Consider the following 57,367-nt stretch of genomic DNA (forward strand, 5'->3'; position numbering starts at 1 on the left):
TCGCCTCGCAGACCGACGTCAAGATCATCGCCTGGAAGGGCGCGTGCGAAGTGCATGAGCGCTTCACCGGCGACGAGCTGCGCACCTATCGCGAAGCCGATCCGGACGTGAAGATCATCGCGCATCCGGAGTGCCCGCCGGACGTGATCGCGGAAGCCGATTTCACCGGCTCGACCGCGCATATGATCAACTGGGTGCGCAAGGAGCATCCGCCGCGGGTGGTGATGATCACCGAATGCTCGATGGCCGACAATGTTCAGGCCGAGCTGCCCGACGTCGAGATGGTGCGCCCCTGCAATCTCTGCCCGCACATGAAGCGGATCACCCTGCCGAAGATTTTGGACAGCCTGATCTACCTGCGCGAGGAAGTCACCATCGACCCCGCCGTGATCGACAAGGCACGGCGCTCGGTGGAACGGATGATCAACCTGAAGAATTGAGCGCGCTTCTGCGCTCAATCGGCCGCTTGCCGGCCGCTGCGTACAGAGTTGGATCTCGCCATGAGCGATCAACCGGAATTTGATCTCGCCGACGGTGCCGCCGAAGTCGTGATCGTCGGCGGCGGCCTCGCCGGACTGTTTTGCGCCCTCAAACTGGCGCCGCGCCCGGTGACGGTGATCACCGCCGCCCCGCTCGGCGAAGGCGCATCGACCGCCTGGGCACAGGGCGGCATCGCCGCCGCGGTGGCCGAAGGCGACAGCGCCGAGTCGCACGCGGCCGACACCATCGCGGTCGGTGCCGGTCTGGTCGATGAGGCGGTGGCCTATCGCCTCGCCCGCGAAGCCGGTGCCCGCATCCACGATCTGCTCGATTATGGCGTGCCGTTCGACCGCGACCTCGAAGGCCGGCTCGCGGTGTCGCGCGAAGCGGCGCATTCGGCGCGGCGCATCGTTCACGTGCGCGGCGATATGGCCGGTCAGGCGATCATCACCGCGCTGATCAAGGCGGTGCGTGAAACGCCATCGATTCGCGTGCTGGAAGGCTATTTGGCCGAAGCGCTGCTCACCGATGGCGACGCGGTGATCGGCCTGCAACTGCGCAAGACCGGCGCCGATATCACCCGACCGCTGCGGGTCGCGGCGCGCGCCGTGGTGCTCGCCACCGGCGGCATCGGCCATCTCTATGCGGTGACCACCAATCCGACCGAAGCCTGCGGCCAGGGTCTGGCGATCGCGGCGCGCGCGGGCGCGGTGATCGCCGATCCGGAATTCGTCCAGTTCCATCCGACCGCGATCATGGTCGGCCGTGATCCGGCGCCGCTCGCCACCGAGGCGCTGCGCGGCGAAGGCTGTACGCTGATCAATGGTGCTGGCGAGCGGTTCATGCCGGCGCGCCATCCGCTCGCCGAGCTGGCGCCGCGCGACATCGTCGCCCGCGGCGTGTTCGCCGAGATCGCCGCCGGGCGCGGCGCGTTCCTCGACGCCCGCACCGCGCTCGGCGCGCGTTTCGCCGAAGAATTCCCGACCGTGTATCAGAGCTGCGTATCAGCGGGTATCGACCCGGCGCAGCAGCCGATCCCGGTGGCGCCGGCGGCGCATTACCACATGGGCGGCGTCGCGGTGGATATGCAGGGCCGCACCTCGCTGCGCGGGCTGTGGGCCGCGGGCGAAGTGTCGTGCACCGGCGCGCATGGCGCCAACCGGCTCGCCTCCAATTCGCTGCTGGAAGCGGTGGTCTATGCCGCGCGCATCGCCGAGGATATCGGCGGCCGTGAATTCGCCGCGCCCCCGCGCCGTGCCGAGCCTTTGCCGGCACTGCGCAGCGCGCCGCTCAGCGCCGCGCAGGAAGCCGAACTGCGCAACACCATGAGCGCCAAGGTCGGCGTGATCCGCGACAGCGACGGCCTCGCCGCCGCGGTGCGCCGGTTCTCGGCGATGGAGATCGCCGCGACCAGCACCGCGCAGCTCAACATGGCGATCACCGCTCTGCTGGTGGCGGCGGCCGCCTGGACCCGGCGCGAAAGCCGCGGCGCGCATTGCCGCTCGGACTATCCGAACGAAAATCCGACGCTGGCCGATCGCACCATGACCACACTCGCCGACGCCCGCGCTACCGCGGCCTCGCTCGGCGAGGCCGCGCCGCGCGGCCCGCGCACTGCCCTCGCTTAGGGCGTTGCGGTCCTGACGTTTCAGGACCGCGATGCCCGACACGCCCTGCAACGCGCTCGCTCCACGCCGCGGCCTCGCGCTGGACGACGCTTCCAACCATTGGATTGTTCGATGATCCCTGCTGGCTCTTTGCTGCATCCCGATGCGTTCTTGTCGCCGCTGGTGATCGACGAGGCGGTGCGCCGCGCGCTCGACGAAGATCTGGGCCGCGCCGGCGATGTCACTTCGCTCGTCACCATTCCGCCCGACGCGCAGGCCCATGCCGTGCTGGTGGCGCGTCAGGCCGGCGTGATCGCCGGGCTGCCGCTCGCGGTTGCGACCTTCAAGGCGCTGGCGCCCGACGTCGTGATCCACGCCCACGCTCATGACGGCGCCGCGGTCGCGGCCGGCATCAACCTGCTGACCATCTCCGGCCCGGCGCGCGCGGTGCTGAGCGGCGAGCGCACCGCGCTCAACTATGTCGGCCGGCTGTCCGGCATCGCCACGCTAACAGCCAACTATGTGCGCCACACCGCGGGCACCAAGATGCGGATCTGCTGCACCCGCAAGACCACGCCCGGTCTGCGCGCGCTGGAGAAATACGCAGTGCGCTGCGGCGGCGGCTTCAATCACCGCTTCGGCCTCGATGACGCGGTGCTGATCAAGGACAACCACATCGCGGTCGCCGGCGGCGTGCGCCCGGTGCTGGAACGCGCCCGCGCCCGGATCGGCCATCTGGTGAAAATCGAGATCGAGGTCGATACGCTCGATCAGCTGCGCGAGGTGCTCGACACCGGGCTCGCCGATGCGGTGCTGCTCGACAATATGGACATCGCGACGCTCAAGCAGGCGGTGGCGATGGCGAATGGTCGCGTGGCGCTGGAAGCTTCCGGCGGCGTCACCGAAAGCACGATCGCGGCGATTGCCGCCACCGGCGTCGACTACGCCTCCTCCGGCGCACTGACCCATTCGGCGCCGAACTTTGACGTCGCGCTCGATATCGACGTGTAGTTGGTCGAGCCGTCATCCGTCGCTTCGAAACAGCAGCCACGAACAAAGCCCGTCATTCCGGGGCGCTGGTGACTCACCCCCGCCGTCATTCCGGGGCGCTCGCGACAGCGAGCGAACCCGGAATCTGACACTGGCGACAACACGCATTCCCAAAACGTCGAGATTCCGGGTTCGCGCCAACAGGCGCGCCCCGGAATGACGTCGTGTTGCATGTTGTGGTCGGCGCGCCGACTACAAATCAGCGCCGCGAGGCTTCGATCTCGGCCGAGCTTTTCGCCGCTTCGGCGAGGCTGGCGGAAATCGCCGCGGTCTGTTCCTGGCTGCCCCAGCTCGGCGCGTCGCTGCCATCGCCCCAATTGCGCGGACGATAGAAGGTGTGCACGCCGAATTTGTACATCTTCTTCATCTCGTGCACCCAGGACGGCCGCACCCAATAAGCGTGGTAGTGGGTCGACTTGCCGACTTCCGGCAACCAGAGCTGGCCGTCGAGCGTGGCTTTCGCGATCTTCTTGGCGCGGTCCCACATGTCGGGCTCGCGCACCACATCGGCGACGCGGTCGCAGGCAAAGGTGAACTGGCAGGCGTAGCGGCGATGCTTGTTCTGATAGACCACGCCGCAGACATTGCTCGGATAGAAGCCGGAGAACGCGCGGTTCAGCACCACTTGCGCCACCGCGATCTGGCCGCGCACCGCCTCGCCGCGCGCTTCGAAATACACCGCCTCGGCCAGGCACTTCTCATGCTTGGCGCGCAGCTTATCGTCGAACAGGCCGAGCCGTTCCGCCGGCGTCTTCTTGCGTTGATTGTCGGCGTTGACTTCACCCTTGGAGGCGACGCTCTCGCCGGCAGCCCCCGCCGGGTCCGGCGCCGCCGTGCTCTTCATGTCGGGATCGATGATGGTCGGCTCTTCGCCGGGCTGCCAGCTTTCCAGCGTGCCGCCATCGCCAATCGAGCCGGTGCCGAAGAACAGCGCCGCGGTTTTCAGGCTGAAATTGTCGTGCGCCGGCTGCACCGTGGTGCCGCCCAGCGCGATCTCGCTGCCATTGTCGCCGAGCGCCGGCGTCTCATGCTGCGGCGTGCCGTCATACTGGCTGAGCGGCGGCCCTTGCAGCGCCGCAGCCAGCTCGGGATCAAGCGCGGAGGACGTGGGCGCCTGTTCGGCGCTCTTGGCACCGGCAATGTTGGGCGTCGCCGCGTCGTCGCTTTGCCCTTCCGGCGACACGCCTTCCGCGGTCGGCAGGTCCGGCACGGCGACGGCAAGCCGGTCGCCCTTCAGCGTGCGGTCGACGGTGGGGAAATCGGAAGCTTCATAGCGGCGCGGCGGCTGCATCAACGGATTGCGGCCGAGCGATGCATCGGGGCCGAGCGCCTCCAGGCTGGCAAGCCGCGCCCAGGGGTTTTGCGGCGCCGCGGTGCCGATCGGACGGCCGAAGCTGAAGGTCGCGACTTGGATCTTGGCCGCGGAGCCGGCGACCGCGCGGGTCTGCCAGCGCTCGGCAACGCCGGGCTGCCGCGCCAGCAACGACGCGATATCCTGATGGCCGATCGCTGAAGGCGCCATGGTGAAGACGCCGCACAGACCAAGACCGAAGGACGCGAACCGCGCGCCCTTCGGCCGGTTACGCATGACTGACATCGATACGCTCACGCAACGCTTACACCCGATCGAGCGCACCTCATGTGCAATTCGATCGGTGTTGTTCATATCCCATTAAAGTTGCGGAGGAGTTAACCGGCGATGCATCCGGGCAACAGGCAAGCCTCGCCGTGATAACGGCGAAGTGGCTCGAATAGCTTGGTAAATGCCGGATTTTCAGAAGTGGTGAACAGTCTGTCAACGCGCCGCAAAATACATCGGCAAGTTGTAGAAATCTGAAACGGCGCAGCGGTCAGCAGCCCCGAAAAGCACAATGGCCGGGGATGATCCCCGGCCATTGCCGCATTCAATACTGAGGTCGGACTAACCGCCGCGGCTTACGCCTGGCTGGCGACCGCCTCTCCGAGCGCGGCCTGCGCCGCCGCCAAGCGGGCGATCGGCACGCGGTACGGCGAGCACGACACGTAGTTCATGCCGACCTGATGGCAGAACGTCACCGACGCCGGGTCGCCGCCATGTTCGCCGCAGATGCCAACCTTCAGGCTGCCACGGGTATTGCGGCCACGCGACACGCCGATCTTCACCAATTCGCCGACGCCGGTCTGGTCGAGGCTGACGAACGGATCGACATCGACGATGCCACGATCGATATAGGTGCCGAGGAAGTGCGAGGCGTCGTCGCGGCTGATGCCGAAGGTGGTCTGGGTCAGGTCGTTGGTACCGAACGAGAAGAACTCGGCGGTTTCGGCGATCTCACCCGCCATCAGCGCGGCGCGCGGCAGCTCGATCATGGTGCCGACCTGATAGCCGAACTTGGCGCCGCTTTCGCGCGACACCGCCTGCGCGGTGGCGTCGATCCGGGCCTTGACCAGATCGAACTCCTTCTTGGTGGCGATCAGCGGCACCATCACTTCGAGACCGACCGCCTCGCCGGTGCGACGCTGCGCTTCGACCGCAGCCTCGAACAGCGCGCGCGCCTGCATCTCGGCGATCTCCGGATAGGCGATCGCCAGACGGCAGCCACGGAAGCCGAGCATCGGGTTGAACTCGGCGAGTTCGCGGGCCCGATCGGCCAGCCGGCGCGGATCGGTGTTCATCGCACGCGCGACTTCCTCGACCTCGGCCTGGCTGTGCGGCAGGAACTCATGCAGCGGCGGATCGAGCAGGCGCACGGTCACCGGCCGGCCCTTCATGATCTCGAACAGCTCGACAAAGTCGGCGCGCTGCATCGGCAGCAGCTTGGCCAGCGCTTGGCGGCGCGACTGCTCGTCTTCGGAGAGGATCATCTCGCGCACGGTGCGGATGCGGGTCTCTTCAAAGAACATGTGCTCGGTGCGGCACAGGCCGATGCCTTCGCAGCCGAACCGGATCGCGGTGCGGGCGTCGGCCGGGGTGTCGGCATTGACGCGGACGCCGAGCTTACGGACCTTGTCGGCCCAGCCCATGATGGTGCCGAACTCGCCGGACAGTTCCGGCTCGATCATCGGCATCTGACCGGCCAGCACCTGACCGACGGCGCCGTCGATGGTGATGATGTCGCCGGTCTTGAAGGTGCGGGCACCGATGGTCATGGTGCCGCGGCCGTAATCGACGCGGATCGCGCCGCAGCCCGAGACGCAGGGCTTGCCCATGCCGCGCGCCACCACGGCGGCGTGCGAGGTCATGCCGCCACGGGTGGTGAGAATGCCTTCAGCGGCGTGCATGCCGTGAATGTCTTCCGGGCTGGTCTCGATGCGCACCAGGATGACCTTGCGGCCATCGGACTTCAGCTTGGCGGCTTCGTCCGAGGAGAACACGATCTCACCGGAAGCAGCGCCCGGCGACGCCGGCAGGCCGGTGGCGATCACGTCGCGCTTGGCCTTCGGGTCGATGGTCGGGTGCAACAGCTGATCGAGCGAGGCGGGGTCGATGCGCGCCACCGCTTCTTCCTTGGTGATCAGGCCTTCATTGGCGAGCTCGACCGCGATGCGCAGCGCAGCCTTGGCGGTGCGCTTGCCGCTGCGGGTCTGCAGCATCCACAGCTTGCCCTGCTCCACCGTGAATTCCATGTCCTGCATGTCACGGTAGTGCTTTTCCAGCAGCTTGTAGATCCGGGTCAGTTCCTTGAACGCTTCCGGCATCGCCAGTTCCATCGACGCCTTGTCAGAGCCGGAGGCAAGGCGCGCTTCCTCGGTGATGTCCTGCGGCGTGCGGATGCCCGCCACCACGTCTTCACCCTGGGCGTTGATCAGGAACTCGCCATAGAGCTTGGACTCGCCGGTCGAGGGATTGCGGGTGAAGGCGACGCCGGTCGCCGAGGTCTCACCCATATTGCCGAACACCATGGCCTGCACATTGACCGCGGTGCCCCAGGATTCCGGAATGTCGTGCAGCTTGCGATAGGTGACCGCGCGGGCGTTCATCCAGGAGGAAAACACCGCGCCGATCGCGCCCCACAATTGCGCGTGCGGGTCCTGCGGAAAATCGCTGCCGGTCTCGCGGGCGACCGCTTCCTTGTACTGGCCGACCACTTCGACCCAATCATCGCCGTCGAGATCGGTGTCGAGCGTATAGCCCTTGGCGTCCTTGTAGTGATCAAGGATCTCTTCGAAGTGGTGATGGTCGAGGCCGAGCACCACGTCGGAATACATGGTGATGAAGCGGCGATAGCTGTCGAACGCAAAGCGGCGGTCGCCGGACAGCGTGGCCAGCGCTTCGACGGTGACGTCGTTCAGGCCGAGATTGAGCACGGTGTCCATCATGCCCGGCATCGACGCGCGGGCGCCGGAGCGCACCGACACCAGCAGCGGGTTCTTGGCATCGCCAAACCGCTTGCCGGTGAGCTTGCCGACGGTGGCGAGCGCCTTCTCAACCAGGCCCTCGAGCTCCTTCGGATAGGTCTTGTCGTTGTCGTAGAAGTAGGTGCAGACCGTGGTCGGAATGGTGAAGCCGGGAGGCACCGGCAGGCCGAGATTGGCCATTTCGGCGAGATTGGCGCCCTTGCCGCCGAGCAGGTTCTTGAGCCCGGCCTTGCCTTCGGCCTTGCCGCCGCCGAAGCTGTAAACCCACTTGCCGGGCTTGATGGCGAGATCGCTCTCCGGCTTCTTGGCAACGACCTTGGCGGGCTTGGCCTTCGCAGCAACCTTCGCGGCGTTCTTGGCTACGCCCTTCGCTACACCCTTGGCTACAGCCTTGGGCGCGCTTTTCGCAGCGCTCTTGGCTGCCGTCTTCGCTGCGGTCTTGCTCTTGGCGGCGACCTTGGTCGACTTCGCCGGTGCCTTGGCCGCGTTCTTCTTGGCGGCGGGCTTCTTGGCTGCGGCGGCCTTGGCGGCCTTTGCAGCGGCCTTGGTTGCAGCGGGCTTGGTTGCCGCGGGCTTCTTCGTCATCGCCTTTGCAGGCTTCGGCGGAGCTTTGGCAGTTGGCTTACGCGTCGGTGCAGCGGCTTTCGCCTTTGCCGGGGTCTTGACGGAAGCTTTCGACTTCGCGGCGGCTTTCTTCGACTTGGAAGCTGCTTTGGCCATGACGATCAACAGTCCACATGAGGGAGATTGGGTGCGGTCATACACCACGTTTTGACGAGGCGACGCAAGCCGCCGCTCTTGACTTGCCGACTAAAGATGAAACCAGCGCAGCACGCCAAGACCGATGAGACCTATGCAAATCAGGTAGAGCGCGACCACCAGATTCAGCAGCCGCGGCATGATCAGGATCAGCACGCCGGCGGCCAGCGCGATCAGCGCCGGCAAATGAGCGGTGATGTATTTCAGCACTAATCGTCCTCCTGTCTGCCGCCGCGCGCACGCAGGCGGCCTCCGAATCGGACCCGCAGGATAGCCGCTGCACCCGCCGGCGACCTAGCCATCGCGAATGGCACAATTTGGCCGCAGTTCCTGCGCCCGCGCGCTGTGTCGCGCTCGCGGGGCGCGGCAGTTTTTTTCTGTGTGATCAGACGGTTACAGCCATGTCGGCGATCATGCCGCCGCACCCGATAACATCGGAACAACCGCGCCGCGCCGGCATTGCCCCGGCATCCTTGATGCGCAGTGCGAAGCACTCGCAGCCCCAGACCACCCCTCGCAAGGAGGAGCAATCGATGCGTCACACCATGATCGCTTGGGCCGCCGCCGGCCTGATCGCCGCGCCCGCGACCGCTTTGGCGCAGAGTGTCGTGGCGGTGTCGGAAGGCGACCCCGGCATCGCCTTAGAGCAGCGCCCCGCGTTCCGCGAATATGTCGTTCAGCAGAACGTGCCAAACTACACGATCTCGGAGCGCGTGCGGATCGGCACGGTATTACCCGATACCGGCGTGGTGGTTTACGACGTGCCGCAGCGTTTCGGGCAGACCACCCGCCGCTACACCGTGGTGAATGGCGAGACCGTGCTGGTCGAGCCGCGCACGCGGCGCGTGATCGAAGTGATCGATTGAGATTGCCGATCGACACCCGTCCGCGATCGCGGCGGGCGGGTTATTTCGTGAACTGAAATTGTAGGCGCGGCGCGTTACGGGCCTAGCCGCGCAGCATCGACAAGAGCGTCGAGGTTGATTTGTAGCTCTGCACCGCATGATCGCGCAGCGCCGTGGTCCAGTTGGCAGCCTGGCGTTCCTCGCTGCTCATCGCCGAATAGGCATTGAGAATGCCGAGGCTGAGCTGGGTGGGATCGCCAGACGTCTGGCTCTGCTTCAGCGCCGCCAGGATCGAAGCGCGGCCGCGCGCATTGAGCTCCTGCTTGGCCGCAAACGTCTCCTGCGCGGAGAACAGCTGATCCTGATTGAGCGCGATCGCCGACAGCGAGCGGTTGTCGATCTGCGACAGGTCAGCGAGCTGCCCGGTCTTGCGGCCGGGATCGAATACCAGCTCCTTGCCGGCGGCCGCCGCGGCGCTGGCCTGGGCATCAAGCTTGGCGCGCACCGACTTCGCCACCGAGCCAAAATCCTGGGTCGGAATGCTGGAGCCGTTCGGATATTGCGCCAGATAGGCCGCGACCGGATCGTTGCTGATGCCGGACGGCGCCTTGCTGGGATTTTGCTGCGTGGCCTGCAGCCCCTTCACCACCGCTTCGCGCTGGGAGGCCCAGGTGACGGTCGCCTTCTCCTCGGGACCGGCAGCATCGAGATAATCGAGCGCGACCTTGTACAGCGCACTGAAATCACCGGTGAGCTGCTGGGTTTGCGTCGCCGCCGACAGCGCGGTGTTGAAGCGGGTCTTCAGCTCATTGGCGGCGAGCGCCTGTTCGTCGGGCGTGAATTTCGCGCCGCTGTTGCTGGCGATCGCAAACAGCGCGCGGCGATCGAGCGAGGTCAAATCGACGGTCGGCTTGCCGGCGCTGTCATAGGGGCCGGTGACTTTGGCATCGCTATAAAGCTTGTCGAGCGCGCCGCGCGTCTCGCTGATCACCGCCGCGAAATCTTTAGCGGAACTGGTCGCGAGCTGCGCGCGCGCCGCCTGCGACAGCGTCAGATGCGTCGCGGCGCTGGCGCTGCCGTGGCTGTCCTCCTGCCCCGACAGCAACGTCGCCAGCGATGGCTGCGTTGCCACCGCGCGCGAATAGGCCGAGCCGGCGTAAGGATTGCTGTAATTGGTGGAGACCGACGTCATCGGCGCGCCCCGGGCGAATGGACGGTGGTTAAAAATCCGTTAGTCGCCGCGAGGATTTCAGCACGTGGTTAACGAGCGGTTAACAATTGCTGATTGTGTCGGGATATTTCTGAAACGGCGAGTTTCTCAGCTCTCTCCGCTGCGCGGGCAGAGGTCCCCCGTCATTCCGGGGCGCGCCGGCTCAGCCACTCAGCGTCATTGCGAGGAGCGAAGCGACGAAGCAATCCAGTCAGTGTGCGAGACTCTGGATTGCTTCGCTTCGCTCGCAATGACGGAAGAGGGTTCTGCGACCAAAACGGCTTCTGCTGCAGCGTGATACGCCCGGCCTTGGGCGTCCTGCCAAGCGGCCCGCTGCGATGCGAGGCATGTCCCCGTCATTCCGGGAAGCCTCTACCCGTCATTCCGGGGCGCGCCTGTTGGCGCGAACCCGGAATCTCTGCGCTGCCGGAATCTCGCTCGGCTGGTAACAGCCTTCGCAACAATCTCTGGATTCCGGGTTCGCGCCGCCATGCGGCGCGCCCCGGAATGACGCATCAAGACGGAAGCCCAGATTCCGGGGACGATCGTATAGCGAGCGCCCCGGAATGACGGCGATCAGTCCTGAATCTTCGAGAAATCCGCGACCGCGCGGGTGGCGGCACGGATTTCGTTGAGGAGTTTCAGGCGGTTTTCGCGCACCGCCTTGTCCTCGGCATTGACCGTGACCTTGTCGAAGAACGCATCGACCGCCGGCCGCAGCTTGGCCATTGCCGTCATCGCCGCCGCAAAATCTTCTTTAGCGACAGCCGCGCCGGCTTCCGACTTGGCCGCGTCAATCGCGCCCGCCAGCGCCTTCTCCTCATCCTGCGCATAGAGCGATGGGTCCGGCGCGCCGTCATAGGCGCGGCCGTCCTTCTTCTCTTCGATCCGCAGAATGTTGGCGGCACGCTTGGTGCCGGCCAAGAGGTTCTTGCCGTCGTCGGTGGCAAGGAATGCCGCGAGCGCCTCGACCCGGCGCACGATCATCAAAATGTCGTCCTGACCTTCGAGCGCGAACACCGCGTCAACCAAGTCATGGCGCGCGCCCTGATCGCGCAGTTGCACTTTGAGGCGGTCGGCGAAGAAGGAGAGGAGATCGCCAATCCGCGCTGTCTCCCAACCGAGCTCGCCCGCATCGACGCGGAAAGTCAGTTGCACGGCGCTCCGACTGGATAAGCCTGAGAAATCCACAAGACCGGAACGATGTCTTTCCGCGATCAACTCCTCAAGTTCAGGACGCTCATCAGCAAAGCTTCCTTCTGTCAGCCTCAAAAGCCGGAATATCAAGAAGCGCAGATGCTGACGCACCACTTCTCTAATCTTGATACTGCTCTGATTATCTATCAGCAGCCTAATCACACCCAGCGCCGCACGGCGCAGTGCATAGGGGTCCTTGCTGCCGGTCGGCTTTTCGTCGATCGCCCAGAACCCGACCAGCGTATCGAGCTTATCGGCGAGCGCCACCGCGATCGAAACCGGATCGCTCGGCACGCGGTCGTTCGGCCCCTGCGGCTTGTAGTGTTCCTCGCAGGCCGCGGCGACGGAGGCATCTTCGCCTTGAGCGAGCGCGTAGTACTTGCCCATCAGGCCCTGCAGCTCAGGGAATTCACCGACCACTTCGGTGAGCAGATCGGCCTTGCACAGCTTGGCCGCGCGCTTGACCTTCTCGACATCGGCGCCAACCAGCGGCGCGATCTCGGCCGCCAGCCGTTCGATGCGCGCGACGCGCTCGGCCTGGGTGCCGAGCTTTTCGTGGAACACGATCTGATCGAATTTGTTCAGCCGGTCTTCCAGCTTGGTCTTCAGATCGGTCTCATAGAAGAATTTGGCGTCGGAGAGCCGCGCGCGGATCACGCGCTCATTGCCGGCGGTGATCTTTTGGCCGCCATCGCTCGCCTCGATATTGGCGGTGAGGATGAAGCGGTTGGCGAGCTGCCCGGTCGCCGGATCGCGCACCACAAAGCACTTTTGGTTGTTGCGGATGGTGGCGCGGATCACCTCGCCCGGGATCGACAGAAATTCCTTGTCGAACGATCCCATCAGCGCCACCGGCCATTCCACCAGCCCCGACACTTCGTCGAGCAAACCGGGGTCTTCGACCAGTTCGAGATTCTGCGCCTGCGCCAGCGTTTTGGCATCGGCCAGAATGATGTTCTTGCGGCGCTCCGGATCGAGCACCACTTTGGCGTCGAACAGCTTTGACTCATAATCAGCAAAGCGGCGCACGCTGATCTCGCCCGGTGCCATGAAGCGATGGCCGCGCGTCACCTGCCCGGCCACAATGCCGCTGACGTCGAAGCGCACCACGTCGGGCTCCTCGGTGTCGATGCCGAAGGTCGCGACGATCGAATGCAGCGGCCGCACCCATTGCAGCGCGCCCGGCTTGGCGGAGCGCTCGCCCCAGCGCATCGCCTTGGGCCACGGGAAGGTGCGCACGATCACCGGCAAAATGTCGGCGAGCACGTCGATCGCCGGCCGACCCGGCTTTTCGATCAGCGCGATGTAGAAATCGCCCTTCTTCGGATCAGACTGGATCTTAGCCTCGCTGAGCGAGGCTAGGCCGGTCGCTTTCAAGAAGCCCTGCACCGCGGCATCCGGCGCGCCGACCTTCGGGCCCTTGCGCTCGTCCTTGAGATCGGGCTGCCGCGCCGGAATGCCATGCACCACCAGCGTCAGCCGCCGCGGCGTCGCGAACGCCTTGGCGCCCTCATAGACCAGCCCCTCGGCCACCAGCTTGTCGGTGACAAGCCGCTTCAAATCGTCTGCGGCTTTCGCCTGCATCCGCGCCGGGATTTCTTCGGAAAACAGTTCGAGCAGAAGGTCAGGCATGGTCTTTTATACCAGATATGGCGTTGAGGATTTCACGGGCCGCAAAGAACTTGGGGTTGCTGGTCCCCGTGAACTCGTGAAGTACGTTTGCAGAAAGTAATGTATCGACATTGAGCTGGGCCGCTCGATAGGTGACACCCAGATGCTCCGCGATCTGCGGGATGCTCAATATTGGTGAGCGGAATAGCAGATCGACGATGTTAAGCAGATTGGCTGATCGGCCAGCTTTTTGTAACCGCTCGCGATAGTCCCGCTGCACTGCGAGCAAACGATCAGCCGTCGCGACCGCGGCATGGCAGGACTGCGTCACCATATCAAGGAAGAAGCGGATCCAGCCGATCCAATCTCCCGTTTTGGAAACGTTGTACATCCGATCGATGTATTCGTCTTTCCGCCTCTCGAGCGTCGGGCTGAGATAGAGGATCGGCTGCTTGACGACCTTCGCCGCGAACAGGTGCAGCGTGATCAGCATACGACCGACCCGTCCATTGCCATCGGCAAATGGATGAATCGTTTCAAACTGGTAATGGATCAAGGCTGCGTCGACCAGCAGCGGCAGTCCATTTCGGTCGTCGCGATGGATGAACCGCTCTAGATCGCTCATGCAGGCGATGGTCTGCTCGCGGGGCGGGGGCACGAAGCGAGCGTTTTCGATTTCGTAGGCGCCAATGAAGTTCTGATATTGCTTGAACTCGCCGGCGCGAACAGTTGCGCCGCGTTGCCTAGCCACTCCCCCCAACAGTGTGCGATGGGCATCGCACAGCGTCCGCAGCGACAGCGGGCAGTCGTCCAAGCTCTCGATCGCCGCGGAAAGGGCCCGTCGATAATTGAGGACTTCCCGGGTGTCCGGAGCCCTGTTCTGTTCGCCGGCTCCCGCCTCGACGAGCAGAAGATCGCTTAGCGTTGTGTACGTGCCCTCCATACTGGACGACGTAAGGGCCTCCTGCACCTGCAGAGGTCGGATCAGAAGATAGGGGTCGGGCAGAGTGCGACCGATCCCATTGAGTTCGCCTAGCGCCTGAGCGGCTTGGGCGATCGGCTCGGCCAGAACCGCCAGATCAATCTCGGCCGGCGGCAGCGGATTGGGCACAAACGCCCATTGGTTCCGCTCCGTGGGAACCAAGCGTCCGCTTGGGGAAGCCTCAAACTCGGCCTTTTTCATTTGATAGCATCCAAAGCGACCGGATTATACAAAAGGGAGCTTTCTTATAATCCAGTGCCGCGGGGCGATAGACAAGTATGATGCGAGCTCAGCTCGCCTCACCCCGCCCGGCCCGCCTCGGTGTGCACCCAGGCTTCGCCGCAGGCTTTGGCCAGTTCGCGCACGCGCAAGATGTAGCTCTGCCGTTCGGTCACCGAGATCACGCCGCGGGCGTCGAGCAGGTTGAAGGCGTGGCTGGCCTTGATGCACTGGTCATAGGCCGGCAGCACCATCAGATGGCTGCGCGTGCCATCCTTGCCATCGCTTTGCCAGCCGGCCGCGAGATATTTTTGGCAGGCGGCCTCGGCCATCCGGAACTGCTCGAACAGCATCTCAGCGTCGGAATGCTCGAAATTGTGCCGCGAATATTCCTGCTCTGCCTGCAGGTACACATCGCCATAGGTGACCTTGTCGGCGCCGTCGCGGCCGTTGAAATTGAGGTCATAGACCCGGTCAACGCCCTGCACATACATCGCCAGCCGTTCCAGGCCGTAGGTCAGTTCGCCAGCCACCGGCGCGCATTCCACGCCCGCGACCTGCTGGAAGTAGGTAAACTGCGACACTTCCATGCCGTCGCACCAGCACTCCCAGCCCAGCCCCCAGGCGCCGAGCGTCGGACTCTCCCAATCGTCCTCGACAAAGCGGATGTCGTGCAGATGGGCGTCGATGCCGATCGCAGCCAGCGACTTCAAATACAGGTCCTGAATGTCCGGCGGCGACGGCTTCAGGATTACCTGAAACTGATAGTAGTGCTGCAGCCGGTTCGGGTTCTCGCCATAGCGGCCATCCTTGGGCCGGCGCGAAGGCTGCACATAGGCAGCGTTCCAATGACGCGGACCGAGCGCGCGCAAGGTGGTGGCGGGATGGAAGGTGCCGGCGCCGACTTCCATGTCGTAGGGCTGCAGGATGACGCAGCCATAGTCCGCCCAATAGCGCTGCAACGCCAGGATCAGCCCCTGAAACGAACGTTCGGGGCGCATGTGCGGGGGGAGAGAATCCATGATCGGCTTCGGTTTCGCGTGGCAGGAAAAGCGCGCGGACCGTATCGGCCGCGCCCTGCAGAATCAAGGCGACGTCCGCGAAATGGCGACGTTAACCCGGCATTGACCAAGCCGCGCGGCCGGGCTCGGGTTTTTACCAATGTTAGGAATCTTACCCTTATGAATGAGGCCGTTCAAAGCCGCGTGCCTGCGGCGGCGAGCTGCGGCGGAGGTCCCGTGCCGACCAACGCCAAAGACCTCGGGCTTCCTCCGAGGAAAGCGACTCCAGGCTTGCTAGCCGGTTCTGGGTGGTGCCTCGCCCGGAGCCGGCGCAGCGCCGGCGCGAGCTTCACTCGCTCATATCAAAGACGATTGATACCAACCTATCCGCACGTCATGACCGGCTCGTCCAGGCCATCCACGCCTTTGATCTTGTTGCGATTCCAAGGCGTGGATACCCGCGACAAGCGCGGGTATGACGGTCATTGCTACGACCCGATGGTATCAGAGCTTCACCCCTTAGCCGGGCGATAGGCGCCGGTCACCGGATCGCGGCGCAGCGTCGGGATATCGGCCGGGCGCGGCTCGGCCAGCATCGCTTCGCGCACCTCTTCCAACTCCTGATTGATGCGGCGCGCGGTCTTATAGGCCCAGCGTGCCACGGCAATACCACCCACAGCGGCTGCAACAGCAATCAGCGGCGGCATCGATCGGTCCTCCATGCGGTGACGATCGCGCATTGTTGCGCAGTCGCCGGCCGCCGGCAATCGCCTGCTCACGGGCCAAATGGCGCGGCGCCTCGACCCTCAAAAGCCATATTTTGCCCATAACGCACGCGCTTCCAGCGCCGAGATCATGTGCTCGGGCAGACCCGCCACAGCCTCGCTGCCGAGCGCAGTGCCGGCTCCGGACTTGCGGCCAAGGAGCCCGGCCAGCATGCCGGTCGGCGGCGCCACCACCGGGGTCAGCACCTTGTCGCCAAACCGGGCGCGTAGCACCGCGCGCAGATCGCCGATGCCGTCGGCGAGGCCGAGCGCCACCGAGCTGTTGCCAGCCCAGAATTCGCCGGAGAACAGCTTGTCGGGCTCGCCCTTGAGCCGCGCACCGCGGCTGTCCTTGACCAGCGCGATGAACACGTCATGGATCTCACGCTGCAACGCCTTGATGCGCGCGACGTCGCTCGGGTCCTCCGGCAGGAACGGATCGAGCTGCGCCTTGTGCTCGCCGGCGGTGTACAGCCGGCGCTCGACGCCGATCTTTTTCAGCAGCTCCGGAAAGCCGAAGCTGCCGCCGACCACGCCGATCGACCCCAGGATCGACGACGGATCGCAATAGATCTCGTCGGCGGCGCAGGCCAGCATGTAGCCGCCCGAGGCCGCGACATCCTCGACAAAGGCCAGCACCGGCAGCTTCTTTTCCGCCGCCAATTGCCGGATGCGCAGATAGATCAGCCGCGACTGCACCGGCGAGCCGCCCGGCGAATTGATCACCAGCGCCACCGCCTTGGCGTTGCGGGCGGAAAAGGCGCGCTCAAGCAGCCGGGCGACCGCGGCCAGCGTCAGCCCCGGGCGCAGCGGCGTCACCGCGCCGATCGCCCCGCTCAGCCGCACCACCGGCACCACCGGCACATCGCGGCGCCAGCGCGCCGGCAACCACCGTGTCAGAATACCGAAAATACTCGTGCGGGCCGCCTGCTCCGTCATCCGGTTTCCTCAAAATTTACCGTTTGCGGTTAGTTCTCACTAACCATGTGCATGTGGAATGCGTTTTGCAGCGCAGCAGATATATAGGCGACGATTCTCCACGGAGAAGGACATGAAGATCTATCTGCTTGTCACCTTGATCGCGGCTTTGCTGACGGCGGTGCACTTCACCGCGCCGGACACCAGCTCAAAGACGATGCAGCCGTAATAGGCCCGCCTCACTTTTAGGCAGATCGCCTACCGGCCCAGCGGCAACGGCTGCCCGGCCCTGAGCACCGCATCGGCGGCAGCGCTCGGCGCGCCGCCGGGCTCGGCCAGCAGCAGCCCCGGATGCAGCATCAGCGGCGCCCGTCCGCCTTTGACGGCGCGCACCAGCACCCGAATCGCCGCGGCGCCGGGGGCGCCATGCACCGGCAGGATCGCCACGCTGCCAAAGCCGCGGCTGAGCGCGGCCAGCACCTCGCTTAACCCATCCGCCCGCCAAATCAGCGTCAGCTCGCCGCCCGATTTCAGCAGCCTTCGCGCGGCATGCAGCCACAGCGTCAGCGTGTTCTCGCCGGCGACATGGGCGAGCCGCCGTGATTCGTCGGGCGAGCCGCGATGGCGGGCGCCGTCGTGGAATGGCGGGTTCATCAGCACGGCGTCGGCGCTGTCGGGCGGCAGTCCGGCCGCCGCGAACGCCGCTGCCCCAGCCTCAATGTCGAGTTCGTGAACCGTGGCGGCGATGCCATTTGCTACGGCATTTTGACGCGCCAGCGCCGCCAGTTCCGGCGCGATCTCGAGCAGCACCAGCTCGATGCCGGCCACCCGGCAGCCCAGCGCCAAGCCGGCGCCGCCGACCCCGGCGCCAAAATCGACCACGCGGTCGCCCGGCTGCGCCGCGGTCGCGGCTGCCAGCAGCATGGCGTCATGGCCGACGCGGTGGCCTTTACGCGGCTGCCGCAGCCGCAAACGGCCGCCCAGCAAGCAATCCTCGGTGAAATCGTCAGCGCTCAAGGTCGGGCCGCAATTCATGGCCGAGCCCGGCGTCGGTCAAAATCTGGCGCGCGGCGCGAAAATCGTCGTCGCCGACCAGCACCCTGCGCGGGATCACCCCGACCGAGCCTTCGATCACGCTCATATTCTGATCCAGCACCAAATGGCCGATCTCGGCGCCGTCGAGCAGGGCCCCGATCACCGACAACAACACCACGTCATTGGTTCGCACCAGTTCCCGCACGCTTGCGCCTCCGGCGATCCCTGCATTATAGCTGCCGCGGCCCGTCTGGCCCGCCGGCTTCCGGGTTACATGGCAGCCGGGATGTTATAGTGTGGCGTTCGAGCACGGAGCGTTTGGCTCCGTGATATGGAATCGGAGCCTTCCGAGCGGACCATTTCGGGTCCGCCTGCGTCGCTCCACGGATTTGGAGACCCAGCGTGGCCGTCATCGTACCCTTCGAGGGGCCAACGACCGCTTCGATCGACCAACTGGTCGAGCTTGTCGCAGCCGACATGAAGCGCGTCAACGCCACCATCATCTCACGGACCGGCTCTGACGTGACGATGATCCCGGAGGTCGCCAACCATCTGATTTCCTCTGGCGGCAAACGGCTGCGTCCAATGCTGACGCTGGCGATGGCCAATCTCACTGGCTATGACGGCGACGGCCACATCAAGCTCGCCGCCGCGGTCGAGTTCATGCACACCGCAACGCTGCTGCATGACGACGTGGTCGACGAGAGCGAGATGCGCCGCGGCAAGAAGTCGGCGCGCATGCTGTGGGGCAACGAGGCCAGCGTGCTGGTCGGCGACTTCCTGCTCGGCCAGGCGTTCCGGATGATGGTCGAGGTCGGCAGCCTGCGCGCGCTCGACATCCTGTCGTCGGCGTCCGCCACCATCGCCGAGGGCGAGGTGATGCAGCTCGCCGCCGCCAAAAATACCGCGACCACTGAGGACGAATATCTCGCGGTGATTCGCGGCAAGACCGCCGAATTGTTCGCCGCGGCCTGCGAGGTCGGTCCGGCGATCGCCGAGCGGCCCAAGGCCGAGCAGTCGGCCTGCCGCTCGTTCGGCATGAATATCGGCATCGCCTTCCAGCTGATCGACGACGTGCTCGACTATGGCGGCAAGGCTGCCAAGCTCGGCAAGAATGTCGGCGACGATTTCCGCGAGGGCAAGATCACGCTGCCGGTGGTGCTGGCGTTCCGCCGCGGCAACGACGCCGAGCGCGCGTTCTGGATCAAGTCGCTGGAGCGCGGCGAGATCACCGACGCCGATCTCGATCAGGCGATCGGGTTGATGACCAAGCACCGCGCGCTGGAGGACACCATTCAGCGCGCCCACCACTACGGTGCGATGGCGGTCGATGCGCTGGCACTGTTCCCGTCCTCGCCGATGAAGACGGCGCTGGAGCAGGTGGTGGCGTTCTGCCTGGCGCGCTCGCACTAAGCGGCGCGACACCTTCCGACACAGACCTCGTCATTCCGGGGCGCTCGCGTCAGCGAGCGAACCCGGAATCCACTTCGCTGGAAAACGCTATAAGCGGCGCTCGCTCGGGCTATTGGCACCGTCATTCCGGGGCGCTCGCGCATGCGAGCGAACCCGGAATCCCGAGCGGTTGAAATCCTCACATCGCTGAACACGTCCAGATTCCGGGTTCGCGCCTGACGGCGCGCCCCGGAATGACGGACGTTGATGGGTGATGATGGTGTGAAAACGCCGGCTTCGGTGGAAGCGAAAGCGCGCCGGATCAGCTCAGGCTGCCAGCGTGCACCCACCAGTTCGGATGCGCGGCGCTGATCGCGCGCGCGGCCGCGGCGGCTTCAGCATCGCTGCCGAACAGCGCAAAGCAAGTGGCCCCTGAACCGGACATCCGCGTCAAACGCGAACCGTCGGCAGCAGCCAGCACCGCCAGCACCTCGCCGACCACGGGCTGCACCTGCTTGGCCGGCGCTTCCAGATCGTTGACGCCAGCAAGCAGCGCCGCAATCCAGTCGGCCAACGGCGCATCGCCTTGCGGCCAGGCCGGCGCGACCTGACCAGCGGCGCGCAATTCGCCGTTCTTCAGTCCGAGCGCGGTGAACACGTCCTTGGTGGCGACGCCGACCCGCGGATTGACCATCACCACCGGCAGAAGCGGCAATGGCAGCTTCTGCAGCCGCTCGCCGATGCCGCTCATGATGCAGGACGCCGAGCCCACACACACCGGCACATCGGCGCCGGTGCGACGCGCGGCTTCCATCAGCCGCGGATCATCGAACGCCAAGCCGTTCAGCTTGGCCAGCAGCCGCAATGCCGCAGCGGCATCGGCCGAGCCGCCGCCAATGCCGGCCGCGATCGGCAATTGCTTGTCGAGCGAGAAGCGGCCGACCTTGAGGCCGGGCACCAGCTCGCCGAGCAGCCGCGCCGCTTTCAGCACCAGATTGTCGGCGGTGGCGCCGCATTCTTCCACGCGCGGCCCGGTGGCGGTCAGGCCCAGCTCTTCGCCGGGCGTCAGCGTCAGCGCGTCGGCGCAATCGGCGAACACCACCACGCTTTCCAGCTCGTGATAGCCATCGGCACGGCGGCCGACCACGCGCAGCGTGAGATTGACCTTGGCGCGTGCCTGATCGCTCAGCGCCGTCACAACCGCGTCCGTCATTGCCATCAGCCGCCCTTGCCGTTGTCTTTCTTCTTGTCTGCCTCAGCAGACGACGGCGCCGGCTCGTCAGGCAGGCCGTTCGCAATCTTCGCCTCGATCTTCGGCAATTCCTCAGGCTCGGGCTTGAGGTCGCGCGCATGGGTCCACTGGAAGCGTGCTTCCAGCTTGCGGCCCACGCGCCAATAAGCATCGCCGAGATGATCGTTGATGGTCGGATCTTCCGGCTTCAGATCGACGGCACGTTCGAGATGCTTGACCGCTTCTTCGTAGTTGCCGATCCGGTAATAGGCCCAGCCGAGCGAGTCGACGATGTAGCCGTCATCGGGGCGCTGATCGACCGCCCGTTTGATCATCTGCATCGCTTGGTCGAGATTGATGCCCTGGTCGATCCAGGAATAGCCGAGATAGTTCAGCACATGCGGCTGCTCGGGCTGCAGCTCGAGCGCCTTCTTCATGTCGACTTCGGCCTTGGCCCACTGCTTGGAACGCTCCTCGCAGATGCCACGGAAGTAATGATAGACCCAGGTATTCTTTTCATCGCCGCGCAGCGCGTCGATGCCCTTGGTGTAGGTCACCGCACAATCGGCGAACTTCTTGCGGCCGCGCTCGATATTGCCGAGCGCCATGATCGCGTCGAGATCGGTGGCGTCTTCGGCGGTCACCGACTTCAGCAGCGTAATCGCTTCTTCGCTGCGATCGGCAGAGTCGAGATTGGTGGCGAGCTGAATCTGCGCATTGCGCTTCAGCGGCGAATTCGCCGGCACCCGCTCATAGACGGTGATCGCCATCTGCGGCTTCTTCACCGATTCATAGAGATCGCCGAGCGCCAGCAGCGCCAGCGAATGCTGCGGCTGCAGATAGAGCGCGAGCTGCAGATAGACCAGCGCCAGGTCTTCGCCGCCGCGCCGGGTCAGCGACGCGCCGATGCCATACAGCGCTTCCGCAGCGCCGGCCTGGGCGCTATCGACCAAGGGCGGCAGCTTCTTGCCGGCCTTGAGTTCGTTGATGGCATCAACCACCAGCGGATGACGCGGCAGCTTCTTGTCAAACGCCTCGAACACCGCCAGCGCCGAGGCGGCGTCCTTGTTGCGCGACAGCCAGCGGCCATGGGCCTCGACCACGCGCAGCGCGCTGTCATCGAGCTTGTAAGCTCGCTCCAGCCGCGCGCCGGCGTCCTTCTGCCGGCCCGCCAGCTCCAGCATCATGCCGGAATGCAGGTCCTTGAAGATCGGGTACCATTCCGGCCCGGCCAGACGGTCGATCGCGGTGACCGCGCCCTTGACGTCGCCGGCGCCATAAGCCGCCCAGCTGCCGAGCAAGGTCGCGACCAGATCGGTGATCGGGCCGCGCACCGACTGCGCGATGTTCTGCTGCGCGGCGGCATAGCGCTTGGTCTTGAGATCGCGGACGCCGACCACCAGCCGCGCCACGCGGTTGTTTTTGTCGATGGTCAGAATCCGCTCGGCCAGTTTCACCGCCTCGTCGATGCCGCCATCGGCGAGCGAGGAGATGAAGGCGCGGTCGAGCAGTTCGTTGTTCTTGGGATCGTTGCGTAGCGCCGACCGATAGAAGGTCGCCGCCGCCGCCGCGTCGCGCTCGACGCTGGCGTGGCGGGCGGCGAGATAGCTGCCCGCGGAAGTCAGCGTCTTCAGATCAGTCTTGCTGGGATAGTGCGCGCCGTTGTCGCTCGGATGATCCGGCGTCTGCGCCGCCAATGGCCCCGACAGCGGCAGCAGCGCCAGCGTCAGTGCAACCAGCAACGGGCGACGACATCGGTTTGATCGCATCGGTGTGCCGAGCTCCAGGATCGAGGATTGACGGGTTTCACGGATGCGAAACCGGACCGGCAGCATCACCCACCGGCCGACAATGCCGCTTTTGGCGGTTCACCGCAAGGCGCGGCGAAGGCTCTGCCCGCGCCGCCACTGCGGCATGCCGCCGCCACGTCAGTCCACCTCCGAGAACGCCCGCAACGTGGCGGCATCGTGGCCTCGGAGGCTCCTGATCGCTGACGCCGTCACATTCCCTGATAATTCGGCCCGCCGCCGCCCTCCGGCGGAACCCAGGTGATGTTGCCGTTCGGGTCCTTGATGTCGCAGGTTTTGCAGTGGACGCAGTTTTGCGCATTGATGACAAAACGCGGACCGGCGGCTTCCTCGACCCATTCATAGACCCCGGCCGGGCAGTAACGACCGGACGGACCGGCGAAAACGTCGTGCTCGGAAGTCTTTTGCAGCGCCAGATCGGCGACCTTGAGGTGAACCGGCTGGTCTTCCTCATGGTTGGTGTTGGACAGGAACACCGACGACAGCCGGTCGAAGGTCAGCTTGCCATCCGGCTTGACCGGCGGATGCGGCTCGTGCTCCTTGGCGGTATCGAGCGTCGAGCGGTCCGGCTTGCCATGCGACAGCGTGCCGAAGAACGAGAAGCCGAGCGTGGCGCACCACATTTCGAAGCCGGCCAGCACCACGCCGACCCGGGTGCCGAAATTCGACCACAGCGGCTTGATGTTGCGGATCTTGAACAGGTCCTTGCCAACCGCGGACTCGCGCCAGGCGTTTTCATATTCCACCGGCTCGTCATTGGTGCGGCCGGCCTTGAGCGCGGCGGCGACGTGTTCGGCCGCCAGCATGCCGCTGCCGAGCGCGTTGTGCACGCCCTTGATGCGCGGCACGTTGACGAAGCCCGCGGCGCAGCCGATCAGCGCGCCGCCCGGGAAGGACAGGCGCGGCACCGACTGATAGCCACCTTCGGTGATGGCGCGCGCGCCATAGGAGATGCGCTTGGCACCTTCAAAGATCTTGCTGATTGACGGATGGGTCTTGAAACGCTGGAAATTGTCGAACGGCGACAGATACGGATCTTCGTAGTTGAGATGCACCACGAAGCCGATCGACACCAGATTATCACCGTAATGATACAGGAACGAACCGCCGCCGATATTGTCGCTGAGCGGCCAGCCGAACGAGTGCGCGACCAGGCCCTTCTTGTGCTTCTTCGGATCGATCTGCCAGATTTCCTTCAGACCGATGCCGAATTTCGGCGCATCGCTGTCCTTGTCGAGCTTGAACTTGGCAATCAGTTGCTTGGACAGGCTGCCGCGCGCGCCTTCTGCAAACAACGTGTACTTGCCGAGCAGCTCCATGCCGCGGGTGTAGGAATCCTTGGGCTGGCCGTCGCGGCCGATGCCCATGTCACCGGTGGCGACGCCGCGCACTTCGCCGTTGTCGCCATACAGCACTTCGGTGGCGGCAAAGCCCGGATAGATTTCGACGCCGAGCGCTTCGGCCTGCGGCGCCAGCCAGCGGCACAGATCGCCGAGCGAGCCGATCAGGTTTTTGTGGTTGTTCAGCATTGGCGGCACAAGGATGCTCGGCACCTTGTACGACCGCTTGCTGGTCATCACGTAAAAATGGTCATCGGTGACGTGGGTGTTGAGCGGACAGCTCGTATCCTCGCGCCAGCCGGGCAATAGCGCATCGAGCGGCGTCGGATCGATCACCGCGCCCGACAGGATGTGGGCGCCGACTTCGGAGCCCTTTTCGACCACAACGACCGAGAGGTCGGCGTTGAGCTGCTTGAGCCGGATCGCCGCGGCAAGACCCGAAGGTCCCGCGCCCACGATGACGACATCGAATTCCATGGACTCGCGGGGCGGCAACTCTTCAGCACTCATGCTATTGTCTCGCAGACCTCTTAGGGGACGTTTCCAAAAGATGTTGTTTCCGATTTTTCGTTCGAGAACAACCTCCCAAATGTACCACCGCCGTGGTAGTTCACTTGAGAAAGGCCCTTTGGCGCTGCTGTCGGCGCGCTTTCAGCCTGCTGATGGCATGATCAGGCGTCGCCTCGGGCAGTGGCCAACGCGCAACGGCGTCACCGCCTGATGGTTGCAGCCGGCTTTCGGAACCAGGCCGGCGCTGGTTCGATCGTGACAATCCTGTAAGACGGCGGTGTAAGATGGCCTTTGTGAAACGGCCTTTGTGAAACGGCCTGCTGAGACGGCCCTGTGAGGAGCAAGTGAACCACCAATTCCGCCCCACGGTTATCAGCACCGATGTCGCCTGAGCACAGCCCGATATCGGCTGAGCACAGCCTGACCGTCCGAGAGCTGCTGGCGTTTTACGCCGCGGCGGGCGTCGATTGTGCACTGCTCGACGAGCCGGTGAACCGGCTGCTGGAGGACGACGCCGCGATGGCCGCGCCGGCGATCGAGCCCGCGCAACGCCAAGCCGCTTCGTCGCCGGCCGCTTCTTCGGCCGCGGCGCCGTCGCGGCCGCCGCCAGGGGCGCCATCTGGGGCAGCGCCAGCAGCTACGGTCGTCATTCCAGAAGCCGCGATCGCCTCGGCGCGCGAATTGGCGCGCAGTGCACCGACGCTGGAGGCGCTGCGCGAGCTGATGGAGCGGTTTGACGGCTGCGCCCTGAAAGCCACCGCGACGCGGCTGGTGTTCGCCGATGGCAATCCACAGGCGCGGCTGATGCTGATCGGCGAAGCGCCGGGCCGTGACGAAGATTTGCAGGGCTTGCCGTTTGTCGGCCGCTCCGGCCAGCTGCTCGACCGCATGCTGGCGGCGATCGGGCTCGACCGGACATCGGTGTACATTGCCAATGTCATCCCATGGCGCCCGCCCGGCAACCGCACGCCGACGCCGCAGGAAACGCAAATCTGCCTGCCATTCATCACCCGGCAGATCGAACTGGTCGATCCCGACGTGATTATGACACTCGGCAATCCCTCGACCCAGGCGCTCCTGGCGACGCGCGAGGGCATCATGCGCACCCGCGGCCGCTGGGTCGATTATGACACCGGGCGCCGCACCATCCGGGCGCTGCCGACCTTCCACCCCGCCTATCTGCTGCGCCAGCCGAGCTACAAACGGCTGTCCTGGCAGGATTTGTGCGCGGTGTCGCGCGCGCTGCAAACGCCCGCGGTTTAGTTAAAGCGTTACGGCGCCGGTTTGGGCCGCACGATCGCCCAGCCGATCCGCAGCAGCGGTTGCCGGCCGGAAATCATCCATTCAAAGGCGCGCGGAATTTCCGGCACCAGGTCAGGAAAGCGCTTGGCGATCTCGGCAGGCGGCAGGCCGACGGTGTCGGAGGCGCGCCACACCACCACACCGCCGACCTTGGCGAATTCCTCCAGCGTCAGCCAGGGCGTGCTTTCGGGCGCGGCATCGCGCAGCCAATGCGGCCGGGTTGGGCCCAGGCCGATCAACGCCGCCAGATGCGGATCGCCCGCCACCGCCTCGAGCGGCTTGTTGGTGCGCCGCTCAAAACTGTCGCTAAAAAACCTTGCGATGTCGCGCGCCGGCAGCGAGGTGTCGCGCTCGGCGCCGCCGGTCCAGGGCTGCACCACGATCAGCGTGATCAGCACTGCCGCGGGCGCCGCCACCGCCACGCCCCAGGCGACGCGCAGCAGCCGCTGCCGGCGCAGATAGATCACATCGCCGCTCAGGATCACCACCGCCAGCCCGGCCAGCAGCAGCGCCACCCCGGCGCCGCCGACCACCTGATCGAAGCCAAACAGCGCGCCGAGCACGCTGCCGGCCACTGCCGGCGCCAGCGCGAAGAAATACACAAACTGCCGCGCCAACGGATCGACCGGCGGCCGATGCAGGCTCGGCGGCTCGGCGCTGCCGCCGAGCTGTTTGAGATTGAGCGCGGCCAGCGCCGCGATGCCGGCAAGCGGCACCAGCAGCGCGATCAGCAATTCGCCCCAATGCAGCGCCCGCGCCGCGAGCTGGTCGGGCGCCGGCAATTCCGGCAGCGGCACCACGCCGCCGCGCAGCAGCCAGATGCCATAGGGCAGCACCAAGACCGCGATCACCAATAGCGCATAGAGCGGATCGACCGAAGCCAAAGCACGACGGCCCCGCGGATGCACCAGCGCAAAGCCGATCGGCAGCAGCAGCAATGGCGCGGCCGATGGCGCCGCCAGCAGCAGCAGCCCGACATCGATCGACAGCGCGAACCAGGCATTGCGGCGGCCCTCGCCGATGATCTGCCACAGATGCAGCAGCAGCAGCGCCCAGAGCGGCCGTAGCAGCAGCAGCGGCCCGAACTCGACGCCGGGCGCGGCAAACACCGTGACGGTCAGGGTCAGCAACACCGCGATCACCGCATGCTGCGCCCCGACCATGGCCCGCGCCAGCTGATGCAGCGCCCAGAAGGTCAGCACCGCGGACAGCTGTGCCAGCAGATAGACGCCCGCGACGTGATTACCGGCGAGCCGGAACGCGAGATCGGCGAGCCAGAACGCCAGCGGCGGGCCGAATTCGCTGCCAACCTGATGCTCACGGCCGATCGCCAGCACCATCGCGAGATCGCGCGGCGGGCTGGCGTAGAACAGCAGCGGCAGCAGCAGCCACAACCCGGACTGGATCGACACCGCCAGCCAGAACACCAGCCTCGGCCGGGCGCGTATCAGCTCGACGATCAGGGAGGTAAAACGCATCAAGGGGGTCAATCCTGGCGAGTGTGCGGTTGGCCGCTGCCACCAATAGCCAAGTTCAGACCCAAAGAAACACCGGAATCGCTTTTACCTGTGGCTTTCGCGCGCACCGCGGCGCGCCAGGCTCACGCCGAGGCGGCCAGATCGAACAGATCGGGCGCTTCTTCAAGCGCGGGCGCGGCCGGCTGCGCCGCCAGCCGGTCATAGGCCGCGGCTACCGGCGCAAAGCCGCGGCGGTGATGCTTGGTCGGGCCAAGCCGGTCGAGCGCGGCCAGATGCTCGGGCACGCCATAGCCCTTGTGATTGTCAAAACCATAGCCCGGCAGCTCGTCGGCGAGCCGGCACATCAGCCGGTCGCGCGCCACCTTGGCGATGATCGAGGCCGCGGCGATCGACAGGATCAGCCCGTCGCCGCCGATCACCGCGTCGCAGCCGCAAGGGGTGATGATCTTGTCGCGGCCATCGACAAAGACGTGCTGCGGCGGCTCGGGCAGCGCGGCGACCGCGCGGCCGAGCGCCCAGAGCGAAGCTTGCAGGATGTTGTCGCGCTCGATGCGCGCCGGCGAGGCATAGGCGACCGCAACGGCCGCGCTGGCGCAGATTTCCTCAAACAGCGCCTCGCGCTTGTCGGCGGTCAGCCGCTTGGAATCGTCGAGCCCTTTGGGAATCCGTTTCGGATCGAGCACCACCGCGGCAGCCACCACCGGCCCGGCGAGCGGCCCGCGCCCGGCCTCGTCGCAGCCCGCCACCGGCCAGATGCCGCGCTTGAGCAGCGCCCGCTCACGCGAGAAGGTGGGCGCAACCACTGGCTTTACGCCCTTCTTGGCCGCGGATTTCGAGGGGGCACGAATCATGGCCGGATGCTGCGGGCTCGGCCCTGCCCGCGCAACCCGGAACTGCCGTCATACCCACAATCCACCACCTCCGCAGCGCCCGGCGGCGCGGCACGATGGCGGCGCGGCAGCCACCCGAAGGCTCAGGCCAACGGCGATTGATACCAACCACTCCGCACGTCATGGCCGGGCTCGTCCCGGCCATCCATGTCTTTGATCTTGCGACGATTTTAAGGCGTGGATACCCGCGCCAAGCGCGGGCATGACGGGGCACAATTGAGGGCCGCTGGTATCATGGCCTCCGCCCATCCAGTTCGGGCCGTCCCCCGTCCGCGCTCAGAACAGGCTGAGCTGTTGGCTGACCCGCGCCGGCCGCGCGAAATGATCAGTGGTCAGCTTAAAACGCCGCTTGTTGAGCCCGAGCTTGGCGCAGGCGACCTCGAAGCGCCGGCCGATCATCCAGGCGAGCGGCCCGGTGCCCTTGCCTCTCGTGCCCCATTGCGGATCGTAGTCGCGGCCGCCGCGCATCTCGCGGATCAGCGTGAACACGTGGCGATAGCGGTCCGGATAGTTGGCGACCAGCCATTCCCGGAACAGATCGCGCACCTCGAGCGGCAGGCGCAGCAGCACATAGCTCGCTTCCTTGACGCCGGCATGGGCGGCGGCATCGAGAATCCGCTCGATCTCGCAATCATTGAGCGCCGGGATCACCGGGGCCACCATCACCGTGGTCGGAATGCCTGCCGCCGCGAGCTGCTGCAAAGCCTCCAGCCGCTTGGTGGGCGTCGAAGCGCGCGGCTCCATCGCCCGCGCCAGTTTGGGATCGAGCGTGGTCACCGACAGCCCGACCTTGACCAGCTGGCGCTTGGCCATCCGCGCCAAAATATCGATGTCGCGGGTCACCAGCGCCGATTTGGTGACGATGCCGACCGGATGGCCGACTTTATCCAGCACTTCGAGGATGCCGCGCATGATGCGCTGCTCGCGCTCGATCGGCTGATAGGGATCGGTGTTGGTGCCGATCGCGATCATCTTCGGCTCATAGTCCGGCGCCGCCAGCTCCTTGGCGAGCAGCGCCGGCGCATCCGGCTTGGCGAACAGCCGCGCCTCGAAATCCAGCCCGGCCGACAGCCCGAGATAGACGTGGGTCGGCCGCGCGAAGCAGTACACGCAGCCATGCTCGCAGCCGCGATAGGGATTGATTGAACGGTCGAAGCCAATATCCGGCGAGTCGTTGCGGGTGATCACCTTGCGGGCGCTGTCGATCCCGACCGTGGTCTTGAACGGCGGCAGTTCTTCCAGGCTCTGCCAGCCATCATCGAACGCGCCCCGGGCCTCGGCCTCAAAACGGCCGCTGGCGTTGGACTGCGCGCCGCGGCCACGGCGGCGCTCCGGATCGATATTGGTCGGCTCCGGCAGCGAAAGAGGCGCACCCGCCGCTAGGGGGGACGACGTAGCTGGCGGGTGCTTGAGGGCAGCGGTAGCTTTTCTCATGGTTCTCAGCCTAGCACATAACAAGAACAAAGCTAGAACAAAATGAAGGGGCGGTAAAGCTGTCAATTCGTTCGAACCCCAGGAGCCGCGTCACGATTCACTCCCCAGGCCACTGCCCGCAAAAACCGCAGCCGGCCCGGCTGATTTCCCGGCGGCGCAGTGCTAACGGTGCGGCGCAATTGTCAGCGAGGTGGCGCAAGCCCGATGTTGAGCGTCGTGATTCCGACCGAGGGCGAAGAGCGGTCAGCCGTTGCCACGCTGACGGCGCTGGTGTCTGGCGTCGCGGCCGGCGTGGTCAGCGACGTGATTCTGGTCGATCGCCCCGGCAGCAGCGAGATCGAACGGGTCGCCGATGTCGCCGGCTGCCGCTTCATGGCCTTTGCCGGATCGCGCGCCGCGGCGATGGCCGCTGGCGCAGCGCAGACCAAATCGGAGTGGCTGCTGTTTCTGCAGGCTGGCGCGATCCCCGACTCCGGCTGGATCGATGAGAGCGCGCAGTTCATCAAGGTGGTGTCGGACGCTGGCCGGCCGCGCGCCGGCATCTTCCGCTACGCGCCCTCGCCCTATGCCGACACCGGCTGGCGCGACAGGGTGCGCGCGCTGACGCGCCTGATCGCGGGCCCGCGCGGCGATGAGGGCGTGCTGATCGCGCGCCGTCATTATGATCAGCTTGGTGGCTATGCCGCGGCCGGTTCCGAAACCGGCTTGCTGCGCCGGCTGGGGCGTAGCGCCCGCGCCGAGCTGCGCAGCCGCTTGGTGCGGCTGTAATCACAGCCCTGCCAGCGTCGGTTAGCGCGCCTTGTCGCGGCGCAGATGCTCGTCAAGCCGCGGCATGATCTCGACGAAATTGCACGGGTTGGTGCGATAATCGAGCTGCGCCGCCAAAATGCCGTCCCAGCCATCCTTGCAGGCGCCCGGCGAGCCCGGCAGGCAGAAGATATAGGTGGCGTTCGCGACGCCGGCGGTGGCACGCGACTGCACGGTCGAAGTGCCGATCTTGCCATAGCTCAGCATGTGGAACACCACCGAGAAGCCGTCCATGCGCTTTTCAAACAGTGGCTCGATCGCTTCCGGCGTGACGTCGCGGCCGGTGAAGCCGGTGCCGCCGGTGGTGATGATCACGTCAATGCCGGGATCATCGATCCAGTCGCTGACCACCGCGCGGATCGCCTCGACGTCGTCGGTTGCGATGTCGCGCGCCGCGAGTTTATGGCCAGCAGTCGACAGCCGGTCGACCAGCACCGTGCCGGAGCGATCATCAGCAAGCGAGCGACTATCGGAAATGGTCAGCACCGCGATGCTGAGCGGGATGAACGGTTTTTGCGGCTGTTCGTGATGCGGCATGTCGCGACCGGAAGGAGCGTGTCTGGAAACGTGTGCTGGGCGGCGGCGACCATGGTGGCGCTAATACGTTAGCAGAGCAAGCATTGCCGGCAGCCCTCGTTGTGACAACAGGACTGGCCGCCATAGCAGCGACCAACGGCTAACGGCGCTGGTGTGAGCGCGCCGAAACGCGATCCGGCGCGCCTCAGATGCGCGCGCTTCAGATACGGCGCCTCACATGGCCCGCGCCGTTACAGCCGCTCCGCCGCAAACGTGTTGCAGGCCGCCACGGTGCCCTGCTGAAAGCCGACCATGAACCAGCGCTTGCGCTGCTCGGCGGAACCGTGCGTGAAGGAATCCGGCACCACTTCGCGGCCCGCCTTGCGCTGCAACGTATCGTCGCCGATCGCGCTTGCGGTCTTGAGCGCGGCGTCGATGTCGCCGTCCTCCAGGAAGTTCGGCCGCCGCTTGACTTCGCGGTTGACCCAGACGCCGGACAAGCAGTCGGCCTGCAGTTCGACCTTGACCTGCAGTGCGTTGGACGCGGCGCGGCTGCCGGACTGTTCCTGCATCCTTGTCACCCGCGGCAAAATGCCGAGCAGGTTTTGCACGTGATGACCAGCCTCATGGGCGATGATGTAGGCGGTGGTGAATTTGCAGGCGCTGCCGGTGCAGCCGCGGAACCGGGTCTCGACCTGTTTGAAGAAGCTGGTGTCGAGATAGATCTGTTTGTCAGGCGGACAATAGAACGGTCCCATCGCCGCATTGGCCATGCCGCAGCGCCCGCCATTGGTGACGCCGCGGAACAGCACGATGCGCGGCCCGACATATTTCTGGTTGCTGTCCTTAAAGATCTCGGTCCAACGATCGTCGATCTCGCCGAGCACGCCGGCGATCATGTCGCCCATCTCATCGGTCGGCGCGCCGTCCTTCTTGGAGGAACTCGGCCGATGTTCCTGCTCATAACCCGCCGACTCGCGCGAGCCGGAAATGATCTCGGCACCGCCGATCAGCAAGCGCGGATCGATGCCGACCGCCCAGCCGATCAGGCCGAGCACGATGATGGTGCCGATGCCGAGCCCGCCGCCGCCCATCGGAAATCCGAAACCGCCACCACCTCCGCCGCCGCCGCCTTCTTCGTCGCGTCGGTCGTCGATGTTGTCGCTGCGACGGAAATCATCGTAACGCATGGCGATCGTCCTTCATTCAAGCGGCCGCGCTGCAACATCAATGCGGCTCGTAATAATAGCCCGCGGCCGTGGTCTTTCCCAACGGTTAACCATTAGCGCCCTCGGCAAATTTTGCCTAGCACGAAGCAGTTAGCAATTAAGTCGATTTTTACTTTGCCGAGTCATTGTGTGGGCCAGTCGGTTGTTTGGTCCCGCGTCGCCGACAGCGTCACCTGAGTCAGAGTATTTGAGTCATGGTTGAGTCGCGTAGCGGGGCGTCTGCAAGGGCGCCCCGCACGAATTTTGAGTCCGTTCCGGACAGTCGCGTCGTGATCGGCGATTGCGTCGCCGGCATGTCCAAGTTGCCTAAGGCTTCGGTCGATCTGATCTTTGCAGATCCGCCCTATAACCTGCAACTCAAAGGCGACCTGAAGCGTCCCGACGAATCGCATGTCGATGCCGTCAACGACGCCTGGGACAAGTTCGATTCCTTTGCCGCCTATGACAACTTCACGCGCGCCTGGCTGCTTGCCTGCCGGCGCATCATGAAGCCGACGGCGACGATCTGGGTGATCGGCTCGTATCACAACATCTTTCGCGTCGGCGCGATCATGCAGGATCTCGGCTTCTGGATCCTGAACGACATCGTGTGGCGTAAAGCCAACCCGATGCCGAATTTCCGCGGCCGCCGGTTCACCAACGCGCACGAGACCATGATCTGGGCGGCGCGCGATGAAAACGCCAAGGGCTACACCTTCAACTACGAAGCGCTGAAAGCCGCCAATGAGGACGTGCAGGCGCGTTCCGACTGGCTGATCCCGCTGTGCACCGGCGAGGAACGGCTCAAGGGCGCCGACGGCAAGAAGATCCATCCGACCCAGAAGCCGGAAGGGTTGTTGGCGCGCGTGCTGCTCGCCTCGTCCAACCCTGGCGATCTGATCGTCGATCCGTTCAACGGCACCGGCACCACCGGCGCGGTGGCCAAGCGGCTGCGCCGCAACTACATCGGCTTCGAGCGCGACCATGACTACGCCGCCGCTGCCGAAGCGCGCATCGCTGCCATTGAGCCGCTGTCGGAAGACACGCTGGCGCCGTTCGTCACGCCGCGCAGCGCGCCGCGCGTGGCGTTTTCGGAACTGATCGAGCGCGGCATGATCTCGCCCGGCACCAAGCTGGTCGATTCCAAAAAGCGCCACGGCGCTTTGGTGCGCGCCGACGGCGCCATCATGCTCGGCGATAAGGTCGGTTCGATCCACCGCATTGGCGCGGTGGCGCAGGGCTCGGAAGCCTGCAATGGCTGGACGTTCTGGCACGTCGAGACCAACAAGGGTCTGCGACTGATCGACGAGCTGCGCGCCGAAATCCGCAGCGGCATGGTGGCGGGCTGATCCAGCCCGCCTGGACAAAACTGCCGGCAAGTTTTTCCAGCAGCGCGCGGCGCCACGGCGCCCCGCATTGATCTTCCACACGATTTTCCAGGCATCGAATTTGCTCGTGCTTTGCCACGCAAGCACACGAGTCCTGGGGAGAGGTCGTGATGGTCGATGCCGCCAGTGCATTCACGTCCAGCAGCAGCAGCGCAGCCACGGCGCGCAGCGCAACCGCCAACAAAGCCACCGGCAAACCCGCGGTAGCGGAGCAGAGCCCTGAGGAAAAGTTCCTCGCCTTTGCCAAAAAGACGCCCGCTGAAAAGATGCGCGACGCGCTGTTGTCGCAGCTCGGCCTGACCGAAGAGAAATTGAAGGCGATGCCGTTTGAGGAGCGCCAGAAGGTCGAGAAGAAGATCACCGAGATGGTCAAGGAAGCCGCCGAGAAGCAGGCCACCAAAACGGGCCAGACCGGCTTCATCACCGACCGCAGGGTGTGAGGCGCGGCGCCCGGTCAGTCGCCAAGGCCGTGGCGCACCACCTTGCGCATCACATTGGGCAGCGCTTCGCCTTCCAGTGCGTCGATCGCGACCCAGCGCATGCCATCGGGCGGCTTTGTGCCGGCCGGTGCATCGGCGACATAGACCACAAGTTCCAGCGGAAAATGCGTGAACACGTGGCTGACCACGCCCGGCCGCCGCCGCCAGCGCGACAAGCCCGGCAGCACCGGCGCCTGCCGCCGCGCCGCGGCGTCGCTCTGCCCAGGGAGCCATTCGGAACCCGGGACTTCGGTCATGCCGCCGAGCAGCCCCTTATCGGCGCGGCTGCGCAGCAACAACTGATCGCCGCGCCGCACGATGAAGGCCGCGCCGCGCCGCAGCTCGCCGGTCTTCTTCGGTGCCTTGCGCGGAAAAGTCTCGGGATCGCCGCGGCGGCACGCCGCGCAATCAGGCTGTAGCGGACACAGCACGCAGCTCGGCTTTTTCGGCGTGCACAGCGTCGCGCCAAGATCCATCATCGCTTGCGCGCTGTCGCCGGCCCGCCCCTCGCCGGCCAGCATCAAGGCCTGCTCCTGCACTTGCGGCTTGGCCTGCGGCAGCGGCTGCTCGACCGCGAACAGCCGGGTCACCACCCGCTCGATATTGCCATCGACCGGCATGCAATGGCGGCCGAATGCGATCGCGGCGATCGCCGCCGCGGTATAGGGCCCGATGCCCGGCAATTGCCGCAAGCCGGCCTCGTCGTCCGGAAAGGCGCCGCCATGATCGCGCACCACCGCCAGCGCGCAGGCGTGCAGATTGCGGGCGCGCGAGTAGTAGCCGAGCCCGGCCCACATCTGCAGCACCTCCTCGCGCGGCGCCGCCGCCAGCGCCGCGACATCCGGCCAGCGCGCCAGGAATTTGGCAAAATACGGCCCGACGGTTTTCACCGTGGTCTGTTGCAGCATGATCTCCGACAGCCAAACCCGGTACGGATCGGCGGCGGTGCCGGGCCGCGCCCGCCAGGGCAGCACCCGGGCGTTTTGGTCGTACCAGACCAAGAGCCGCGCGGCATGGCCGGGCTCGGCGGTTGAGATCGAAAGCCGGCGCGCGGCGGGCGAGGTCATGGCTGGCGGCAGTCTCCCTGTGGGTTGCGGTATTTTATGCCAGAGCGGGGCCATTGCGACAGGCGGCGCGGTCGCTTGTCGACAGCGGCGATGCTATAGACCCGTCATGGCAAAACCCCGCCCGATCCCCGCAAAACCTCTGTCCGCGCTGCTTGGCGGCGTGTTTGCCGACGCCTTCGCCCGCCAGGGTTTTGCGTCGCGCGAACTGGTGCTGCGCTGGCAGGAGATCGCCGGACCCGAAATCGCCGCCCATGCCGAGCCGCTCAAGCTGCAATGGCCGCGCCCCGTCGATGGCCAGGAACAGCGCCCGGCCACTTTGGTGCTGCGGGTCGATGGGCCGATGGCGCTCGAAATCCAGCACGCCGCCGACGTGATCCTGCAGCGGGTCAATCGGTTTTTCGGCTGGAACGCGGTCGGCAAACTGTCGCTGCGCCAGGCGCCGCTCAGCCGGCGCGACCGGCCGGCGCCGCGCCGGCTCGATCCGGCCGCGGTCGAACAGGTGGCGCAAAATCTCGGCGCGATCGAGGACGAGGCGCTGCGCGGCGCGCTGGCCCGGCTTGGCGCCGCCCTCAAGCGGACGTGAGCCTGCCCCGCGCCCGCCTGCGCAGCGGCATTGCCACCTGCCGCGTTTCAAGCTACGCGAATTGCCGCATCCGCCATGCCGTATCCGGGAGAGCTGCCTTGATTATCACGCGCCGCGCCTTTACCGCCGCTTTGTCGCTGACCGGGCTGCTCGCCCTCACCGCGTTGTCGCCGCTGCCATTGATCGGCCAGGCTGCCGCGCAATCGGCCGGTTCGCCGACCGCCGCTGAGGTCGCCAAGCCGGGCGCGCTGCCGGACATGGCGATCGGCAATCCGAACGCCACCGTCACCATCGTCGAATACGCTTCGCTGACCTGCGGCCATTGCGGGACGTTCACCGAGGAAGTGCTGCCCAAGATCAAGGCGAAGTATATCGACACCAACAAGATCAAGTTCGTGTTCCGCGAGTTTCCGCTCGACATCAAGGCCGCGGCCGGCTCGATGCTGACGCGCTGCATCGCCAAGGATGACGCCGCCAAATATTTCGCGGTGACTGAACTGCTGTTCCGGCAGCAGACCGAATGGGTGCTGAAGGACACCACCGCGTCGCTGAAGCGGATCGGCAAGCAGGCCGGCCTGTCGGAGCAGGCGGTGGAAGCCTGCCTCAAGGACCAGGCGTTGCTCGACAAGATCGCCGCCGATCAAAAATACGCCAATGAGGTGTTGAAGGTGAACGCGACCCCGACCTTCTTCATCAATGGCGAGATGCTGCGCGGCTTTGGCACTTTTGAGGACTTCGACAAGCGCCTCAAGGACCTGCTGAAGGAGTGAGGCACTCTAGTCCCCCGGGCTACAAACGCCGCATGACACCCTGTAGCCCGGATGAAGCGCAGCGAAATCCGGGTCACGCCCCCAACATCCCTGAGCGCAGTAAAATCCGGGATAAAGCGACGTGCCGACCGCAATCGGTGCGATCCCTTTTTGCATGCGACTGCCCCGGATTGCGCTGCGCTCCATCCGGGCTACGGGATACGGTTGCCTCCAAACCACCTTGGCGAGGCATGCCGCGATGGTGCGATATCGGCGCAATCTTCTCCCTGGTGGGACGTTCTTCTTCACCGTCACGCTCGCAAACCGCCAGTCCTCCGCACTGATCACCCATATCGACCTACTGCGTGAGGCGTTCCGCCAAACCCGGTCTCGCAAGCCGTTCGTCATTGATGCCATCGTGATCCTGCCGGATCACCTGCACGCCATTTGGACGCTGCCGGCAGGTGATGCCGACTTTCCCGGACGCTGGAAAGCGATCAAGGCCGCGTTCTCACGCAGCATGGCAGTCAATGGAGGCGGTGAACGTGCGCTGTGGCAGCACCGCTACTGGGAACACACGATCCGTGACGAGGCCGATTTCGAACGCTGCGCCAACTACATCCACTTCAACCCGGTGAAGCACGGGTTGGTCTCGTCACCCGGCGCGAGGCCTCATTCCTCGCTGCATCACTTCGTTCGAGCCGGGCTGCTGCCGCCGGATTGGGGAGGCCATAGCAACCTTGACGCTGCAGGTTTTGGCGAGCGCGAGGACTGATCCGGGGATTGCGCCTTCGGTCTTTCAGAGCGCGGCCAGCATGCCCCGGATTACGCTTCGCTCCATTCGGGCTACAAACGCCGCACATATCCTCTGTAGCCCGGATGAAGCACAGCGAAATCCGGGATGAAGCGACGTGCCGATCGCAATCGGTGCGATCCCTTTTTGCATGCGACTGCCCCGGATTGCGCTGCGCTCCATCCGGGCTACGGGCTCGTTATCCACATCCATCCCCGGTTGCGGCCCCCTGGCCGCCACGAAATCCCCTGTTTTTTCAGCAACAAGCCACAAAAACACCTTGGGAAAAGCCGGCCGGCGCGGTTGCCCCGCTGGTCAGCGGCCGCCATTGTCCGGCCCCTGAGGACCTCGATAGGGCAGCTCTGCCGGCAGAACCATACCAGAAGTGGTATTCTGCCCGATTACAGCAGAGTCGCGAATCGAGTTCGGAGCCCTCGCAACAGAGCAGCTACATGAAACTCACCCGTCTTCGCCTGCACGGTTTCAAATCCTTCGTGGAGCCGACCGATTTCGTGATCGAACCGGGGCTGACCGGCGTGGTCGGACCGAACGGTTGCGGCAAGTCGAACCTCGTTGAGGCGCTGCGCTGGTCGATGGGCGAGACCTCGTACAAGTCGCTGCGCGCCGCCGACATGGACGCGGTGATTTTCGCCGGCTCCGGCAACCGCCCCTCGCGCAACCACGCCGAAGTGGTGATGACGATCGACAACAGCGATCGCACCGCGCCGGCCGCGGTGAACGACCACGACATTTTGGAAATCTCCCGGCGCATCGAGCGCGAGGCCGGCTCGGTCTATCGCATCAATGGCCGCGAAGTGCGCGCCCGCGACGTGCAATTGCTGTTCGCCGACGCCGCCACCGGCGCGCGCTCGCCGGCGCTGGTGCACCAAGGCAAGATCGGTGAAATCATCCAGGCCAAGCCGGAACAGCGCCGCCGCGTGCTGGAAGACGCCGCCGGCGTCGCCGGTCTGCACGCCCGCCGCCATGAGGCAGAATTGCGCCTGAAAGCCGCCGAGACCAATCTGACCCGCGTCGAAGACGTGATCGGCCAATTGTCCGGACAGATCGACGGCCTGAAGAAGCAGGCGCGGCAGGCGATCCGTTTTCGCGACGTCGCCGCCAAGGTGCGCAAGGCCGAGGCCACGCTCTATCACCTGCGCTGGCTGAACGCCCATGCCGCGGTCAACGAGGCCTCGCAGACCCATGACGTCGCGGTGCGCAACCTCGCCGAATGCACCCGCGAACAGGCCGAGGCCGCCCGCATCCAGGCGATCCGCGCCGCCGATCTGCCCGGGCTGCGCGAAGCCGAGGCGCGCGCCGCCGCCGGCCTGCAGCGGCTCACCAACGCCCGCGAACAACTTGACCGCGAGGAAGTGCGCGCCCGCGAGCGCGCCACCGAGCTTGATCGCCGCTTGATGCAGTTCCAGTCCGACATCGCGCGCGAGCAGCAGCAATCGTCCGACGCGGTGGTGGCGTTGCAGCGCCTGGAAACCGAAGACGTCGAGCTGCGCGAGGAGATCAAGGAGCGCGTTGAACAGCGCAGCGGCGTCGATGCCCGCGTCAGCGAGGCCGAAGCGACGCTGGCCGCGGCCGAGCGCGTGTTTGCGGAACTCACCACCGCGCTCGCCGATCAGAGCGCGCGCCGCCGCCAGATTGAAGGCAGCGTGCGCAGCCATCGCGAGCGGCTGGCGCGGCTCGATCAGGAAATCGCCGGCGTCGAAGCCGACATCGAGCGGCTGATGCAGGTCACCGGCGGCATCGGCGATCTCGAAACGCTGCAGGCCACCGTCGAAGCGGCGATGGAAGCGCTGGCGGAAGGCGAGATGCGCGCCCAGGCCGCGGAAGCCGCCCATCAGGCCGCGCGCCAGACGCTGGAAAGCTCGCGCGCCCCGCTGACCGAAGCCGATCGCAAGGTGCAGCGGCTGGAAACCGAGGCGCGCACCATTTCGAAAATTCTCGACGGCGAGTCCAAAAATCTGTGGCCGCCGATCATCGACGGCGTCACCGTCGCCAAGGGTTTTGAAAAGGCGCTCGGCGCCGTGCTCGGCGATGATCTCGACGCGCCGGTCGATCCGAGCGCACCGATGCGCTGGACCGAGATCGGCGTGCAGGAGGTCGATCCCGAGCTGCCGGAAGGCGTGCAGTCGCTGGCCTCACTGACCACCGCGCCGCCAGAACTGGCGCGGCGCTTAAAGCAAATCGGCGTGGTCGAGAAGGAGCAAGGCGCCGCATTGGTGTCGCAGCTCAAGACCGGGCAGCGGCTGGTGTCGAAGGATGGCGACGTCTGGCGCTGGGACGGCTTCATCGCCTCCGCCCACGCCCCGACCGGCGCCGCCCGCCGGCTGGCAGAGCGGGCGCGGCTCGCCGACATCGAAGCCAATCTGGAAGAGGCGCGCATCGAAGCCGCCGCCAAGCGCGAAGCTTTGGAATCGGCCGACGCCGCGCTGAAAGCCGCCGCCGCGATGGAAAGTGAAGCGCGCGAAGCGATGCGCGCCGCGCGCCGCGAAGTCGACGTCGCCCGCGAACGGCTGGCCAACACCGAGCGCGAGATCAACCGCCACGCCGCGCGGCAATCGGCGCTCGCCGAAGCGCGCTCGCGGCTCGATGCCAGCCGCCAGGAAGCGATCGGCGGGTTGGAAGCGGCGGAAGCGGCATTGGGCGACCTGCCGCCCTCGCTGGAAACCGAGGACCGGCTGACCGCGGTACGCAGCGAAATCGAAGGTCATCGCCGGCTGGCGGCGCAAGTGCGTGCTGAAGCGCAGGCGCTGGCGCGCGAAGCTGAACTCGCCGACCGCCGGCTGCAGGCGATCATCGCCGAGCGTGCCGATTGGCAGAAGCGCAGCGAAGGCGCCGCGGGCCAGATCGCGACCATCGAAGCGCGTATCGCCGAAGTGCAGCTCGAACGCGAGGGCCTGGAAGAAGCGCCGATGCTGTTTGCTGAAAAGCGCGCCGCGCTGATCAGCGAGATCGAATTCGCCGAAGCCGATCGCCGCAACGCCGCCGACGCGCTCGCCGCCGCGGAAAACGCCATGGCCGACACCGACCGCGCCGCCAAGACCTCGCTGGAAGCCTTGTCGAGCGCGCGCGAAGCCTGCGCCCGCGCCGAGGAACGCATGGAAGGCTCGCGGCGCCGGCTGGAAGACATTGAGCGCGAAATCCGCGAAATGCTGGAGGTCGAGCCGCAGGCGGTGGCTGGGCTCGCCGAGATCACGCCGGAAAGCACGCTGCCGCCGCTGCATGAGATCGAAGCCGATCTTGAAAAGCTGCGCCGCGATCGCGAGCGGCTCGGCGCGGTCAATCTGCGCGCCGAAGAAGAACTACGCGAGGTCGAAGCGTCGCACGGCACGCTGGCGTCCGAACGCGACGATCTGGTGGAAGCGATCAAGAAGCTGCGCAGCGGCATTCAGAGCCTGAACAAGGAAGCGCGCGACCGGCTGCAAGCCTCGTTCGAGACCGTCAACAATCACTTCAAGCGGCTGTTCACCCGGCTGTTTGGCGGCGGCGAAGCGGAGCTAAAACTGATCGAGAGCGACGACCCGCTGGAAGCCGGCCTCGAAATCGTCGCCAAGCCGCCGGGCAAGAAACCGCAGACGCTGTCGCTGCTCTCGGGCGGCGAGCAGGCGCTGACCGCGCTGGCGCTGATTTTTGCGGTGTTCCTCACCAACCCGTCGCCGATCTGCGTGCTGGACGAAGTCGACGCGCCGCTGGACGATCACAACGTCGAGCGGTGCTGCGACCTGCTGCACGAGATGACCTCGACCACCGAGACCCGCTTCATCATCATCACCCACAATCCGATCACCATGGCGCGCATGAACCGGCTGTTCGGCGTCACCATGGCGGAACGCGGCGTGTCGCAGCTGGTGTCGGTCGGCCTCGACGACGCGGTGAAGATTTTGGATCAGAACGTGGCGTGAGCTGGCTCCTGGCTTTTTGCAGCACGGCCGAAATTGTCTCCCTCACCCTTGCGGGGAGGGTCGGCCGAGCGAAGCGCGATGCGTAGCATGGCGCGCAGCGGAGGCCGGGGTGGGGTCCACAAAAAGACGTCCTCACCTTGCGATCCCCCCACCCGCCCCGGCTTCGCTGCGCTCTGCCGGGCCCCCTCCCCACAAGGCACAAGGGGGAGGGACAAGACATTGCGCGGCGACCATTCATTCCAATGGCAACCACTCCGCCGTCATGGCCGGGCTCTCGTCCCGGCCAGCCACGTCTTTTGATCTTGCTCAGCCTTCAAGACGTGCATACCCGCGACAAGCGCGGGCATGACGAGTCATAGTTGAGGGCGTTGCTCCCCCTCACCTCGCAGCCATAATCGCTACCCCATGATCAGCCCCGAACTCCCGCCCTCCATCAAAGCCGCGCTCGACGATGCGCTGCAGGGCACCGCGCGCACTGAGTTGGCGCCGCGCGCCGCTTCGATCTCGGCCGCTTATCGTCAGGGCGGCCATTCCGGCGTCATTCGCAGCCGCGCCGATGCGCTCGCTTACGCGCTGGTGCGCATGCCGGCGACCTATGCCGCGGTGGCGGCCAGCCTGAATGCGCTGTGCGAACTATGCGCCGACATCGCGCCGAGCACATTGCTCGACTGCGGCGCCGGCCCCGGCACCGCCAGCTTCGCCGCCGCGCAGGCTTTTGCATCGCTCGGCACCTTCACGCTGATCGATGCCAATCCGGCGCTGCGCAGCCTGGCGCTCGAATTGGCGCAGCACGATCCACGGCTGGCGCAGCTCGGTTACCTCGCCGGTGATGCCCGCGCCACGCTCGCCAAAGCCGAGCCCGCCGAGCTGGTGATCGCCAGTTACATGATCAGCGAAATCAGCGACAGCGCGCAGCGCGCGCTCGCCGATCTGTTGTGGCAGAAGACCGCCGACACGCTGCTGGTGATCGAACCCGGCACGCCCGCGGGCTTTGCGCGCATTCGCGATGTGCGTGCGCGGCTGATCGGCCAGGGCGCTCATGTGCTTGCGCCCTGCCCGCACGAGCGCGCCTGCCCGATGGTCGAGCCCGACTGGTGCCACTTCACCCAGCGCTTGCCGCGCTCGCGCGCCCACATGCAGTTGAAGGCCGCCGAAGTGCCCTATGAGGACGAGAAGTTCAGCTATCTGGTGCTGAGCCGCCAGGCGCCGGCCGAGCGCGCGGCGCGCGTGCTGACCCAGCCGCAGCTCACCAAAATCGCGGCCAGCGTCAAACTGTGCAGCGACGACGGCGTTGGCATCGTCACCTTCCCGCGCCGTGACAAGGCGGCCTATGCCCGCGCCAAGAAGCTGGCCTGGGGCGATGCGCTGCGCGGCAGCGATTCGCAATGAAGCGGCCAGAGAGCCACGCTTGAACCTGATGATGACGCGCGCCGACTGATGCTGCGGCGCCGCGCCATCGCCCCTGCCGTGCTGGCCGAAATTGGATTACGCTGCGCCGATGGTCCCTTGAGGAGTGTCCGCCATGACCGGCTGGATCGTACTTGGCGTTCTCGTGATTTTGGTGCTGCTGGCGCTCGGCGCCTACAACCGGCTGGTGGCGCTGCGCCAGCGCGTCGGCCAAGCGTTCGCCGACATCGACGTACAGCTCAAGCAGCGTCACGACCTGATCCCCAATCTGGTGGAAACCGTGAAAGGCTACGCCTCGCACGAGCGCGGCACGCTGGAAGAGGTGATCCGCGCCCGCAACGCGGCGATCGCCGCGCAGGGGCCGGGCCAAACCATCGCCGCGGAAAACCAGCTCACCGGCGCGCTCGGCCGCCTGATCGCGCTTGGCGAGGCCTATCCGGACCTGAAAGCCAACGCCAATTTCCAGCAGTTGCAGAGCGAATTGTCCGACGTCGAAAACAAGATCGCCGCCAGCCGCCGGTTCTTCAACAACGCGGTTCAGGAATACAACACCGGCATCGAGCAGATGCCGATCGCGCTGGTGGCGAAGCCGCTCGGCTTCCTGCCGATGCAGTTCTTCGATCTCGGCAGCTCGCGCACCGAGGTCGAACAGGTGCCGCAGGTGAAGTTCTGAGCACCCGCGTCAATCCAGGGCGCGCGTCGCGCGAACCCGGCCTCCCGAGGTGTTGAAAAGAGTTCTCCCACGTCGAGATCAGGGTCTGCGCCGCTGAACGCGGCGGAATGACGTAGTGCATTGCGCGTAACTGGAGCGTGCCCGATGGCCGCCTACGGTCTCTATACTCACATTGCCGCCAACAAGACCCGCTCGGTGGTGTTGCTGATCGGGCTGTTTCTGCTGGTTGATGTACTGGTGTTTGCGGGCGCGCTGATCGGCGAAGCGGTCACCGATAATAGCGGCCAATTCAGCGATTACCTCGCCCGCGCCGGCCACGACCTGCTGGTGGCCTTGCCATTCGCCACGCTCGGCACAATGGCGTGGGTGGCGATCGCCTATGCGTTCCATCAGAAGATGATCGACCTCGTCACCGGCAGCGACGCGGTCAGCCGCAAGGAGCAGCCGCGGCTCTACAACGCGCTGGAGAATTTGTGCATCTCGCGCGGCATCCCGATGCCCAAGCTCAAGCTGATGCACAGCGAAGCGCGCAACGCATTCGCCACCGGCCTCAATCCAAAGCAATACGCCATCACCGTCACCACCGGACTGATCGACGGGCTCGATGATCGCGAGATTGAGGCGGTGCTCGGCCACGAGCTGACCCACATCCGCAATGGCGACGTGCAGATGATGGTGGTGGCGATGATCATCGCCGGCGTGGTCGGCTTCTTCGGCGAATTGTTGTTCCGGCTGTTCTTCAACTCGAGCTGGCGGTTCGGCGGCGGCTCCTCGTCGTCATCCTCATCGTCATCGTCGTCGTCCTCATCGGACCGCAAGGGCGGCGGCGGCGCGGTGTTGGCGGTGATCCTGGCGGTGGTGCTGATCATGCTCGCCTGGCTGATGTCGCAACTGTTGAAGCTGGCGCTGTCGCGCTCGCGCGAATTTCTGGCCGACGCGGGTTCGGTCGAGCTGACCAAGGACCCCGACGCGATGATCTCGGCGCTGCGCAAGATCGAGCATCGCGGCGAACTTCCCGGCGCCACTTCAGCGGTGATGGAGCTGTGCGTCGACAATCCGCGCGAGGGCTTTGCCGATTTGTTCGCCACCCACCCCTCGGTGCCGGCCCGCATCGATGCGCTGGTGAAATTCGCCGGCGGTCACGATCCTGGACCGCTGCCCGATACCGAAGCCGCCGCGCCAGACACCGAATTGGATCAGCAGGAGGAAACGCCGACGCCCTTGCCAGACGCGCCCTCGCCGCCCGGCCCCTGGGAGCAACGCCGATGACCGGCAGCCTGACACTGATAATCCAGCGCTTCCAAGTGCGGCTTGCTGCGATTCGCCACGCGCACTGGCGATTGTCGTGGGTATCGTGGCGTCAGGATATTGTGCGCTATTGCCCGCCTTGTTCTCTCCGCAATTGAATTATCCCTTGTTTCTGCCATGTTCGCGCCCAAAGCAGGGAAGGACGCCAGCCACAGCGGGACGCCGCGTGGCCGGGCGCGGAAAATCGGGCGCAAAAGCAATCTAGGGAATGTCATGCCGAAGCCAGCAGTGATTGTTGTGGGGGCCGACAAGGGCGGCGTCGGAAAGACCACGGTCTCTCGTACCCTTCTCGATTATTTCAGTGCCAACAACGTGCCGACCCGGGCATTCGATACCGAGTTTCCGCGCGGCACCTTGAAGCGCTTCCATCCCGACATCACCGAGATCGTCGATATGACGACGACCGCGGACCAGATGAAGATCTTCGATACGCTCAATTCCGCGGCGCCGTCGGTGACGGTGATCGACGTGCGCGCCGGCCTGTTGTCGCCGGCCTTGGCGTCGCTGCGCGATATCGGCTTCCTGGACGCGGCTCAATCGGGCCAGATCACCTTTGCGGTGTTCCACATCCTCGGCCCGTCGATCGCCTCGCTCGACGAAATCGCCGAGACCGCCAGCTTCATGCACGGCGCCAAATACTTCCTGGTGAAGAACTTCATCAACAACACCAGCTTCTTTGAGTGGGATCAGGCGACCTACAAGACCTATTTCCACCGCATCAAGGATGCCACCGAACTGACCATCCCCAAACTCAACGAAATGGCGTTCGAGCAGGTGGAAGTGTCGTCGGTGCCGTTCCTGAAATTCGTGGCCAATAAGGGCCATCACGACGAGCCGGCCAACTACTCGTTCGTGCTGCGCGGCTATGTGCGCCATTGGCTCGCCAATGTCTGGAGCGAGTTCGACCGCATTCAGCTCACCGACATCGTCGGCAAGGAGCGTTCCGGCCCGCGCCCGACCGTGAGCGGCGCCGGCATCGGCGCCCCGCCGGAGAAATAGTTGCAACGCTGCGCGAATTCGTGGAATCAGACGGGATACCCGTCTGATCCCACACCATGATCCGCACTCCGGTCTATATCGTTTGCTCACCTCGGCCGCTGGTCGGCAAAACGCTGATCGCGCGGATGCTGTCCGAGTTCCTGCTGCTGCAACGCCGCGACGTGCTGGCGTTCGACGTCAATGTCCGGGAACCGTCGCTGCTCGATTACCTGCCGAACGTCACCGAGACCGCCAATATCGACGACACCTTCGGCAAGATGGCGCTGATGGACCGGCTGATCGTCAATGATCAGCTCGCCAAGGTGATCGACCTTGGCTACCACGCTTTTCAAGAATTCTTCGTCATGATCGGCGAGATCGGCTTCCTGAAGGAAGCCGCGCGCCGCGGCGTGGCGCCGTTGGTGCTGTTTCTGGCCGATTCAGACCGGGTGTCGCTGCGCGCCTATGAGCTGTTGCAGGCGCAGATCCCGCCGCGGCTGTTGATCGCGATCGACAACGAATATGTGCTGCGCGGCGAGCTGCCGCGCATCTATACCCAGGGCCGGGTGCTGCCGGTGGCCGCGCTGCCGAATTTCTTGAAGACCTATATCGACCGGCTCGGCTTCTCGTTCACCGGCTATCTGCGCGCCGAGCGTGACTCGTCCACCGAACTGCATCAGTGGATCCGGCGCAACTACACCCACTTCCGCGACCTCGACATGGAATTGTCGCGGCCGCTGCGCTGAGCAACCAAGCCGTCATGGCGAGGCGCGCAGCGCCGCAGCAATCCAGCAGCGTCGTGCTACGCCTTGAGCCCTCCCCCCGCAGCGCGGGGAGAGGGCAAATGTCGTCCGCTCAGTGGCCTTCGAACGAAATCAGGGTGCGCACCGGCACGCCCATGGCGCGGATCTTGTCGGCGCCGCCGAGTTCCGGCAGGTCGATCACGAAGCAGGCCGCCACCACCTCGGCGCCGAGCTGGCGCAGCAGCTTGATGGCGCCTTCCGCGGTGCCGCCGGTGGCGATCAGATCGTCAACCAGCACCACCCGCTCGCCCTTCTGCAGCGCGTCGACATGGATTTCGATGTGATCGGTGCCGTATTCCAGCGCGTATTCCATGCTGACGCAGGTATGGGGCAGCTTGCCCTTCTTGCGGATCGGCACGAAGCCCGACGACACCTGATGGGCGATGGCGCCGCCGAGGATGAACCCGCGCGCCTCGATGCCCGCGACCTTGTCGATCTTGGAGCCGGCCCAGGGTTGCACCAGTTCGTCGACCGCGCGGCGGAATGAGCGCGCGTCACCAAGCAGCGTGGTGATGTCGCGGAACAGAATGCCCGGCTTGGGATAATCCGGGATGGTGCGCACGCTGGCCTTGAGGTCCTGTTCGAAGGTCATCTTCCTGTCTTTCGCAATGCTGAAGCGGTGGGGGAACAGACGTTCTCCGGGGCAAAACTGTCAATTGGCCGGAAGGCCAAGCCGGAAGGCGTTTTCGACGATTTTCAGCCCGACGCCGCCGCCGAGCGACATCAGCGATTCCGGGTGGAATTGCACGCCGCCGACCGGCAGGGTCTTGTGCTCGATCACCATCGGGATGCCGTCGTCGGTTGCCGCGGTGACCTGCAGCACCTCCGGCATGCTCGCCTGATCGACATAGAGCGAATGGTAGCGCCCGATCACGATTTCCGCCGGCAGGCCGCGCATCAGCGTGCCGCCGCGCACCGTGACCCGCGACGGCCGGCCATGCGCCGGCTGCGCCAATTGCCCGAGCGTGCCGCCAAAATATTCGCCCATCGCCTGCACGCCGAGGCACACCCCGAAGATCGGCAGGTTTTTGGCAAGCCCGGCGTCGATCGTGCTCTTGATGTTGAAGTCTTCCGGCCGGCCCGGGCCCGGCGACAGCACCAAGAGGTCGTACTCGTGCTTGGCCAGCATCGGCAGCGCGTGCACATAGCGCACCACGGTGACCTGGGCGCCGACCTGGCGGAAATAGTCGGCCAGCATGTGCACAAAGCTGTCGTCGTGGTCGATCAGCAGCACCTTCTTGCCGGAGCCGGTGGCGTCCGGCGCCACCGCCGACAGCGGCTTGGGCGGATCGCCGCGCAGCGCCTGGAACAGCGCCGCCGCCTTGACGTGGCACTCTTTGTCCTCGGCCTCCGGATCGCTATCGAACAGGCAGGTGGCGCCGACCCGCACCTCGGCGAGGCCGTCCTTCATGCGGATGGTGCGGATGGTCAGGCCGGTATTGATCGAGCCGTCGAAGCCGACAAAGCCGAACGCGCCGGCATACCAGCGCCGCGGGGTGCGCTCGTTGTCCTCGACGAACTGCATCGCCCACAATTTCGGCGCGCCGGTCACCGTCACCGCCCAGGCATGGGTCAGGAACGCATCGAGCGCGTCGAAGCCCGGCCGCAACATGCCTTCGACATGGTCGACGGTGTGGAACAGTTTTGAGTAGGTCTCGATCTGGCGCCGCGCCAGCACCTTGATGGTGCCGGGCACGCAGACCCGCGCCTTGTCGTTGCGATCGACGTCGGTGCACATGTTCAGCTCGAACTCGTCCTTCTCCGAGTTCAACAGCTTCTGGATCTGCGCGGCATCGCCGATCGCGTCGGCACCGCGCGCAATGGTGCCGGAGATCGGACAGGTCTCGATGCGGCGGCCATCGGAGCGCACGAACATTTCCGGCGAGGCCGACACCAGAAATTCGCCGTCGCCGAGATTGACCAGGCCGCCATAGGGCGACGGGTTGATCCGGCACAGCCGCTGAAACACTTCGGCCGGCGAGCGGTCGCACGGCTCGCCGAACAATTGCCCAGGCACCGCCTCGAACAGATCGCCGCGCGCAAAAGCCTCGCGCGCCTTTTCCACCACCGCCGGATAGTCGCCCGGACCATGGTCGGCGAATTTCTGGCACGGCAGCTTCTTGTAGACGCTTTCGGAGGTGGCGTTCGGCAGCCCGGCGGTCGAGCGGCCGTTCCAGGCAAAATCGTAAGAGAGGATCACGCCGCTGCCATTGGCGCGGTCATAGGCCAAAAGCCGGTCCGGGACATAGAGCACGATATCGCGCTGATCGGCGGCACGCTCGCGGCGCTTCTTCAGGTCCTCGATCTGGAACACCAGATCATAGGCGAACGCCCCGTACAGGCCGAGCATCGGGTCAGCGCTGCTGCTGAACGCGGCGACCAGCGCCCGCACCAAGGACATCGCGCTGGCGCGGCGGGTGCGCTGTTCTTCATCGACCGGAGCCTCACCACGCAAAATTTTGCCGGCGATACGGCCGGCACTGCGTTCTTCAATGGCAAAGCTGGGGTCGCTGAGCGTTTCCGCCAGAAACGCCACCAGCACCTCGCCACGGGCGTTTTGCGCCTCGATGGCAAATTCCGCCTCGCGGGTGGTCAGCGACAGCGGCGGATCGGCAAAGCCGAGGTCAAAGCTCTCGTAACGGCCGGGCACCGTGGTGCCGGAGGACAGCATCACGCCGCGGCGGCTATCGAGCGTCTCGACCAGCGCGTCGAGCCGCGCGCCGCCGGAAAAGCTCTCGGTACGCCGGGTGATGGCGAGGCCGGCAGCCGTGACGAACTGGCTCTCGGGCGGGAGTGAAAACACGGTCCTGTTCATGTGATCCTCTAATTCAGACTTGCCGGGAGGAGCGCCACACAGGACATAGAAAAGGCCGCCCTAGTGGTGACGGCCTTGACGATTGGAAACAGCAGATATCGCATGGCCACCTCTTAGGAGGTGCGCCACCAAAGACGGGTCTTGTGAGCTGCGATCTTCATGGCCGGTAAAGCACCATCGCAGCCCTTCGATGTCAAGACTGTGATCGGCCCGGAATATCCCGACAATAGGCGGAGACGGAGGGACTGGCTGGCCTATTAACGACCGTTGAGGTGAAATAACAAAAGAGCCTCGAGCTGAGAGGTCTGGTCATGAAGATCCGCGACGTGATCCAGTTGATCGAAGCCGACGGTTGGCGGCTAGTGGCCACCCGCGGCAGCCACCGGCAATTCAAACACCCCGTCAAACCGGGCCGTGTCACCGTCGCCGGCAAGCCATCCGACGACCTTGCACCGGGCACCTTTGCCAGTATCCTGAAGCAGGCTCACCTCAAGGAGAAGCCCTGATGCGCTACGCCATCATCATCGAAAAGGCCGACGGCAACTACTCGGCCTACGTGCCCGATCTGCCAGGCTGCGTGGCAACCGGAGCGAGCGTCGCGGAGGTGGAAGTCGAAATCCGGGAAGCGATCCGCTTTCATATCGAAGGACTGAAGACTGACGGCCTGCCAGTGCCACCACCGACCAGCATCGCCAACTACATTGATGCATAAAATCTGGCTTTGCGTCCCGATCGGAACATGATTGCCGATGCCGCGTTCAGGTTACGCATGCCGGGTGACAACCGGCCGTAATGGGGACGGCGGACGCAGCCTATTTTGCCGGTTTCTGACTGCGACAACAACGCATCGGTACGCGCTGACGCCTGACCCGTTCCCGGCATGCAACCTCGTTCCAGCCCTGGAACCAGATCCGCCTTGCCGCGTTGTTAGTTCAAGGCGGGTGCGGAGCGGTGCCGGTTGCGCTGCGGAAACGCAGTGCGGAAATTGCAGTGCAGCTGTGGAGTAATGTGGATAACAATCGTCGCCGCAACTGATCCCAATCACGCCGAAATCGCACGAAACTTCCGCCGTATTCCATTGGCGAAGTAACAACAGCAACAATGGAGCTGTGTCGTGAGTACTCCGGTTGAAATGCAGATCGAAGAAATCATTGCCACCTGCGGCGGCGACCTGCGCGGCGCTGTGAAGGCGCTCATTCTGGTCAACGAGCAACTCGAGATCGAAATCGCCAAGCTGCAGGCCGCGGCGTGCCATTGCGCAACCGCCGCGACCAAACACTAATCTTACAGCATAGCGGCTGCCACCAATGACCCGTCATGCTGGCCTTGTCGCGGGCATCCACGTCTTGAGGCAGTGCAAGCTCAAAGACGTCGATGGCCGGGACGAGCCCGGCCATGACGTGCGGATGGGGTGATAGCGATCGCCGTGGGCGGACGCGTTACGCCTTCTTCAAGAACTCGGTGCGCAGCACCAGGCCCTTGACCTTGTCGGTGCGGCCTTCGATCTCTTCCTCATTGTCGGTGAGGTGGATGTTCTTGATCACGGTGCCGCGCTTGAGCACGGTCGAGGAGCCTTTCAGCTTCAAATCCTTGATCAGCGTTACGCTGTCGCCCTCGGCGAGCAGTGCGCCGTTGCAGTCCCTGACCTTGATATCCATGCGATGTCCTTGGTGATGTGACCGAGCGCGGCTGGCCCACGCCCGATCGGAAAAGAAAGTGCGGTGCGGCGGTTACGGCCGTTCCGGATTGTTCAGCATCATCTCGCCGAGATTGCGCTGGGCGCGGTTGGCGCGGGTCAGCGCGTTGCTGCGCTGCACGTCGCGGTTCTTGCGGCAGGCGACGTATTCATTGGAACCGACCGCGACGCCATTCTGACGGCAGAACGCATCATCGTCTTCCGGCATTGCGGCGTAGCTCGGGACCTCGTGACGCGAACTGCAGGCGGACAGCGCCAGCGCCGCCAGCAGCGCCAGCGCCAGGCGGCTCGGAACGGTGGGGGACATGCGCGACGCGCTCCTGTGCGATTAAAACCCCCGCACCGATGAACCGGGATCGCGGCAAATGCAAGCCGCGATCCCGAAAGGTCAATGACGCCGCAGGATCAGTGGTGGCTCTTGAGCGCCACGCTGATCTCTTCCAGCGCATTGGGGTCTTCGATGGTGGCCGGCATCGACCACGCCTCGCCGTCGGCGATCTTCTTCATGGTGCCGCGCAAAATCTTGCCGGAGCGGGTTTTCGGCAGCCGGCCGACCGTGACGGCCAGCTTGAACGCCGCCACCGGGCCGAGCTTGTCGCGCACCAGCTTGACCACTTCCTTCTCGATCTCGGCGTGATCGCGGGTGACGCCGCTCTTGAGCACCAGGAAGCCGCACGGCACCTCGCCCTTGATCGGGTCGGCGACGCCGAGCACCGCGCATTCGGCGACGTCCGGATGCGACGCCAGAATTTCCTCCATGCCGCCCGTGGACAGCCGGTGACCGGCGACATTGATGATGTCGTCGGTGCGGCCCATCACGAACACATAGCCGTCTTCGTCCATGTAGCCGGCGTCGGAGGTTTTGTAATAGCCGGGATAATCCGCAAAATAGCTTTCGCGGCAGCGTTCATCCTGCTCCCACAGCGTCGGCAGACAGCCGGGCGGCAGCGGCAGCTTGATGACGATCGAGCCCATGGTGCCAGCCGGCACCGGCTTGGCGGCCTCGTCGACCACTTCGAGCTGATAGCCCGGCATCGGCACGGTCGGCGAACCATGCTTGACCGGCAACAGGCCAAGGCCGACCGGATTGCCGGCGATGCACCAGCCGGTTTCGGTCTGCCACCAGTGATCGATCACCGGCAGCTTGAGCTGCTGCTCGGCCCATTCCACCGTCGGCGGGTCGGCGCGCTCGCCGGCCAGGAACAGCGTACGCAGCGTCGAGATGTCGTATTTCTTGATGAAGGCCCCTTCCGGGTCCTCCTTGCGGATCGCGCGGAACGCGGTCGGCGCGGTGAACAGCGCCACCGCCTTGTAGTCCTCGACCAGCCGCCAGAACGCGCCGGCATCCGGGGTCGCGACCGGCTTGCCTTCATACATGATGGTGGTGGCGCCGTGGAACAGCGGGCCATAGACGATGTAGCTGTGGCCGACCACCCAGCCGATGTCGGAGGTGCACAGCCAAGCCTCGCCGGGCTTCACGCCGTACAGATTCTCCATGGTCCATTTCAGCGCGACCAGATAGCCGCCATTGTCACGCACCACGCCCTTCGGCTGCCCGGTGGTGCCGGAGGTGTACAGAATGTACAGCGGATCGGTGGCGAGCACCGGCGTACACGGCGCGCTCTTGCCGGCGGCGATCGCCTCGGCGCGCAGCGTCGCCCAATCATGATCGCGGCCATTGATCAGATCGGCCTTGAGCTGCGGGCGCTGCAGGATGACGCAGCTCTCCGGCTGATGGGCGGCGAGCGCGATCGCGTCGTCGAGCAGCGGCTTGTAGGGCACGATGCGCGACACTTCGATGCCGCACGACGCCGACAAGATCACCTTCGGCTTGGCGTCGTTGATGCGGGTCGCCAGTTCCTTGGCGGCAAAACCGCCGAACACCACCGAATGCACCGCGCCAAGGCGGGCGCAGGCCAGCATCGCCACCACGGCTTCCGACACCATCGGCATGTAGATGATGACGCGATCGCCCTTGCCGACGCCAAGATCGGCGAGCACGGCGGCAAACGCCTTCACCTCATCGAGCAGCTGCCGATAGGTGAACTTGGTCACGGTGCCGGTGACCGGCGAATCGTGAATCAGCGCCAGTTGATCGGCGCGGCCACCTTCGACGTGACGATCGAGCGCGTTGTAACAGGTGTTGACCACACCATCAGCGAACCAGCGGCCATAGAGGCCCTTGCTGGGATCGAACACCTTGGTCGGGGCCTGAATCCAGTCGATCTCCCGTGCGGCCTCGCCCCAAAATCCTTCGGGATCGGACACCGACCGGGCGTGGACCTCGCGATAGCGGCTGCATTCATGAATGCTCATGGCGTCATCTCCCAGGAATTTGCGGCAATTCCCGCCATCTCCGGCTTTTTACCGCAGATAGCAACCCCACCTTTGTTCCTAATCAAGAGCTTTTTTGGCTCCAAATAGCCGAGTTTGCGACGCTTTTCAGCTCAATGGGCCACAGTGCCAAGTAATTCACGCAGCCGCGCCGTCATCACCGCGCGCAAATCGAAACCCGGGCGGCCGAACGATGATGCGCGCGTCGCGAGAAATTGCTGCTGCGTGCGGCGCAGCGCCGCAACGTCGCCGCGCTCGGCGGCGCGCAGTCGCCGAGCGAACACATTGTCGATTTCGCGATCGAGATCGGCCAGCTCCGGATCGGCACAGATCGCTTTTTCGACCGGCGCGCGCGCCCGCGTGCAATCAAAACTCGGCTTGCCTTTCAGCGCGAGCTGCGCGCCGATCCGCTCTAATTCGCGCGTCAGCGTCTGCTGGTTACTACGCGCCGCCGTATGGTCCGGGTCGCGCTTCAATGCCGCGACGAAATCATCAAGCGCGCCGCGGCGGTCGCCCTGCTGCCGGCGCAGTTCGCCGCGCTGGTTGAACAGATCGGCACGGCTGTCGTCGAGCGCCAACACGGCGTCGTAATCAGACAGCGCGCGGGCGATCTGCTGCTTGGCTTGAAAGGCCGCGGCCCGCGCCAGCAGCGCCGCGATGCGGTCGGCCTTTGCCGTCTTGGCGTGATCGATCACCGCGCCGCATTTGGCGATCACCGCGTCATCGTCATGGGCCAGCTCGGCCTGCCGGCATGGCGCCGGGTCGAGCGGCGCGATCTCGACCGTTTCATCGACTGCGGCACGCAGCGCGCCGTTGCCGATCGCCGTGATGATCGCGGCGCTGATCGCCACGCTGCGCCATGAAGACATATTTGCTGCTCGCTCTGCCACGCTCGGCGGCGCTCGCCGTGCTTGCTCAAGCTTCGCCGAACGCCGCGTGAGGCGTTTTAGCCGCGATCAGCCGCAGTGCAATCGGGCAAAGGCCTATGATGGCCGCGACCACGCTACGCTTGATCAGGGACGCTTGATCAGGGATCGCAGGCGCGCAGCACTGTGGTCGCAGCATCATGGCTGTCGCCCAAAATCGCAGACAGCGTCTGACATTGGCCATCCGCGCACAGCCGCCATTCGCCGGCCGCGCCGGAATCGGCGAGCACCAGCTCGCTCTGCGGCGGCCGCGTGATCTGCCATTGCAGCCAGCCATCGACCAGCCGCGCGTCCGGCGGCGGCTCCATGCCGGCACCGCTACCCTTGATGCGCGCCGCCACCAGCGTCAGCCCGTCGGGGCCGACGCGCCAGTCTTCCTGCCAAGCGGTCTTTTCGATCGAATGGGTCCAAAGCAGCGTGAACGCCGCCAGCGCCAGCGATTTGGTGACGCCGGCCGACAGCAGGCACAGGCTCATGTCGGCGCCGTGGTGATGCGGCCGCGGCGCAGCCACTGCCAGGCGATCGACACCGCGGCCAGCGCAAAGCCGACCATGTCGCTGTAGTGAAACTCGCCGAGCAGGCACAGCGCCGCCCCGAGCGCGAGCAACCGCTCGGCGACGGTCATGCGGCTGAACAGAAAACCGATCGCCGCCATGCCGAGCAGAGCGATCGCCAGCAGCGCTTTCAGCGACGCATAGGCGACCGCACCATAGAAGCCGAGATGGGCCTGCATCGGGTCGCCGGGCTGCAACATCAAGGCCGGCGAATACACCGCGATGAACGGGATCACATAGCCCGCGAGCGCGATCCGCATCGCTTCCCAGCCGATCTTGTCGGGGTTCTCTTTGGCGATCGGCGCCGCTGCCAGCGCCGCCAGCGCCACCGGCGGCGACAGGTCGGCCATGATGCCGTAGTAGAACGCGAACATATGGCTGACGATCAGCGGCACGCCGAGCTTGGCCAGCGCGGGCGCGGCCAGCGCCGCGGTGATGATGTAGGTCGGAATGGTCGGGATGCCGGTGCCGAGCAGGATCGACAGCAGCATGGTCATCACCAGCGCCAGAAACAGGCTGGTCTCGCCAAGGCCGATCACCCAGCTGCCGAAGATGGTGCCAATCCCGGTCTGGGTCATCATGCCGATGATGGTGCCGACGATCGCGCAGGCCATGCCGACGGTGAGCGCCGATTTGGCACTCACTGCCAGCGAATCCCGGCAGGCGGCGAGCGTGTTGCGGCCGCCGCGGGTCAGCGCCGCCAGCGCGATCAAGGCCGCGACGATGCCGGCGACCGCGAATACGTTCAGCCCCTGGCGTGACACCGCGCCGGCAATCAGCGCCAGCCCGACCCAGAACAGGATGCGCAGCACGTTGTTGGAAAAGCCGTGCACGATCGCGGCGCCGAGGATCAGCACCACGGTCAGCGACAGGCCGATCGTGCCGGCATAGAGCGGCGTAAAACCCTCGAACAGCATGAAGATCAGCGCCGCCAGCGGCAGGACCAGATACCAGCGGCTCGCCAGCGCCTTCCAGACGCTGGGCAGCGCGGAGCGCTGCATGCCGACCAGGCCGTGCTTGCCGGCTTCGAGATGCACCATCCAGAACGCCGAGGCGAAATACAAAAGCGCCGGGATCACCGCGGCTTTGACGATCACCGCGTAATCGACGCCGAGCGTCTCGGCCATGATGAACGCCACCGCGCCCATCACCGGCGGCATGATCTGCCCGCCCATCGAGGCGGTGGCTTCAACGCCGGCGGCGAAGGCGCGGCGATAACCGAACTTGATCATCAGCGGAATGGTGAACTGGCCGACCGTGACCACATTGGCGACGCCGGAGCCGGAAATGGTGCCCATCATGCCCGAGGCGAACACCGCGACTTTGGCCGGGCCGCCGCGCGTGCCGCCGAACAGGCCAAGCGAGACGTCGGTGAACAATTGGATCATGCCGGCGCGTTCCAGGAACGAGCCGAACAGGATGAACAGGAAGATGTAGGTGGCCGACACATAGATCGGCACGCCGTAAAAGCCTTCGGTGCCGAACGACAGATGGGTGATCACCTGATCGAAATCATAGCCGCGATGATTGAGCGGCGCCGGCAGATACTGGCCGAAGAACCAATAGAGCAGACAGACGCCGCACATCAGCGGCAGCGCCAACCCCATCAGGCGGCGCGTCCCTTCGAAGATCAGCAGCGCCAGCACGGTGCCGACCACCAGATCGGCATGGGTCGGATCGCCGTCGCGGGCGATCAGATCGGCATAGAAGATCCATTGGTACAGACCACAGCCGAAGCCGAGCGCGCCGATCAGCCACGCCACGATCCGGCCGGCCTTGGTTTTGGCGGTGAAATTGCCGATCAGCCCGAAGGTCAGCAGCAGCAGAAAGCCGACGTGCACGCCGCGCACCACCTGGCTCGGCAGCACGTTCCAGGCGGCGATCACCAGTTGAAACACCGCAAAGGCGATCGCGACCGCATAAGCGAGATGATCCCAGCCGCGCGGCCCAAAGCCATCGGGAAAGCCGTGCTCGAAATTGTCGAACTCGACCTTGACCGGGGCGTGGTCCACCGTGGTGACGGGCTGCAACATCTGCATGGTGTTGATCGCACTGCTCAGTGGTTGTCGAACGGTCGCCAGTTTGATCCTGACGTGCATCGAACGTATCCCTCCCCCTTGCGGGGAGGGCGGCCGAGCGAAGCGGAGGCCGGGGTGGGGGTCGCCGGGCACTGCCTTCAAAGCCGAAGCAGAGCCTCGTGTTCCCCCCACCCGGCCGGCCTGACGGCCGTCCACCCTCCCCACAAGGGGAGGGATAAGCGAACTACTTCAGCACGCCCTTTTCCGTGTAGTAGCGCGCGGCGCCGGGATGCAGCGGCGCCGGGCTGCCAGCGGCCGCGTTTTCCAGCTTGATTTCGCGGCCGGCGGCGTGGGCGTTGGCCAGCTCCGGCAGGTTCTCGAAAATCAGCTTGGTCATCTGATAGGCGAGTTCATCGGACACCGCTGAACTGGTGACCAGATAATTGACCACCGCAGCGGTCGGGACGTCCTGGTCCTGGCCCTTATAGGTGCCCGCCGGAATGGTCGCCGCCACGAATGGCGGCCCGATCTTGTCGACCACCGCCTTCGGCACCGACACCACGGTGATCTCGCTCGAATTGCTGAGATCCTTCAGCGACGCGACGCCAAGGCCCGCCGATTGCAGCGTGGCACTGAGCTGCCGGTTCTTCATCAGATCGACGGATTCGGCGAACGGCAGATATTCGACCTTGCCGATATCCTTGTAGTCCATGCCCGCCGCTTTCAGGATCGCGCGCGAATTCAGCTCGGTGCCGGATTTCGGCGCGCCGACCGACAGGCTCTTGCCCTTGAGATCGGCCAGCGTCTTGATGCCGCTATCGGCGGTGGCCACGATCTGGATGTAGTTCGGATAGATCGCGGCGATCACCCGTAGCTTGTCGAGCTTGCTCTTAAAGCCGGCTTCCTCATCGCCTTCCCAGGCCGCCTTCAGGGAATCGCCGAGCGAG

The 57,367-nt window shown here is 65.3% G+C and carries 50 protein-coding genes (2 of these 50 only partly in view); 21 read left to right on the plus strand and 29 right to left on the minus strand.

Translation table 11 applies throughout. The features are described from left to right. The 3 genes from nadA to nadC all read left to right on the plus strand — a co-directional run. Positions 1–440 carry the 3' portion of a quinolinate synthase NadA gene (nadA, locus tag BJ122_RS05045; RefSeq protein WP_027278205.1) on the plus strand. The gene continues 673 nt to the left of window position 1, outside the view, so the window shows 440 of its 1,113 coding nt (coding positions 674–1,113); its start codon lies beyond the left edge, outside the window; its stop codon occupies positions 438–440. 60 nt (positions 441–500) lie between these two features. Next, positions 501–2,108: an L-aspartate oxidase gene (locus BJ122_RS05050; RefSeq protein WP_110780052.1), complete on the plus strand. Its 1,608-nt coding sequence runs from the start codon at positions 501–503 to the stop codon at positions 2,106–2,108. Positions 2,109–2,219: 111 nt separating this feature from the next. Further along, on the plus strand, positions 2,220–3,098 hold the full coding sequence (gene nadC, locus BJ122_RS05055) for a carboxylating nicotinate-nucleotide diphosphorylase (protein WP_110780053.1): 879 nt from the start codon (positions 2,220–2,222) through the stop codon (positions 3,096–3,098). Between the two features lie 238 nt (positions 3,099–3,336). On the opposite strand, the gene BJ122_RS05060 is transcribed toward nadC, so the two are convergent. The 3 genes from BJ122_RS05060 to BJ122_RS05070 form a co-directional block, all read right to left on the minus strand. Beyond that, positions 3,337–4,734 carry a cell wall hydrolase gene (locus tag BJ122_RS05060; protein WP_110780054.1) on the minus strand — a complete coding sequence of 466 codons (1,398 nt, stop codon included), beginning with the start codon at positions 4,732–4,734 and terminating at the stop codon, positions 3,337–3,339. Positions 4,735–5,072: 338 nt separating this feature from the next. Beyond that, positions 5,073–8,195: a pyruvate, phosphate dikinase gene (gene ppdK, locus BJ122_RS05065; RefSeq protein WP_110780055.1), complete on the minus strand. Its 3,123-nt coding sequence runs from the start codon at positions 8,193–8,195 to the stop codon at positions 5,073–5,075. Positions 8,196–8,285: 90 nt separating this feature from the next. Further along, positions 8,286–8,441: a DUF3096 domain-containing protein gene (locus tag BJ122_RS05070; protein ID WP_110780155.1), complete on the minus strand. Its 156-nt coding sequence runs from the start codon at positions 8,439–8,441 to the stop codon at positions 8,286–8,288. Positions 8,442–8,767: 326 nt separating this feature from the next. Between BJ122_RS05070 and BJ122_RS05075 the strand changes: the two genes are divergently transcribed. Then, entirely contained in the window at positions 8,768–9,100 is a 333-nt protein-coding gene (locus tag BJ122_RS05075) for a DUF1236 domain-containing protein (RefSeq protein ID WP_110780156.1), read from the plus strand. Between the two features lie 82 nt (positions 9,101–9,182). Here the strand turns inward: BJ122_RS05075 and BJ122_RS05080 are convergent, their stop codons facing one another. The 8 genes from BJ122_RS05080 to BJ122_RS05115 all read right to left on the minus strand — a co-directional run bounded on the left by BJ122_RS05080 (position 9,183) and on the right by BJ122_RS05115 (position 18,221). After that, positions 9,183–10,271 carry a hypothetical protein gene (locus tag BJ122_RS05080; protein ID WP_110780056.1) on the minus strand — a complete coding sequence of 363 codons (1,089 nt, stop codon included), beginning with the start codon at positions 10,269–10,271 and terminating at the stop codon, positions 9,183–9,185. Positions 10,272–10,865: 594 nt separating this feature from the next. After that, positions 10,866–13,118, minus strand: coding sequence for a glycine--tRNA ligase subunit beta (gene glyS, locus BJ122_RS05085; RefSeq protein ID WP_110780057.1), 2,253 nt, complete (start codon positions 13,116–13,118; stop codon positions 10,866–10,868). Then, the gene (locus BJ122_RS05090) at positions 13,111–14,280 is read right to left on the minus strand and encodes a Fic family protein (RefSeq protein WP_110780058.1); all 1,170 of its coding nucleotides are present in this window, start codon (positions 14,278–14,280) and stop codon (positions 13,111–13,113) included. Before BJ122_RS05090 ends, glyS begins: the two co-directional genes overlap by 8 nt. A 98-nt stretch (positions 14,281–14,378) precedes the next feature. Further along, positions 14,379–15,320 (minus strand): glycine--tRNA ligase subunit alpha, encoded by a 942-nt coding sequence (locus BJ122_RS05095; protein ID WP_027278214.1) that lies wholly within the window; start codon positions 15,318–15,320, stop codon positions 14,379–14,381. A 491-nt stretch (positions 15,321–15,811) separates the two neighbouring features. Continuing rightward, positions 15,812–16,006, minus strand: coding sequence for a hypothetical protein (locus tag BJ122_RS05100; protein WP_027278215.1), 195 nt, complete (start codon positions 16,004–16,006; stop codon positions 15,812–15,814). A gap of 99 nt (positions 16,007–16,105) precedes the next feature. Beyond that, the gene (locus BJ122_RS05105) at positions 16,106–17,002 is read right to left on the minus strand and encodes a S49 family peptidase (RefSeq protein WP_110780059.1); all 897 of its coding nucleotides are present in this window, start codon (positions 17,000–17,002) and stop codon (positions 16,106–16,108) included. A gap of 237 nt (positions 17,003–17,239) precedes the next feature. Next, complete coding sequence (locus BJ122_RS05110; protein ID WP_110780060.1) at positions 17,240–18,016, minus strand: tRNA1(Val) (adenine(37)-N6)-methyltransferase; 777 nt, start codon at positions 18,014–18,016, stop codon at positions 17,240–17,242. Continuing rightward, a complete protein-coding gene (locus BJ122_RS05115) occupies positions 17,988–18,221 on the minus strand; it encodes a putative signal transducing protein (RefSeq protein ID WP_110780061.1) in 234 nt (77 codons plus the stop codon). The genes BJ122_RS05110 and BJ122_RS05115 overlap by 29 nt, the downstream gene beginning before the upstream one ends. Positions 18,222–18,418: 197 nt before the next feature. On the opposite strand from BJ122_RS05115, the gene BJ122_RS05120 reads away from it, so the two are divergent. Next, positions 18,419–19,429, plus strand: coding sequence for a polyprenyl synthetase family protein (locus BJ122_RS05120; protein ID WP_110780062.1), 1,011 nt, complete (start codon positions 18,419–18,421; stop codon positions 19,427–19,429). Positions 19,430–19,730: 301 nt separating this feature from the next. Here BJ122_RS05120 and BJ122_RS05125 read toward each other — a convergent pair whose 3' ends face one another. From BJ122_RS05125 to BJ122_RS05135, 3 genes are all read right to left on the minus strand, one after another. Continuing rightward, entirely contained in the window at positions 19,731–20,621 is an 891-nt protein-coding gene (locus BJ122_RS05125; protein WP_110780063.1) for a 4-(cytidine 5'-diphospho)-2-C-methyl-D-erythritol kinase, read from the minus strand. Between the two features lie 5 nt (positions 20,622–20,626). Then, complete coding sequence (locus BJ122_RS05130; RefSeq protein ID WP_110780157.1) at positions 20,627–22,408, minus strand: tetratricopeptide repeat protein; 1,782 nt, start codon at positions 22,406–22,408, stop codon at positions 20,627–20,629. A gap of 230 nt (positions 22,409–22,638) precedes the next feature. Continuing rightward, the gene (locus tag BJ122_RS05135) at positions 22,639–24,297 is read right to left on the minus strand and encodes an electron transfer flavoprotein-ubiquinone oxidoreductase (RefSeq protein WP_110780064.1); all 1,659 of its coding nucleotides are present in this window, start codon (positions 24,295–24,297) and stop codon (positions 22,639–22,641) included. A gap of 381 nt (positions 24,298–24,678) precedes the next feature. On the opposite strand from BJ122_RS05135, the gene BJ122_RS05140 reads away from it, so the two are divergent. Further along, on the plus strand, positions 24,679–25,560 hold the full coding sequence (locus tag BJ122_RS05140; RefSeq protein ID WP_110780065.1) for a uracil-DNA glycosylase: 882 nt from the start codon (positions 24,679–24,681) through the stop codon (positions 25,558–25,560). 8 nt (positions 25,561–25,568) lie between these two features. Here BJ122_RS05140 and BJ122_RS05145 read toward each other — a convergent pair whose 3' ends face one another. From BJ122_RS05145 to BJ122_RS05155, 3 genes are all read right to left on the minus strand, one after another. Further along, complete coding sequence (locus BJ122_RS05145) at positions 25,569–27,077, minus strand: glycosyltransferase family 39 protein (RefSeq protein ID WP_110780066.1); 1,509 nt, start codon at positions 27,075–27,077, stop codon at positions 25,569–25,571. Positions 27,078–27,199: 122 nt separating this feature from the next. Further along, positions 27,200–27,928 carry a ribonuclease HII gene (rnhB, locus tag BJ122_RS05150; protein WP_110780067.1) on the minus strand — a complete coding sequence of 243 codons (729 nt, stop codon included), beginning with the start codon at positions 27,926–27,928 and terminating at the stop codon, positions 27,200–27,202. A gap of 315 nt (positions 27,929–28,243) precedes the next feature. Further along, positions 28,244–29,401 (minus strand): PA0069 family radical SAM protein, encoded by a 1,158-nt coding sequence (locus tag BJ122_RS05155; RefSeq protein WP_110780068.1) that lies wholly within the window; start codon positions 29,399–29,401, stop codon positions 28,244–28,246. Between the two features lie 204 nt (positions 29,402–29,605). On the opposite strand from BJ122_RS05155, the gene BJ122_RS05160 reads away from it, so the two are divergent. Beyond that, complete coding sequence (locus BJ122_RS05160; protein ID WP_110780069.1) at positions 29,606–30,169, plus strand: glycosyltransferase family protein; 564 nt, start codon at positions 29,606–29,608, stop codon at positions 30,167–30,169. Positions 30,170–30,190: 21 nt separating this feature from the next. On the opposite strand, the gene moaB is transcribed toward BJ122_RS05160, so the two are convergent. Together moaB and ypfJ are read right to left on the minus strand one after the other, a co-directional pair. Beyond that, positions 30,191–30,745, minus strand: coding sequence for a molybdenum cofactor biosynthesis protein B (gene moaB, locus BJ122_RS05165; RefSeq protein ID WP_110780070.1), 555 nt, complete (start codon positions 30,743–30,745; stop codon positions 30,191–30,193). Positions 30,746–30,975: 230 nt separating this feature from the next. Further along, positions 30,976–31,914 (minus strand): KPN_02809 family neutral zinc metallopeptidase, encoded by a 939-nt coding sequence (ypfJ, locus tag BJ122_RS05170; RefSeq protein WP_110780071.1) that lies wholly within the window; start codon positions 31,912–31,914, stop codon positions 30,976–30,978. 233 nt (positions 31,915–32,147) lie between these two features. Here ypfJ and BJ122_RS05175 point away from each other — a divergent pair, with 233 nt between their 5' ends. Both BJ122_RS05175 and BJ122_RS05180 read left to right on the plus strand, forming a co-directional pair. Then, a complete protein-coding gene (locus BJ122_RS05175; protein ID WP_110780072.1) occupies positions 32,148–33,281 on the plus strand; it encodes a site-specific DNA-methyltransferase in 1,134 nt (377 codons plus the stop codon). 149 nt (positions 33,282–33,430) lie between these two features. Further along, complete coding sequence (locus BJ122_RS05180) at positions 33,431–33,760, plus strand: hypothetical protein (protein ID WP_110780073.1); 330 nt, start codon at positions 33,431–33,433, stop codon at positions 33,758–33,760. Between the two features lie 14 nt (positions 33,761–33,774). Here the strand turns inward: BJ122_RS05180 and mutY are convergent, their stop codons facing one another. After that, positions 33,775–34,866: an A/G-specific adenine glycosylase gene (gene mutY, locus BJ122_RS05185; protein WP_110780074.1), complete on the minus strand. Its 1,092-nt coding sequence runs from the start codon at positions 34,864–34,866 to the stop codon at positions 33,775–33,777. A gap of 106 nt (positions 34,867–34,972) precedes the next feature. Between mutY and BJ122_RS05190 the strand changes: the two genes are divergently transcribed. From BJ122_RS05190 to BJ122_RS05230, 9 genes are all read left to right on the plus strand, one after another. Further along, entirely contained in the window at positions 34,973–35,449 is a 477-nt protein-coding gene (locus tag BJ122_RS05190) for a DUF721 domain-containing protein (RefSeq protein ID WP_027278231.1), read from the plus strand. 98 nt (positions 35,450–35,547) lie between these two features. Next, positions 35,548–36,219, plus strand: a complete 672-nt coding sequence (locus tag BJ122_RS05195) for a DsbA family protein (RefSeq protein WP_110780075.1) — start codon at positions 35,548–35,550, stop codon at positions 36,217–36,219. 238 nt (positions 36,220–36,457) lie between these two features. Continuing rightward, on the plus strand, positions 36,458–36,973 hold the full coding sequence (locus BJ122_RS05200) for an REP-associated tyrosine transposase (RefSeq protein WP_110780158.1): 516 nt from the start codon (positions 36,458–36,460) through the stop codon (positions 36,971–36,973). Between the two features lie 470 nt (positions 36,974–37,443). Next, positions 37,444–40,908 carry a chromosome segregation protein SMC gene (smc, locus tag BJ122_RS05205; RefSeq protein ID WP_110780076.1) on the plus strand — a complete coding sequence of 1,155 codons (3,465 nt, stop codon included), beginning with the start codon at positions 37,444–37,446 and terminating at the stop codon, positions 40,906–40,908. Between the two features lie 405 nt (positions 40,909–41,313). Then, a complete protein-coding gene (locus tag BJ122_RS05210) occupies positions 41,314–42,297 on the plus strand; it encodes a small ribosomal subunit Rsm22 family protein (RefSeq protein ID WP_110780077.1) in 984 nt (327 codons plus the stop codon). Between the two features lie 133 nt (positions 42,298–42,430). Further along, complete coding sequence (locus tag BJ122_RS05215) at positions 42,431–42,988, plus strand: LemA family protein (protein ID WP_110780078.1); 558 nt, start codon at positions 42,431–42,433, stop codon at positions 42,986–42,988. Positions 42,989–43,132: 144 nt separating this feature from the next. After that, the gene (locus tag BJ122_RS05220) at positions 43,133–44,257 is read left to right on the plus strand and encodes a M48 family metallopeptidase (RefSeq protein ID WP_110780079.1); all 1,125 of its coding nucleotides are present in this window, start codon (positions 43,133–43,135) and stop codon (positions 44,255–44,257) included. Between the two features lie 252 nt (positions 44,258–44,509). Beyond that, entirely contained in the window at positions 44,510–45,295 is a 786-nt protein-coding gene (locus tag BJ122_RS05225) for a P-loop NTPase family protein (protein ID WP_110780080.1), read from the plus strand. Positions 45,296–45,351: 56 nt separating this feature from the next. Continuing rightward, entirely contained in the window at positions 45,352–46,020 is a 669-nt protein-coding gene (locus BJ122_RS05230; RefSeq protein ID WP_027278240.1) for a hypothetical protein, read from the plus strand. A 109-nt stretch (positions 46,021–46,129) separates the two neighbouring features. Here BJ122_RS05230 and BJ122_RS05235 read toward each other — a convergent pair whose 3' ends face one another. Together BJ122_RS05235 and BJ122_RS05240 are read right to left on the minus strand one after the other, a co-directional pair. Beyond that, positions 46,130–46,669: an adenine phosphoribosyltransferase gene (locus tag BJ122_RS05235; protein WP_027278241.1), complete on the minus strand. Its 540-nt coding sequence runs from the start codon at positions 46,667–46,669 to the stop codon at positions 46,130–46,132. 60 nt (positions 46,670–46,729) lie between these two features. Beyond that, positions 46,730–48,892, minus strand: coding sequence for an anthranilate synthase component I (locus tag BJ122_RS05240; RefSeq protein ID WP_110780081.1), 2,163 nt, complete (start codon positions 48,890–48,892; stop codon positions 46,730–46,732). Between the two features lie 311 nt (positions 48,893–49,203). Between BJ122_RS05240 and BJ122_RS05245 the strand changes: the two genes are divergently transcribed. The 3 genes from BJ122_RS05245 (at position 49,204) to BJ122_RS19185 (ending at position 50,174) form a co-directional block, all read left to right on the plus strand. Further along, positions 49,204–49,398: a type II toxin-antitoxin system HicA family toxin gene (locus BJ122_RS05245; RefSeq protein WP_110780082.1), complete on the plus strand. Its 195-nt coding sequence runs from the start codon at positions 49,204–49,206 to the stop codon at positions 49,396–49,398. Then, complete coding sequence (locus BJ122_RS05250) at positions 49,398–49,604, plus strand: type II toxin-antitoxin system HicB family antitoxin (protein WP_110780083.1); 207 nt, start codon at positions 49,398–49,400, stop codon at positions 49,602–49,604. Before BJ122_RS05245 ends, BJ122_RS05250 begins: the two co-directional genes overlap by 1 nt. Before the next feature lie 402 nt (positions 49,605–50,006). Beyond that, entirely contained in the window at positions 50,007–50,174 is a 168-nt protein-coding gene (locus BJ122_RS19185) for a hypothetical protein (protein WP_162531347.1), read from the plus strand. 157 nt (positions 50,175–50,331) lie between these two features. Here BJ122_RS19185 and BJ122_RS05255 read toward each other — a convergent pair whose 3' ends face one another. The 7 genes from BJ122_RS05255 to BJ122_RS05285 all read right to left on the minus strand — a co-directional run. Beyond that, positions 50,332–50,550 carry an alkylphosphonate utilization protein gene (locus BJ122_RS05255; RefSeq protein WP_027278243.1) on the minus strand — a complete coding sequence of 73 codons (219 nt, stop codon included), beginning with the start codon at positions 50,548–50,550 and terminating at the stop codon, positions 50,332–50,334. Positions 50,551–50,622: 72 nt separating this feature from the next. Beyond that, entirely contained in the window at positions 50,623–50,895 is a 273-nt protein-coding gene (locus BJ122_RS05260; RefSeq protein ID WP_110780084.1) for a hypothetical protein, read from the minus strand. A gap of 98 nt (positions 50,896–50,993) precedes the next feature. Continuing rightward, entirely contained in the window at positions 50,994–52,904 is a 1,911-nt protein-coding gene (locus tag BJ122_RS05265) for a propionyl-CoA synthetase (protein ID WP_110780085.1), read from the minus strand. Positions 52,905–53,035: 131 nt separating this feature from the next. After that, positions 53,036–53,791 carry a lysozyme inhibitor LprI family protein gene (locus BJ122_RS05270; RefSeq protein WP_146227153.1) on the minus strand — a complete coding sequence of 252 codons (756 nt, stop codon included), beginning with the start codon at positions 53,789–53,791 and terminating at the stop codon, positions 53,036–53,038. 158 nt (positions 53,792–53,949) lie between these two features. Then, entirely contained in the window at positions 53,950–54,324 is a 375-nt protein-coding gene (locus BJ122_RS05275; protein ID WP_110780159.1) for a DUF1850 domain-containing protein, read from the minus strand. Continuing rightward, positions 54,321–56,435, minus strand: a complete 2,115-nt coding sequence (locus BJ122_RS05280; RefSeq protein WP_110780160.1) for a TRAP transporter permease — start codon at positions 56,433–56,435, stop codon at positions 54,321–54,323. Before BJ122_RS05280 ends, BJ122_RS05275 begins: the two co-directional genes overlap by 4 nt. Before the next feature lie 229 nt (positions 56,436–56,664). Then, positions 56,665–57,367, minus strand: the 3' portion of a protein-coding gene (locus BJ122_RS05285) for a TAXI family TRAP transporter solute-binding subunit (RefSeq protein ID WP_110780161.1). 245 nt of this gene lie beyond the right edge of the window; 703 of the gene's 948 nt are visible here — the last part of the coding sequence; its start codon lies beyond the right edge, outside the window; its stop codon occupies positions 56,665–56,667.

It is taken from the genome of Rhodopseudomonas faecalis (assembly GCF_003217325.1).
Classification (GTDB): Bacteria; Pseudomonadota; Alphaproteobacteria; order Rhizobiales; family Xanthobacteraceae; genus Rhodopseudomonas; species Rhodopseudomonas faecalis.

What these genes read in the sequence shown, in the direction of transcription:
- BJ122_RS05050 (WP_110780052.1), top strand. Translation starts at nt 501, where the DNA reads ATGAGCGATCAACCGGAATTTGATCTCGCCGACGGTGCCGCCGAAGTC.
- nadC (WP_110780053.1), top strand. Translation starts at nt 2,220, where the DNA reads ATGATCCCTGCTGGCTCTTTGCTGCATCCCGATGCGTTCTTGTCGCCG.
- BJ122_RS05060 (WP_110780054.1), bottom strand. Translation starts at nt 4,734, where the DNA reads ATGTCAGTCATGCGTAACCGGCCGAAGGGCGCGCGGTTCGCGTCCTTC.
- ppdK (WP_110780055.1), bottom strand. Translation starts at nt 8,195, where the DNA reads ATGGCCAAAGCAGCTTCCAAGTCGAAGAAAGCCGCCGCGAAGTCGAAA.
- BJ122_RS05075 (WP_110780156.1), top strand. Translation starts at nt 8,768, where the DNA reads ATGCGTCACACCATGATCGCTTGGGCCGCCGCCGGCCTGATCGCCGCG.
- BJ122_RS05080 (WP_110780056.1), bottom strand. Translation starts at nt 10,271, where the DNA reads ATGACGTCGGTCTCCACCAATTACAGCAATCCTTACGCCGGCTCGGCC.
- glyS (WP_110780057.1), bottom strand. Translation starts at nt 13,118, where the DNA reads ATGCCTGACCTTCTGCTCGAACTGTTTTCCGAAGAAATCCCGGCGCGG.
- BJ122_RS05090 (WP_110780058.1), bottom strand. Translation starts at nt 14,280, where the DNA reads ATGAAAAAGGCCGAGTTTGAGGCTTCCCCAAGCGGACGCTTGGTTCCC.
- BJ122_RS05095 (WP_027278214.1), bottom strand. Translation starts at nt 15,320, where the DNA reads ATGGATTCTCTCCCCCCGCACATGCGCCCCGAACGTTCGTTTCAGGGG.
- BJ122_RS05100 (WP_027278215.1), bottom strand. Translation starts at nt 16,006, where the DNA reads ATGCCGCCGCTGATTGCTGTTGCAGCCGCTGTGGGTGGTATTGCCGTG.
- BJ122_RS05105 (WP_110780059.1), bottom strand. Translation starts at nt 17,002, where the DNA reads ATGACGGAGCAGGCGGCCCGCACGAGTATTTTCGGTATTCTGACACGG.
- BJ122_RS05110 (WP_110780060.1), bottom strand. Translation starts at nt 18,016, where the DNA reads ATGAATTGCGGCCCGACCTTGAGCGCTGACGATTTCACCGAGGATTGC.
- BJ122_RS05125 (WP_110780063.1), bottom strand. Translation starts at nt 20,621, where the DNA reads ATGACGGACGCGGTTGTGACGGCGCTGAGCGATCAGGCACGCGCCAAG.
- BJ122_RS05130 (WP_110780157.1), bottom strand. Translation starts at nt 22,408, where the DNA reads ATGCGATCAAACCGATGTCGTCGCCCGTTGCTGGTTGCACTGACGCTG.
- BJ122_RS05135 (WP_110780064.1), bottom strand. Translation starts at nt 24,297, where the DNA reads ATGAGTGCTGAAGAGTTGCCGCCCCGCGAGTCCATGGAATTCGATGTC.
- BJ122_RS05140 (WP_110780065.1), top strand. Translation starts at nt 24,679, where the DNA reads ATGTCGCCTGAGCACAGCCCGATATCGGCTGAGCACAGCCTGACCGTC.
- BJ122_RS05145 (WP_110780066.1), bottom strand. Translation starts at nt 27,077, where the DNA reads ATGCGTTTTACCTCCCTGATCGTCGAGCTGATACGCGCCCGGCCGAGG.
- rnhB (WP_110780067.1), bottom strand. Translation starts at nt 27,928, where the DNA reads ATGATTCGTGCCCCCTCGAAATCCGCGGCCAAGAAGGGCGTAAAGCCA.
- BJ122_RS05155 (WP_110780068.1), bottom strand. Translation starts at nt 29,401, where the DNA reads ATGAGAAAAGCTACCGCTGCCCTCAAGCACCCGCCAGCTACGTCGTCC.
- BJ122_RS05160 (WP_110780069.1), top strand. Translation starts at nt 29,606, where the DNA reads ATGTTGAGCGTCGTGATTCCGACCGAGGGCGAAGAGCGGTCAGCCGTT.
- moaB (WP_110780070.1), bottom strand. Translation starts at nt 30,745, where the DNA reads ATGCCGCATCACGAACAGCCGCAAAAACCGTTCATCCCGCTCAGCATC.
- ypfJ (WP_110780071.1), bottom strand. Translation starts at nt 31,914, where the DNA reads ATGCGTTACGATGATTTCCGTCGCAGCGACAACATCGACGACCGACGC.
- BJ122_RS05175 (WP_110780072.1), top strand. Translation starts at nt 32,148, where the DNA reads ATGGTTGAGTCGCGTAGCGGGGCGTCTGCAAGGGCGCCCCGCACGAAT.
- BJ122_RS05180 (WP_110780073.1), top strand. Translation starts at nt 33,431, where the DNA reads ATGGTCGATGCCGCCAGTGCATTCACGTCCAGCAGCAGCAGCGCAGCC.
- mutY (WP_110780074.1), bottom strand. Translation starts at nt 34,866, where the DNA reads ATGACCTCGCCCGCCGCGCGCCGGCTTTCGATCTCAACCGCCGAGCCC.
- BJ122_RS05190 (WP_027278231.1), top strand. Translation starts at nt 34,973, where the DNA reads ATGGCAAAACCCCGCCCGATCCCCGCAAAACCTCTGTCCGCGCTGCTT.
- BJ122_RS05200 (WP_110780158.1), top strand. Translation starts at nt 36,458, where the DNA reads ATGGTGCGATATCGGCGCAATCTTCTCCCTGGTGGGACGTTCTTCTTC.
- smc (WP_110780076.1), top strand. Translation starts at nt 37,444, where the DNA reads ATGAAACTCACCCGTCTTCGCCTGCACGGTTTCAAATCCTTCGTGGAG.
- BJ122_RS05210 (WP_110780077.1), top strand. Translation starts at nt 41,314, where the DNA reads ATGATCAGCCCCGAACTCCCGCCCTCCATCAAAGCCGCGCTCGACGAT.
- BJ122_RS05215 (WP_110780078.1), top strand. Translation starts at nt 42,431, where the DNA reads ATGACCGGCTGGATCGTACTTGGCGTTCTCGTGATTTTGGTGCTGCTG.
- BJ122_RS05220 (WP_110780079.1), top strand. Translation starts at nt 43,133, where the DNA reads ATGGCCGCCTACGGTCTCTATACTCACATTGCCGCCAACAAGACCCGC.
- BJ122_RS05225 (WP_110780080.1), top strand. Translation starts at nt 44,510, where the DNA reads ATGCCGAAGCCAGCAGTGATTGTTGTGGGGGCCGACAAGGGCGGCGTC.
- BJ122_RS05230 (WP_027278240.1), top strand. Translation starts at nt 45,352, where the DNA reads ATGATCCGCACTCCGGTCTATATCGTTTGCTCACCTCGGCCGCTGGTC.
- BJ122_RS05235 (WP_027278241.1), bottom strand. Translation starts at nt 46,669, where the DNA reads ATGACCTTCGAACAGGACCTCAAGGCCAGCGTGCGCACCATCCCGGAT.
- BJ122_RS05240 (WP_110780081.1), bottom strand. Translation starts at nt 48,892, where the DNA reads ATGAACAGGACCGTGTTTTCACTCCCGCCCGAGAGCCAGTTCGTCACG.
- BJ122_RS05245 (WP_110780082.1), top strand. Translation starts at nt 49,204, where the DNA reads ATGAAGATCCGCGACGTGATCCAGTTGATCGAAGCCGACGGTTGGCGG.
- BJ122_RS05250 (WP_110780083.1), top strand. Translation starts at nt 49,398, where the DNA reads ATGCGCTACGCCATCATCATCGAAAAGGCCGACGGCAACTACTCGGCC.
- BJ122_RS05255 (WP_027278243.1), bottom strand. Translation starts at nt 50,550, where the DNA reads ATGGATATCAAGGTCAGGGACTGCAACGGCGCACTGCTCGCCGAGGGC.
- BJ122_RS05260 (WP_110780084.1), bottom strand. Translation starts at nt 50,895, where the DNA reads ATGTCCCCCACCGTTCCGAGCCGCCTGGCGCTGGCGCTGCTGGCGGCG.
- BJ122_RS05265 (WP_110780085.1), bottom strand. Translation starts at nt 52,904, where the DNA reads ATGAGCATTCATGAATGCAGCCGCTATCGCGAGGTCCACGCCCGGTCG.
- BJ122_RS05270 (WP_146227153.1), bottom strand. Translation starts at nt 53,791, where the DNA reads ATGTCTTCATGGCGCAGCGTGGCGATCAGCGCCGCGATCATCACGGCG.
- BJ122_RS05275 (WP_110780159.1), bottom strand. Translation starts at nt 54,324, where the DNA reads ATGAGCCTGTGCCTGCTGTCGGCCGGCGTCACCAAATCGCTGGCGCTG.
- BJ122_RS05280 (WP_110780160.1), bottom strand. Translation starts at nt 56,435, where the DNA reads ATGTTGCAGCCCGTCACCACGGTGGACCACGCCCCGGTCAAGGTCGAG.